Annotated in this window: 34 protein-coding genes (2 of these 34 only partly in view); 14 read left to right on the top strand and 20 right to left on the bottom strand. The window is 35.2% G+C overall.

The features are described 5' to 3' along the window. On the top strand, positions 1-56 hold the end of the coding sequence (locus tag GIY83_RS06360; RefSeq protein WP_194616146.1) for an FAD:protein FMN transferase. Its footprint begins 952 nt before the window's first position; the window shows 56 of its 1,008 coding nt (coding positions 953-1,008); its start codon lies off the left edge, out of view; the stop codon is at positions 54-56. Positions 57-72: 16 nt separating this feature from the next. Here GIY83_RS06360 and GIY83_RS06355 read toward each other — a convergent pair whose 3' ends face one another. Continuing rightward, positions 73-1,290: an MFS transporter gene (locus tag GIY83_RS06355; protein WP_208685820.1), complete on the bottom strand. Its 1,218-nt coding sequence runs from the start codon at positions 1,288-1,290 to the stop codon at positions 73-75. Between the two features lie 40 nt (positions 1,291-1,330). Beyond that, positions 1,331-2,161, bottom strand: a complete 831-nt coding sequence (locus GIY83_RS06350; protein ID WP_194616148.1) for a helix-turn-helix domain-containing protein — start codon at positions 2,159-2,161, stop codon at positions 1,331-1,333. A gap of 324 nt (positions 2,162-2,485) precedes the next feature. On the opposite strand from GIY83_RS06350, the gene GIY83_RS06345 reads away from it, so the two are divergent. Next, on the top strand, positions 2,486-4,888 hold the full coding sequence (locus GIY83_RS06345; protein WP_208685818.1) for a TonB-dependent receptor domain-containing protein: 2,403 nt from the start codon (positions 2,486-2,488) through the stop codon (positions 4,886-4,888). A gap of 34 nt (positions 4,889-4,922) precedes the next feature. Continuing rightward, a complete protein-coding gene (locus GIY83_RS06340) occupies positions 4,923-6,257 on the top strand; it encodes a hypothetical protein (protein WP_208685815.1) in 1,335 nt (444 codons plus the stop codon). A gap of 414 nt (positions 6,258-6,671) precedes the next feature. On the opposite strand, the gene GIY83_RS06335 is transcribed toward GIY83_RS06340, so the two are convergent. Further along, positions 6,672-7,895, bottom strand: coding sequence for a DUF4272 domain-containing protein (locus GIY83_RS06335; RefSeq protein ID WP_208685813.1), 1,224 nt, complete (start codon positions 7,893-7,895; stop codon positions 6,672-6,674). A gap of 572 nt (positions 7,896-8,467) precedes the next feature. Here GIY83_RS06335 and GIY83_RS06330 point away from each other — a divergent pair. Further along, the gene (locus GIY83_RS06330) at positions 8,468-10,156 is read left to right on the top strand and encodes a glycoside hydrolase family 28 protein (RefSeq protein ID WP_208685811.1); all 1,689 of its coding nucleotides are present in this window, start codon (positions 8,468-8,470) and stop codon (positions 10,154-10,156) included. A 77-nt stretch (positions 10,157-10,233) separates the two neighbouring features. Here the strand turns inward: GIY83_RS06330 and GIY83_RS06325 are convergent, their stop codons facing one another. The 8 genes from GIY83_RS06325 to GIY83_RS06290 all read right to left on the bottom strand — a co-directional run bounded on the left by GIY83_RS06325 (position 10,234) and on the right by GIY83_RS06290 (position 25,753). Continuing rightward, positions 10,234-11,733 carry an aminotransferase class V-fold PLP-dependent enzyme gene (locus GIY83_RS06325; RefSeq protein ID WP_208685801.1) on the bottom strand — a complete coding sequence of 500 codons (1,500 nt, stop codon included), beginning with the start codon at positions 11,731-11,733 and terminating at the stop codon, positions 10,234-10,236. 24 nt (positions 11,734-11,757) lie between these two features. After that, positions 11,758-13,758 carry a protein-disulfide reductase DsbD gene (locus tag GIY83_RS06320; protein WP_208685799.1) on the bottom strand — a complete coding sequence of 667 codons (2,001 nt, stop codon included), beginning with the start codon at positions 13,756-13,758 and terminating at the stop codon, positions 11,758-11,760. Between the two features lie 222 nt (positions 13,759-13,980). Continuing rightward, positions 13,981-16,770 (bottom strand): pitrilysin family protein, encoded by a 2,790-nt coding sequence (locus GIY83_RS06315; protein WP_208685797.1) that lies wholly within the window; start codon positions 16,768-16,770, stop codon positions 13,981-13,983. 88 nt (positions 16,771-16,858) lie between these two features. Beyond that, positions 16,859-17,995 (bottom strand): TlpA disulfide reductase family protein, encoded by a 1,137-nt coding sequence (locus GIY83_RS06310; protein ID WP_208685795.1) that lies wholly within the window; start codon positions 17,993-17,995, stop codon positions 16,859-16,861. A 138-nt stretch (positions 17,996-18,133) separates the two neighbouring features. Next, a complete protein-coding gene (locus GIY83_RS06305; protein ID WP_194616157.1) occupies positions 18,134-19,327 on the bottom strand; it encodes a TlpA disulfide reductase family protein in 1,194 nt (397 codons plus the stop codon). Positions 19,328-19,392: 65 nt separating this feature from the next. After that, positions 19,393-20,799 (bottom strand): RagB/SusD family nutrient uptake outer membrane protein, encoded by a 1,407-nt coding sequence (locus GIY83_RS06300; protein ID WP_208685793.1) that lies wholly within the window; start codon positions 20,797-20,799, stop codon positions 19,393-19,395. Positions 20,800-20,816: 17 nt separating this feature from the next. Next, entirely contained in the window at positions 20,817-24,392 is a 3,576-nt protein-coding gene (locus tag GIY83_RS06295; RefSeq protein WP_208685791.1) for a SusC/RagA family TonB-linked outer membrane protein, read from the bottom strand. A 203-nt stretch (positions 24,393-24,595) separates the two neighbouring features. Next, positions 24,596-25,753 carry a FecR family protein gene (locus GIY83_RS06290; protein WP_208685782.1) on the bottom strand — a complete coding sequence of 386 codons (1,158 nt, stop codon included), beginning with the start codon at positions 25,751-25,753 and terminating at the stop codon, positions 24,596-24,598. 279 nt (positions 25,754-26,032) lie between these two features. On the opposite strand from GIY83_RS06290, the gene GIY83_RS06285 reads away from it, so the two are divergent. After that, complete coding sequence (locus GIY83_RS06285; protein ID WP_208685781.1) at positions 26,033-26,635, top strand: RNA polymerase sigma factor; 603 nt, start codon at positions 26,033-26,035, stop codon at positions 26,633-26,635. A gap of 202 nt (positions 26,636-26,837) precedes the next feature. Here the strand turns inward: GIY83_RS06285 and GIY83_RS06280 are convergent, their stop codons facing one another. Next, complete coding sequence (locus tag GIY83_RS06280; RefSeq protein WP_208685778.1) at positions 26,838-27,557, bottom strand: MBL fold metallo-hydrolase; 720 nt, start codon at positions 27,555-27,557, stop codon at positions 26,838-26,840. 96 nt (positions 27,558-27,653) lie between these two features. Between GIY83_RS06280 and GIY83_RS06275 the strand changes: the two genes are divergently transcribed. Next, the gene (locus GIY83_RS06275) at positions 27,654-28,526 is read left to right on the top strand and encodes a LysR substrate-binding domain-containing protein (protein WP_208685776.1); all 873 of its coding nucleotides are present in this window, start codon (positions 27,654-27,656) and stop codon (positions 28,524-28,526) included. Between the two features lie 61 nt (positions 28,527-28,587). Here the strand turns inward: GIY83_RS06275 and GIY83_RS06270 are convergent, their stop codons facing one another. The 4 genes from GIY83_RS06270 to GIY83_RS06255 form a co-directional block, all read right to left on the bottom strand. Beyond that, a complete protein-coding gene (locus GIY83_RS06270) occupies positions 28,588-31,038 on the bottom strand; it encodes a glycoside hydrolase family 3 N-terminal domain-containing protein (RefSeq protein WP_208685774.1) in 2,451 nt (816 codons plus the stop codon). A 27-nt stretch (positions 31,039-31,065) separates the two neighbouring features. Continuing rightward, on the bottom strand, positions 31,066-31,953 hold the full coding sequence (locus GIY83_RS06265; RefSeq protein ID WP_208685772.1) for an alpha/beta hydrolase: 888 nt from the start codon (positions 31,951-31,953) through the stop codon (positions 31,066-31,068). 284 nt (positions 31,954-32,237) lie between these two features. Continuing rightward, positions 32,238-34,550: a glycoside hydrolase family 3 N-terminal domain-containing protein gene (locus tag GIY83_RS06260; RefSeq protein ID WP_208685770.1), complete on the bottom strand. Its 2,313-nt coding sequence runs from the start codon at positions 34,548-34,550 to the stop codon at positions 32,238-32,240. A gap of 10 nt (positions 34,551-34,560) precedes the next feature. After that, positions 34,561-36,819, bottom strand: a complete 2,259-nt coding sequence (locus GIY83_RS06255; RefSeq protein WP_208685768.1) for a TonB-dependent receptor — start codon at positions 36,817-36,819, stop codon at positions 34,561-34,563. A gap of 389 nt (positions 36,820-37,208) precedes the next feature. On the opposite strand from GIY83_RS06255, the gene GIY83_RS06250 reads away from it, so the two are divergent. From GIY83_RS06250 to GIY83_RS06215, 8 genes are all read left to right on the top strand, one after another. Beyond that, positions 37,209-37,955 carry an NUDIX domain-containing protein gene (locus tag GIY83_RS06250; protein ID WP_208685766.1) on the top strand — a complete coding sequence of 249 codons (747 nt, stop codon included), beginning with the start codon at positions 37,209-37,211 and terminating at the stop codon, positions 37,953-37,955. A gap of 405 nt (positions 37,956-38,360) precedes the next feature. Next, the gene (locus GIY83_RS06245) at positions 38,361-38,948 is read left to right on the top strand and encodes an RNA polymerase sigma factor (RefSeq protein WP_208685764.1); all 588 of its coding nucleotides are present in this window, start codon (positions 38,361-38,363) and stop codon (positions 38,946-38,948) included. Positions 38,949-39,163: 215 nt separating this feature from the next. Continuing rightward, on the top strand, positions 39,164-40,204 hold the full coding sequence (locus GIY83_RS06240) for a FecR family protein (RefSeq protein WP_208685762.1): 1,041 nt from the start codon (positions 39,164-39,166) through the stop codon (positions 40,202-40,204). 223 nt (positions 40,205-40,427) lie between these two features. Then, positions 40,428-43,754: a TonB-dependent receptor gene (locus tag GIY83_RS06235; RefSeq protein ID WP_208685760.1), complete on the top strand. Its 3,327-nt coding sequence runs from the start codon at positions 40,428-40,430 to the stop codon at positions 43,752-43,754. 12 nt (positions 43,755-43,766) lie between these two features. After that, positions 43,767-45,137, top strand: a complete 1,371-nt coding sequence (locus GIY83_RS06230) for a RagB/SusD family nutrient uptake outer membrane protein (protein ID WP_208685758.1) — start codon at positions 43,767-43,769, stop codon at positions 45,135-45,137. A 61-nt stretch (positions 45,138-45,198) separates the two neighbouring features. Further along, positions 45,199-46,146, top strand: a complete 948-nt coding sequence (locus GIY83_RS06225; RefSeq protein ID WP_208685755.1) for an ABC transporter ATP-binding protein — start codon at positions 45,199-45,201, stop codon at positions 46,144-46,146. An 11-nt stretch (positions 46,147-46,157) separates the two neighbouring features. Then, on the top strand, positions 46,158-48,425 hold the full coding sequence (locus GIY83_RS06220) for a Gldg family protein (protein WP_208685753.1): 2,268 nt from the start codon (positions 46,158-46,160) through the stop codon (positions 48,423-48,425). 11 nt (positions 48,426-48,436) lie between these two features. Further along, positions 48,437-51,250 carry a pitrilysin family protein gene (locus GIY83_RS06215; protein WP_208685751.1) on the top strand — a complete coding sequence of 938 codons (2,814 nt, stop codon included), beginning with the start codon at positions 48,437-48,439 and terminating at the stop codon, positions 51,248-51,250. 172 nt (positions 51,251-51,422) lie between these two features. Here the strand turns inward: GIY83_RS06215 and GIY83_RS06210 are convergent, their stop codons facing one another. From GIY83_RS06210 to GIY83_RS06195, 4 genes are all read right to left on the bottom strand, one after another. Then, the gene (locus GIY83_RS06210; RefSeq protein WP_229029234.1) at positions 51,423-51,923 is read right to left on the bottom strand and encodes a hypothetical protein; all 501 of its coding nucleotides are present in this window, start codon (positions 51,921-51,923) and stop codon (positions 51,423-51,425) included. A gap of 214 nt (positions 51,924-52,137) precedes the next feature. Then, a complete protein-coding gene (locus GIY83_RS06205) occupies positions 52,138-53,541 on the bottom strand; it encodes an efflux transporter outer membrane subunit (RefSeq protein WP_208685749.1) in 1,404 nt (467 codons plus the stop codon). A 19-nt stretch (positions 53,542-53,560) separates the two neighbouring features. After that, on the bottom strand, positions 53,561-56,731 hold the full coding sequence (locus tag GIY83_RS06200; protein WP_208685747.1) for an efflux RND transporter permease subunit: 3,171 nt from the start codon (positions 56,729-56,731) through the stop codon (positions 53,561-53,563). Between the two features lie 6 nt (positions 56,732-56,737). Continuing rightward, positions 56,738-57,671, bottom strand: partial view of an efflux RND transporter periplasmic adaptor subunit gene (locus tag GIY83_RS06195; protein WP_208685745.1) — the 3' portion only. The gene runs 227 nt beyond the window's last position; 934 of the gene's 1,161 nt are visible here — the last part of the coding sequence; its start codon lies off the right edge, out of view — the gene reads right to left on this strand; the stop codon is at positions 56,738-56,740.

Here is a 57,671-nt window from a genome sequence, read left to right as displayed (position 1 = left end):
GGAAATTAGTAAAATCGAAGAACTTCAAAATCAAAAAATTCAAAGCTAAGCTTTAGTCTTTTCAATCTTAGATTATTCATTGGAATTTTGATTGTGCTTTGTTTTAGGAATGTATTTCGCATATATAAAAACGGCCACCAAAACGATAAATGTTGCTGTTGCATACAAAATAGCCGGGCTGTAAAAATAAATAGCCGCAGCGCCCAGAGGAATCAACATATTATTGGCCGCCTGCAAGCTTTGATTCACCCCTTGTAATTTTCCCTGTTGGCTTTCGTCTACAGATTGTGATAATTTGGCGTTGTATGTTGGATCGAATAAACCTTCTCCGGAAATTATAAAGATTACACCAAGTGCAATAATGAATACTGACGGAATAAATATACTCAACAAGATTAATGCTAAACCAATTCCAAAACCAATTAAACCTGTGATTCCGATACTTTTTTCGTTACAGCGTTTCAATAACCAGGGTAGTAATACGGCGCGTGAAAAAATTTCGCAAATCCCAACAAGCGTTAGCATTGTGCCGATAAAGACAGGTCCCCATTTGTAAATATCTTTTAGAAAAATGGTAAAATTAAACTGGAAAACTCCTAATCCGGCATAGAAAAGAATGCCCAGTACTAGCAGTAACTTAATTTGTTTGAGACTAAAAATATCTTTAAAATGAGAAAAGACATTAAAACTATTAAGAGATAAATGTTGGATTCTTTTCTCCCGAGCCAAAGATTCCGGCAACAAAAAGTACGTCGCCAAACCAGAGAGAAATATCAGTGCGCCAGTAACAAAAAACGGCAACGAAAGGGAAATACCGCCTAACAATCCGCCCAATGCGGGACCTCCTAATTTGCCAATTCCCATGGCAGAACCAATATAACCAAACCATTTGGCTCTTTCTTTTGGTTCTGTAGTATCAGATATATAAGCAAATAAAATACTGATATTTCCTGCCGTAAGTCCGTCGATAATACGACCGAGGAAAAGAATCCACAATGCTCCTCCTATTCCGAATAATACATAGCCAATCACTGAGCCGAGTAAACTTAATATCAAAATATTTTTTCGTCCGTATCGATCGCTTAATGATCCAAAAATGGGTGCTGCAAAAAATGTACAGGCTGCAAATACCGACATGAGTGCGCTCATACCTACAACGATATGTTCCGAAGGAAGATATTTGCCTACAATAAACGGCAGCAGCGGTAATACAACCGACATGCCTATAGAATTCAGGAGTACAATCCCGATGATAATCCAAAATATGTGTTTTTTTGATTTTGTTTTCATATATAATAATTGAAAGACAAAATTCTAAAAAGCATGTTCTTTAGGATTGTACAAACGCGACAAAATCGTTGCTGATGGTCTGTTTTGCTTTTCGCGCAAATGCGCCCGGTGTGGTACCGCTGTAACGTTTAAATTCCCTACTGAGATGGGATTGATCTGTGTAACCTAATTCCTGGGCCAAACCGGCAATGTTAGTATCAGGAAAATGCCATAAATGATTGCGTACCTGTTCAAAACGCATCAAACCAGATACATCTTTTACGCTATGACCGGATGATTGCTTGAAGTTTCTTTCTAATGTACGAACTGTTGCATGAGCCGCCGACGCTACTTCGCTTACCGGAATAATTCCTTTGGCATTTCGCATGGCCAATCCTGCTTTAAACAACAAACTGTCAGGAGGAATTTGTGAGTGCGCATTCAAGAAAAACTGCTGAACTTGTGCAATCGCCTCTTCTATTTTATTGGCTTCAATTAGATCATTCAAACGCGATTGAAGCTGAGCAATAGGATGTTCGAAAATATGTACTCCGCCTTTACCCTTTCCTGATGGCAATCCGAGTAAATCAAAAACGGTCCAGGGAAAACATCGAATGGCAATAATCTCTAAACGATTATTGGAGTTTAAAATAACAGGCTGATTAAGCAACCCCATTATAAAAGGTGATGGTAACGGCTGTAAAACACCATTGTAGGAAACGCTGCAGGTACTTCCAAAATAAAAAATAATTTCGGCGTAACCATCAGGCATAACCTCAAAATTAGATGGCTCTTCAGCGGAGTCTCTTCTGTCGTACCAAAAACACTTAATGCTATCCTGCAACTCTTCACGAGGTTCGAATTCGAGATGGTGCAGTTTGTAATTAAGCATATAACAAGTTTAATGCAGACAAAGATAAAGAAGAATATATGAAAAAACCCGACCACATTATAGTTTGATTATTAAGCGAACTAGAAAGTTTGTCATCTCGACGAAGGAGAGATCACACTAGAAACTCGACAAAGATGGGCGAATATCTGAACGCAAATACGAGTGTGATCTCTCCTTTTTCGAGATCACAAGATTACGGAATCTGATTGCGAATAATTCAACATTAGAATTTCTAATGCAATTCTAATGATCTTCTAATTCGTTTATTTAGATTAAATATAAACAATAACATAAGTTTGCGCTCCTATTGGTAAGTAAAAAAATATGAGATTTTTAGTCGTTTTGTTTTTGTTTGTTCATGTTTCAGTTTGGTCTCAAAAGGGAAACATTTCAGGAAAAGTTACCTTTTCTCATAATGAACCCGCTTTGGGTGCTACAGTACTGGTATTAGGAACACAGAATTTTGCTGTTGCAGATCATAACGGAAACTTCGAAATCAAAGCAGTAGCTTACGGAAATTATACTTTAGAAATTTCCTCGACTGAGGGCAAAACTAAAACCCACACCATTCACGTACACCAGCCTTCTCATCATATTAGCATTGCTTTAGAAAAAAATGATCCTAAAGCTTTGAAAGAAGTTGTGATTCAGAAAACGACTGTAAAGAAAGAAATTATGGAGAAAGGTTTCTCTGTAAATGTCATAGAAACTCAGGAAGCGGCCAAACGTAATATTCAGACCAATGATCTTTTAGGGCAATCGGCTGGAGTTCGTATCAGACAAAACGGAGGTTTGGGATCGAGCATTAATTATAATTTGAACGGAATGTCGGGCAACGCCATTCGAATATTTATAGACGGAATTCCTATTTCTACTTATGGTTCTTCATTCAATTTAAATAGTATTCCGCCTGCATTAATCGAACGAATCGAAGTGTACAAAGGAGTAATTCCGGCACATTTGGCAGATGATGCTTTAGGAGGAGCCATAAATGTAATTTTGAAAAAAGGTGCTAAAAATACTCTGAATGCCTCGATATCTTACGGTTCGTTTAATACCACTCAATCCAACTTTAATACAACTTACCGCGATAAATCAGGTTTTACCTTAAAAGGTTCAGGGTTCTATAATTACTCTGATAACGATTATGAAATTTGGGGAAAATTCGCCTATAATATTGCACCTAACGGAGTTATGACACAAATTAAAGCCAAACGTTTTAATGATGCTTATCGTTCTTACGGAGGCCGTGTTGAAGCTGGTTTTACAGATGTAAAATGGGCCGATACTTTCTTAATTGGTTTTAATGCTTCTGATGATTACAACGAAATTCAGCACGGACAGGCGATGTCAAAGCCCTACAAAGGCCGGTTTACGGAAGCTGATGCGCAGGTTATAAGTATCAATTATGCTAAAAAAGATTTTATTGTAAAAGGGCTTGAATTCACCGTAAATTCTGTTTTTAGCCAACGAGCAGAAGTTTTAAACGATACGGTAAAATGGAATTACAATTGGTTTAACGAAAAAGCAATTGGTATTGATGGTCAGCATTTTTTATCACCAACCGGAGCGCAACAAGGTGCAGCTACAATTTTGCACATCAACAACAAAATATTCAGTACACGAGGCGGATTAAATTATACCTTAAACGATAATCACAAATTTGTATTCAGCAGTATGCTTTATTCGTTCGACAGGGATGATTATGATGAAATGAAGTCTGAAATGGAAAGAAATTTTCAGCAAAAACGGGATCTTCAAAAAAGTGTTCTATCCTTTGCTTACGAACTTCAGGCCTTTGATTCGCGCTTAAGAACCAATTTATTTGGTAAGCGCTATAACCAGAAAACAGAACAAAGAACCCCGCAGATCATTACTACAGGCGGACAGTCAGCAATAGTTGAAAAATTAGAGAATAATAATACTACTTTTTACGGTTACGGTTTTGCAGGATCTTATTTTGTTTTACCCAAATTGATGTTCTCTTTATCTGCAGAAAAAGCGATACGGCTTCCTTCAGAAAATGAAATTTTTGGTAATCCGGGCGAAAATCAAACCAGCAACAGCGCATTAAAACCTGAAGAAAGTGATAATCTCAATGTAGGATTACGTTTTGGCCCTTACATCATTAATCAGCATAAATTTAGTTTTGGAGGTTCCGGATTTTGGAGAAATTCCAAAGATAAAATCATTCGTGAGTTTAGTAATCGTCTTAATGAAGCTTTACAAACTACACCTTCTGTAAACTTAGGAACAGCCCAATCTTTAGGATATGAAGCTTCATTAGAATATTCATATAACAAACGATTATTTATCGGAATGAATATGTCTAAATTCAATTCACTCTTTAAAGATAAATACGATAAAAACGGGAAAATACTCGATTACTATAACAAGCAATATCCTAATGAGCCTTATTTTATTATTAACGGAAATGCTCAGTATAATTTTAAAAATGTTTTGCAGTCCAATTCTGAGCTGAATTTATATTACAATTTTACTTATGTGGGCGATTTTTTTACCACTTGGCAAGAAACTCAAATCGACAAAGTACCTTCTCAGTTTCCCCATGACTTAGGTTTGAGTTATACTTTCCCAAACAAAAAATACATTGTGAGCTTTGATGCCAAGAACATCACCAACGAACAGGTTTACGACAACTTTGGAGTTCAAAAACCGGGCGTAGCATTTTATCTGAAATTCAATTACATACTGAATAAGTTTTAAATCTATATAATTAATTTTTTTAAATACCATGAATATGAAAAAAAGTACATTTAAATTAATGGCATTGGTTTTGGTTTTTACCACATTTGCCTTAACGACAAGCTGCAGCAGTAATGATAATGAAGACCCGATAACCCCTACATTACCTGAAACGGAAAGCCGCTGGATAACCGTTGCAGGAGCCTTAATGCAAACTGCTCCCGGAGACGGGAATGGCGGTACTAAAGTTTTTTCTGTTAGTAAAGAAGATGCTAAAAACCCTAATATTTCGATCAACGTTTACGACAACGGAACTCCTGTACAATCGACCAGAACAGCTCGTTTACAATCATCTGTAGACGGAAGCACTCTTTTTAATATTACTTACACAGGTGCAAACGGTGGTGAGTTTATGACCTACAAAGTAAATGGCGGTAATAATTTTGCACAATCAGGAGCTACAGTAAACATCTCGCAATATGCCGGAACGTCACCAAGATGGACTAAACTTTTTGACGGAGATAAAACGGGTGTAGCGGTAAACGTTACTGCGCCGGTAATTGTAACTAATCCAGATAAAACGTACAAGCATACCAGAGGTTCTGCAACTGTACTAAGCTTAGATTTACAAAAAATATTAATTTCTGCTGCAAAACAATACGAAATTCCGTTAACTCCTGAAGAAGAAGCTCAAGGACATCATATCTTTCGTTTAGATGCTCCAACATTAAACAAAGCCGGAGATAAATTAATCATCGGAACATGGATGCGTAAAACAAATCCTCTTACCGCAGAAAATGAAACTGCATTTGAGCGTTTAGGTTCTAAATCTCTTGTGGTTGATTATCCGTCATTATTAAATCCGAAAATTATTACTTCTTCAGTAGGTTTTGGAGACACAAGCGGATACCGTAGTTTTAATAGTTTTGTGGCTAACGATGGTAACATTTATCAGGCTACACAAAGGGACACGAAAAATGGTTCATACATCTTAAGAATCAACCAAAGCAATGAATATGACAACTCTTATCTATTTAGTTTAGATACTGCTCTTGGAGTAAAAGGATCGTACATTGATGCCTGGAGATATGTAGGAAACGGAATTGCTTATGCCGTTTATACTCATGACGATGCTAACAATCAAGGATTTGTAGCAAGAATCGACCTTAATGCAAAAACAGCTAAAAAAGTAGAAGGAATTGCTTATGATGCTGATTTAGACTTTGGCCAGTACCAAGGGTTTGTAGTTGATAAAAATGAATTGTACATCGCAGTTACTCCGGTTGGTAAAGATGGAAACATTTATATCATTGATGCTGTAACCGGTGCTGTAACTAAAGGTGCTAAATTGGTTAACAAAGCCGGAAACCATTACATTGGTGTATTCTAAAAATAACAATAGCAGAAATGCAATTGCAAAAATGCTATTACTTGAGTTTTTTTTTAATTAGAACATTCCGCTTCATATTTTTGGAGCGGAATGTTTGTTTAATATTGAGTCTTAGGTTGGGAATTAACAGCAAAGAGTGCGCAAAGTTAATTTATAAGTTTTAATATTTTAATCTCGCAAACTCGCAAGGGCGCAACGTTTTTATCATTAATGACACTTCAGCATCTTAGCAAAATTAATTGCAAAATAAGAACATAAGGCTTAAAAAACTTTGCGACTCTGCGCTTTGCGAGATTATTTCAGCCCAATAAAAAAACCTTGCGCACTTTGCGGTAAAATATTAACCACAATAGATTTATAAACTTTGCGTTCTTTGCTGTAAAATTATGCTCAATGAAAACCAACCTTTACATCTTAAGTATCACAAGTAACAGAATCCCAATCCTGCTCCATATAATTAATCAGCCAGTTTAAGGCATATTGTCTTTCATAAACAATACCCGGATTAATCCCTTCAATTTCCCTGCCGTTGATTCTTTCGTCAACACAAGCCCAATTGAATCTGTAATACAAATCATTGGCGTCTAAAATTTCACTTTTAGATCGAATAGCAACTATCGAATCAATAAAAACATTGGGGTCTTTGTCCTGACCAACAGGATAATTATCAGGATCAATGTTTTCCAGATCACAAAACTCATCCGGAAAATCCAGTGTATCAATTTTATTCAAAGCCCACATTAAAACCCAGATTCCTTCGCATTTCCAGCTTTCATTTGCCTTTTTATCATCTGTTGGGTTGGCCAGAAATTCTTTCTCATTCCCGGTCGTAAAATCCCAAAGATTATAGTTTTGCAAATATTCTGTGGCTTCCTCAGGCGAAATACTATTAAACGCTACTAAATTTAGCACTGCCAGAGCACTCACCCTTTGGGCAATTTCTTTTGGTGTTCTTAAAGTTGTCTCCTCTTCAGATTCTATGCAAGGCAGGTTGCTGTTAATTTTGATATTATTTTCTTCCAGAATTTTTTCGTTATTCTCTTTTCTTTGCAACTGATCTCCTTTCAACTCATTCTGATCTCCATCAAAATAAACCGAGTTAATCCTAACATCTAATTCGTCGATTTCGCAATTTCCTTCAGTATCAATAATCAAATCTAAATTTTTGTCCAGAAAATGCTGTCCGCCCGATTTACTGATAACAGTATCAGGCTGAACAAACAAAACTGCATCAAGTGCGCTGGCGATATTTGCTATTATTGTTTTCAAATCGGCTACTTCTCCCACTTGCTGAATAATCGTAAATTCAGAATTTAAAGTTTCTATTTTTCGCAGAAACAAATTCTTAACTTTTTCATTTACAGTGGGCAATGCATATACAAAACCGTAAAGTCCTTTTAAATTCGCTGTTAGCGCAGAATCATCGATTTCAGGAATTTGATAAGAAGGCTCGGCTCTTTCGCGGTATAAAATTTTTATTTTTTGTGAAAAATCTAAATTACTTCCCTTAATTTCTAAGTCGATGATCTCAGACTCCTCTTCCTTACTTAGTGCGATGTCTGCTTTTGGGAAATTAGACAGTATTATTTCTTTAATATCATCAAACCCGGATTGGTGTGAGTAAATGGTACAAATCATGCTGTTATTTTCTATTTGTGATTAAATATTCAGGCGTATACAATTGGTTTATTTACGCTAATATAGGTTTATTTAAGTAAAAAATACAAACGTAATCAGGATGAAATTATGCGGTACAAAAAAAAGTTTCACGCAGATTTTACTGATTTGGGCAGATTAAAATTTAAGATTCTTTCCTTTCAATCAATCTTCATTCTCAGCTTCAATCCCTATTAAATGGGTGTGAAATATTTTTAATTGGCTTTCGCCGAAATTTACCACTATGCCTCTAAAAATTTAAAAATAAAATAAATCTTAAATTCTACAAATCTATCCCGTACTTTCCTGACGCTATTAAAATAAACCAATGAAATAGGCTTTCTTAACGAATCTGTTTTATTTTGTGGCAACGATCAACTTTATTTCCTTTTCTAAATAATTTTTTATAGATTTGTGTAATCGATTACATTTACATATATTAATCGATCGAAGTTCTTTTTTTCTGAATTATCAAAAAAACAAGGATCAATAAATGCATTTAGCAATAAAGTCTCTCTGTTAGGACTGAAATTTTTAACCATAATACAATTAGAATGAAAACTAACCCAATTAACTTTTTACGTATTGCTCTGGCGGTTATAATAGCAAGTTGTGCGCAAAACAGTATTGCTCAAAATTCAAAGTCTTATGACACTTACAAGAACATTGAATTCAAAATGGCTAAAGTCAAAGAACCTGTAATTCCAAAAAACAGCGTAAACCTAAAAGATTTTGGTGCAGTAAATGGCGGGTATGTTTTAAATACAAAGGCTTTCGCCGATGCTATAGATGCCGTTTCAAAAAAAGGCGGTGGAAAAGTTATTATTCCTCCGGGAATCTGGCTTACAGGTCCAATCTTATTAAAAAGTAATCTTGAACTTCATGCAGAGACAGGCGCGCTAATCATTTTCTCGCCCGATAAAAGTTTATATCCTATTATAGAAACCAGTTTTGAAGGATTGAATACCTGGAGATGTATCTCTCCTATTTATGGTAAAAACCTTCAGAACATTGCTTTTACCGGTAATGGTGTCTGGGACGGATCAGGAGAGGTTTGGAGACAAGTTAAAAAGAACAAACTAACCGATAGCCAATGGAAGAAAGTGATTGCTTCGGGCGGTGTTTTAAACAAAGATAAAACGAGCTGGTATCCGTCAGAAACTTTTATGAATGCTTCTAAAGGCGCTGATCAAAACGTACGTCTGGATTTAAAAACCAAAGAAGAGTTTGAAACCATTCATGATTTTTTACGTCCTGTAATGGTAAGTATTCAAAACAGTAAAAGAGTATTGTTTGATGGTCCGGTATTTCAAAATTCACCGGCCTGGAACATTCACCCTTTGATGGTCGAAGATTTAATTGTGCGTAATGTAACGGTTCGTAACCCTTGGTATTCTCAAAACGGAGATGGCCTTGATGTAGAATCCTGCAAAAATGTAATTATCGAAAACTCTAGTTTTGATGTTGGTGATGATGCCATTTGTATTAAATCAGGTAAAGATAAAGACGGACGTGATCGCGGCGTTCCCTGCGAAAATATCATCATCAAAAATAATATAGTGTATCATGGTCACGGAGGCGTAACTGTTGGAAGCGAAATGTCCAGTGGTGTAAAAAACATGCACGTATCTAATTGTACTTTTATGGGAACGGATGTTGGATTGCGTTTTAAAAGTAACCGCGGACGTGGCGGTGTGGTGGAGAATATCTTTATTTCGGATATTTTCATGACTAATATTCCTTCGCAGGCGATTTCATTCAATTTATATTATGGAGGAAAATCAATCGAAGAAACTTTGGCCGAAGGTGGAAACACATTAAGTTCTAAAGCGATGCCAGTGAACGAAGAAACGCCTCAGTTTAAAAATATTTCAATCAAAAATGTAACTATAAAAGGAGCTCAACAAGCTGTGTTTTTACAAGGTTTGCCTGAAATGAATCTTGAAAATATCGAAATTTCTAATCTGACAGGAAATGCAAAAAAAGGTTTTTCTATCATTGATGCTAACGGAATAAAAATAAGCAATGCTAAACTAGACATCGAAGAGACTACTGTATTTGAAATTTTCAATACTAAAAACATGTCTCTTAAAAATGTAGAATTCAATTCTACTTCTCCTAAAGCGATTACAGTTAATGGAGAAAACAGCCAGAATATAGAATTTGTTTCATCGGCTAATTTTAATCTTAGCAATAAAACTACAGTGGGAGAAACTGTTCCTAAAGGAGCCGTGAAGTTCTAAATTGATGTAATTCATAAAAAGGGTTGAGTCAGATACATTTTGATTCAACCCTTTTTAATTTTATAACTTCCGAAAATTTAGTCCAAACAAAACCATTCCTTCACATCTTCGGCAATCGTTTGCTGATTTACAACGCTTTCGAACTCATTATTTGATGGATTATAGCGATACACTTCCTGCCATTCTTCATAATTCATAGCTACTTTTTGTATCGCATCACAAATAAACAAAAGTTCTTCATTTGTCATTGTTGGATGTAATGATACACGAACCCAACCCGGTTTATTAATTAAATTTTTCTGAAGAAGTTCTTTTGTCATTGTTTTAGATTCCTCTTCATCAATACCCATCAAATAATGTGCGTAGGTACTTGCGCAGGACCATCCTCCACGAACCTGAATTCCGAAACGATCATTTAAAAGCCTGACAATTAAGTTGTAGTGTATTTTTTCGATAGTGAAAGAAACGCACCCTATTCTTTCCGTATTTAAATCACCCATAATTGATAATCCTTTTATTTTTTGAAGTTCCGAAAAACAGACATCCAATAATTCTTTTTCTCTGTTTTTCATGTTTTCAATTCCCATTTGGTTTTTCAATTCCAGACATAAAGCCGTTCGCATGACTTGCAGAAAACCCGGAGTTCCGCCATCTTCTTTTACTTCGATGGCATCACTATAATGATAACCGCCCCAGGGATTTGTGTATTTTACATTCCCTCCACCCGGATTATCGGGGAAATTTGCCTGATATAATTTTTCATTAAAAACCAAAATTCCGCAAGTTCCGGGGCCACCAAGAAATTTATGAGGAGAAAAGAATATCGCGTCTAGTTGCTCTTCAGGATTTTCGGGATGCATATCGATTTGAACATATGGCGCCGAAGCTGCAAAATCGACAAAACAAAAACCTCCATTTTGATGCATTATTTTTGCCAGTTCGTCATACGGCGTAATGATTCCTGTAACGTTTGAACATGCGGTAAATGAACCAATTTTCAGGGTTCTGTTGGCATACTTTTTAATTTCTTTTGACAATATTTCAGGATCAACCAGATTATTTTCATCTGCGGGCAAAATAACCACATCGGCAATGGTTTCATACCACGGAACCTGATTGGAATGATGCTCCATATGTGTGATAAAAATTACTGGCCTTTGATCATTAAAATTTAGTTTTACGTTGTAAATATTATCTTTAGCACGCAACCCCATAATACGTTGCAGCTTGGATAAAGCAGCGGTCATTCCGGTTCCCGTTGCTACAAGACAATCCTGATCATTTGCGTTTACATGTTTTTTGATTAGATCTCTGGCATGTTGATATGCATAGGTCGAAGCTTTGCCGGTTTCACTTGAAAACGAATGCGTATTGGCGATCATTGGACCTATCTTATTTAGTACAATATCTTCTATCGGAACATACAATCTTCCGCTGGCAATCCAATCGGCATATAATAGTTTTTGTGTACCATAAACCGATTCGAAAGTATGATGTACACCAATCATATTTCCTCTAAATTTAGAAAAATAAGATTCTAATGGACTTATTTCTGTTTTGTTTAAAATAGCATTCATTCTTTTATCTCTTTTAAAGAAAACTTATTTTTTGAAGTTTTTGATTCCCGAATTCAGCCAATTATAATAATTCCCGATATCCGGATTATAAGCTGAAGGTTCGGCTAAATTGGCGCTGTTATGATCTACAATTACATAAAATGGCTGAGCATTTGCCTTGTAGGTTTTGATTTGTAAATCGCTCCATTTGTTTCCAATCGTTTTGATTTTCTTTCCTGTCGTTTCAGAAACATATTGTTCGTTTTCAGGCAATTCTTTTTTATCATCAACATACAACGAAATCAAAACCAGATCGTTTTTTAAAACTCCCAGTACTTTCGAATCTGACCAAACGAGTTCTTCCATTTTTCTGCAATTCACGCACGCATAACCTGTAAAGTCTAGTAAGACAGGTTTTCTCGCTTTTTTGGCAAATTCCATTCCTTTGTTATAATCGTGAAAAGTGATAATGTTTTGCGGACCAAGCTCTGCTCCTTCCGGTAAAACTACTTTTGTTTCATCTGAACTTTTAGAACCTCCAAATCCGTCTGGCGATTCGCTGTAATGCATGGGCGGAGGGAATCCGCTGATTAATTTTAAAGGCGCTCCGAAAAGTCCGGGAATCAGGTAAATGGTAAAACTCAAAACAAGTAATCCGAAAGTTAATCTCCCAACCGAAATATGATTAAGCGGAGAATCATGCGGCAAAGTAATTTTTCCGAATAAATAAAAGGCCAAAACTCCAAAAACAGCAATCCAAATCGTTAGGAACACTTCTCTTTCCAGCCAATGCAATTGCAAAACCAAATCGGCATTGGATAAAAATTTAAAAGCCAAAGCCAATTCCAGAAATCCTAAAACTACTTTTACCGTATTGAGCCATCCGCCTGATTTTGGCAACGCATTTAACCAGCCCGGAAATGCCGCAAATAATGAAAAAGGCAACGCAATGGCAATCGAAAATCCTAACATCCCGACTATTGGCGCGATTCCGCCTTTTGAGGCTGCTTCTACCAACAATGTTCCAACAATTGGACCTGTGCATGAAAAAGATACTATGGCTAAAGCCAAAGCCATAAAAAAAATCCCAATTAGTCCTCCTCTATCGGCTTGAGAATCGACTTTGTTCGCAAGAGAGTGGGGTAACATTATTTCGAAAGCGCCTAAAAAAGAGCAGGCAAAAACCACTAATAAAATAAAAAATATCAGGTTGAACCAAACATTTGTTGAAAGTGCATTTAGTGAATCTGCACCAAAAACTGCCGTTACAATTGAACCTAATAATACATAAATAATCACGATTGAAAACCCGTAAATCAGAGCATTTCTAATACCGTCTGCTTTGGTTTTGCTTTGTTTGGTAAAATAACTCACCGTCATGGGGATCATCGGGAAAACACAAGGAGTTAACAACGCCGCAAAACCGGATAAAAAAGCAATGATAAAAATGCTTATTAATCCGCGTGATTCATTTTTTTTAATCGGATTTACATTGACTTTGTTCTCTTTTTCTTTTGGTACTGCAACTGTTTTTGCTATAGAAATGGTATCAGTATTAAGGTCAGGTGTTCCTTCGGCGGAAGCCAGTTTTTTAGCATTCGGGATCTTAAAAGACAATTCTTCTGATGAAGGAGGTAAACAATTACTGTCATCACAAACCATAAATTCCACTTCGGCAGCGATATTTACAATTTCATCTGATGTAAATTTTATCTTTTGTGCAAAAACAGCTTTCTCTTCAAAATACTTGATTTTCATATCAAAGATTTTGTCTACAGTTTCATGTCCTTTATCTTCGGTTGTTTTTCCAATTAATTCAATTTTTTTCTGCGTGTTTTTAAATGTAAAAGCGGTTGGCGAAGGCCCGCCTTCTTCGATATATTGGCCGTACAAATGCCAGCCAGATTGTATGGTTGCCTGAGCTTTTAGAATATATTCTTTATCTGATATTTTTTCTACAGTAGTTGTCCATTTTACCGGATTGTACATTTGTCCAAATATGCTACAACTCAGCAGTAACATTAAGGTTATTAATACTTTTTTCATTGGTTATTTAGGTTTGATATTTTTGAAAAAAAAGAGCTGCTGGCAAACAGCTCTTTTAGGGTCTTTCTTAGAAAATTGCTTACTAATTCAGTTTCTAATATGAAAAAAATGAAAGACGGACTATTAAAATTTTTTGTTTTTTTGTTTCAGTTTTGCAGTCGCAGTCGTTCTAACTTTGTCAAAGTTTAAAACTTTCACAAAGTTGAATCCCTACCTTGAAATCTATTTCAAGGGTTTCCCTTCTTTATCAAGCGAACCCGATTTTATTACAATCATCTTATCTAACTGAATGTATTTTTTGACTGCGTTGTTAACTTGTTCCAAAGTCACTTTTTCGATATCTTTTGGGTATTGCTCGATATAGTCTGGTTCTAAGCCTCTTTCGATAAAGCTTAAAATTGTTCTGGTCATTCCGTTTGTGGTTGACATTCCCACTTTAAAACTTCCAATTAAATTGGTTTTCTTATTTTCTAATTCTGCTGCGGTAATTCCATCTTTGACCCATTTATCAATTTGAACCATGGTAGCATCTAATCCCTTTTGAAACAAAGTTGGATTGAAAGATGCATTAACCATCCAGTAACCTCCAGTGCTGATATTTCCTCCCGTTCCGGATGAAATACTGTACGTTAAACCATCATTATCTCGAACCGTTTGCATTAAACGTCCGGCAAAACCTGCACCTAATGTATAATTGGCAATATAAAACGGAATATAATCAGCATCCGATCTTTTTAAACCTGTATACTGTCCGATGAATAATTCGGCGCTTGGTTTTTCCGGGATTGTAATAACCTCTGTTTTTGATGGTGATTTTACAGCTTCTTCAAACTTCATGTTTTCTACTACTCCACCAGTCCAGTTTTTGAATGATTTTTTTAAAGATGCATTTAAATTGGCTCCTTCGGTATCTCCTACAATTACCAAATGCATAGAAGCTGGTCCGAAATATTTTTTATGGAAAGCTTTCACTTCATCAAGAGTTGCATTCTTGATATTCGCAATATCATCTTCTACACTTAAGCTGTAGTTGGGGTTTGCCTTTGGATAAATAGCCTGCAACAAAGCAATGGTTCCTCTTTCGCCAGGATCATTTAAATTTTGCTGTATGTTTCCTATAAATTGTTGCTTTAAGTTTTCGAATTCTTTTGCATCAAACAACGGATTTCTTAACTCTTCTGCCAATAACATAATGACCTGATCTAAATCTTTTTTCAAACATTTAAAACCAATATTTACTTTAAAAGTCGATGCATTTACATTTAAGTTTACGCCTAATTTTTGCAATTTTTCTGAAAACTTAAACTTATCGTTCAGCGTTGTTCCTTTTGATAGCATGGCTGCCGTTAGTGAAGGAATAGCAGAATTCTTCGTCTCGTTTGCGTAATTCCCCAATGAAATACTTGCTGAAACGGTAACAAAATCTTTAGCCGAAGTTTTTACTGAAACAATATCTATTCCTGTTACTTTTTCTCTTTTATAAGCCGAAGGTGTTTTTTCGCTAACACTTTCTTTTAAACTTTCTACAGCGTCTATTATTTGTACCGATGAAATATTTTTTGAAGGCTCTTCGTGATCGTGTACGTCTTTTGGATCTCTGTAATAAAATGGCCCATTTTCAGGCATAAAATTATTGGCTTGAACTGCATCCGGATTTTGTGTACCATTTTGTTTCGGGATAAAATATCCGGTTGTACTTTGGTCTTCGACTAAATACTTTTGTGCCACTTTAAGAACATCTGCAGGAGTTACTTTTTTTAATCTGTCAACTCCGGTTATATAATCTGTCCAGTCTCCGGCAGCAATGGCTTCTGTCAATTCTGATGCAATAACTCCTGAGCCGTCTCGCGCTAAAATAGTTTGTGCGCTAATTTTTGCCACAACACGATTTACCTCATCCTGGGTTACGCCATCTTTTTGAATTTTTGCTACAACTTCACTTATTTTAGCATCAATATCCTCGTGTTTAGAAATGGCAGGAAAACCAACTCCAATGGTAAAAAGTCCCACTTCTTTAAAATTTGTGGCATTTGCATAAGCGTAAATCCCCATACGAGTGTCTACAAAAGTTTTACTTAAAATCGCTGAAGGTCCTGAACCTATTATTTCGCCTAAAATATTTAAGGCAGGAAGATCTTCGTGCAAAGCTCCGGGAATTTTATAGGCTTTGTTTACAACGCCCAACTCTCCAGGTTTTTTTATTACAATTTTACGAGGTCCGTATTGTTGTGGTTCTTCGGTATAAGGTTGTGGCATTACATTTGGCGCTTTGGTAATTTTACCGAAATACTGCTCGATTAGTTCGAATACATTTTCTTTTTTGAAATCTCCAATAATAGTCAAAGTTGCATTATCTGGCCAATAATAAGTATTATAAAAATTACGCAATACTTCGATTGGTGCTTTTTCAATATCCGATTTCCAGCCAATTGTCGAATGATGATAAGGATGTGCAATATATGCCGAAGCCCATATTTCTTTATCTAATAAACTATTTGGATTGTTTTCTCCACGTTCGAATTCATTACGAACTACGGTCATTTCGGCTTCTTTATCTTCTTTTAATAATAAAGAATTTCTCATTCTGTCCGCCTCGATCTGAAGTGCCAATGCAATTTTATCACTTGGCAGGGTTTCGAAGTAATTCGTACGATCGTACCAGGTTGTAGCGTTTAATTGCGCTCCTGTATTTTGAAGTACATCTGTAATCGTATTTCCGTTTTTCTTGTTGAAAGCCGGCGTTCCTTTAAACATTAAATGTTCTAAAAGATGCGTTGAACCCGTATTTCCTAAAACTTCATTTTTAGAACCTACACGATACACAATTTGTACGGTTGCCACCGGCGAAGCATTGTCCTGCAAGAGCAAAACATTCATACCATTTGGCTGATACAAATACTCTTCGATTCCCCCTAATTCTTTTATTTTCTTGAAGTTAACCGATTTATTCTGCGCTGAAACAAGCGTACAGAAAGCTAGTGAGCAATAGCCCAGAAAGATGTATTTTTTCATTTGTTGTGATATTTTTTTAGTTTTCAGTATTCAGTTGCGGTATTCAGTCGCAGTTCGCAGTCTTTGAAAACTGTGACCGAGACTGAGACTAAATAGATTTACTGAAAATTTCCTTCAATTTTGATTGTAGTTCAGCTTCTCTAAGGTTTTTAGCAATGATTTTTCCATCAGGTCCAATTAAGTAATTGGTAGGGACTAATTTTACTCCGTATAAAACGGCAACATCATTTTTCCATCCTTTTAAGTCCGAAACATGCGTCCAGGTTAATCCGTCTTTTTCGATTGCTTTTTCCCAAAGTTTCTTTTTGTCATCTAGTGAAACTCCCAACACATCAAATCCTTTATCGTGATATGTTTTGTATGCCAAAACAACATTGGGATTTTCTTTACGACATGGTCCGCACCAGCTTGCCCAGAAATCTACCAAAACATACTTGCCTTTATAATCCGATAGTTTTACGATTTTTCCGTTTACATCTGTTTGAGAAAAATCTAAAGCTACAACACCGGGAGCCGTTTTATCATCAAGATCAATGGCTGCTTTTAATTGTTTTCCGTAAACTGATTTTTGAATTTCAGGAGATAAAACTCCGTAGTACTTTTTTACCTGTTCCGGTGTTCCATAAGATACAATTCGGTCACTGATTACTAAAGCTGCACCTACTTTATCTTTATTTTTAGTAATATATTTATCTGTTAAATCATCAGCGAAAGTCTGAAGATCTTTCCATTTTTTATCCATCATTGTTTGCTGTTCCGGTGTTAGTTTTACTTTTCCGTTTTGTTGTAAAGAATCAGATAATTTATAAATAGGTCCGGCAATCGCTTGTATTTTTTTGAATTCATTTTTATAATACGACTGATAAATATCGTTTTGAGTTGCTCCTGTAATTTTAGCTTTAAAAATAGAGTCTTTTTTAGCTTCAATTTTAATATCTTCGTTATCTAATAACAAAAAAGCGCCATAATCCTGCCCCTTCAGTTTTATGGTATATAGTAAGGGCTCATTTACTTTTCCTTCAAAGGTAAAAGCTCCCTCTTTTATCTGAGCAGAATCTACAATTTGTTTGTTTCCTTTTTCATCTGTATTTTCCAGATAAACGGTTCCTTTATCTAATCCGGCAATTGTACCATTGATCGTAAAACCTTCCTTTTTTGAGCAGGAAGCGAATGTGGTCATCAGCGCTAATGCGGCTAAACCTGATTTTAAGAGTATACTTTTCATGTTGTTATTTTTTTTGTTACGTATCTTTTTTAAACACCTAGAGACATAGTTATTGAAAACTTAAAATAAGGCGTTTCTTTATTTAAATTCAAATAGCTATATGGCACTTGAAATTTTTAATTCTCAATTTTTAATAAATTAAGATTTCAATAATTCTTTCAATTTTTCTTCTAATGCTTCCCCCCTTAAATTGTCGCTAATAATTACACCTTTACTATCAACTAAATAGGTGGCTGGAATGGTTTTTACATTAAATGCATTACTTACTTTATTGTCATCTAAAAGATTATGCCATTGCATATTTTCCTGCCCTAATGCTTTTTGCCAGGCTTTTTGATCTTTGTCGATTGAGATGCTTAGAATTTCAAAACCTTTGTCTGAATAAGTTGTGTAAGCTGTTTTTAGGTTTGGAATTTCTTTACGGCAAGGTGCGCACCAGCTTGCCCAAAAATCAATTAGAATGTATTTTTTGCCCGCGATAATATCTTTGACATTAAATCCTTTTCCGTCTTTATCATTCAATGTAAAATTGGAAACATTTGTACCTACCAACGATTTAGGATTTACCTCTTTGTCTACCAATTGTCCATAATAACTTTTTTGAGCCGTTTCTGAGAATTGTGCAAAAACGGTTTTTTGATCTGGTGTGAAATAACTGTATTGCGTCATCATAAAAAACGGTCCCCACCAGGTTGCTTTATGTTTGGAAATCAAATTTTCTGAACTTGATTGTACTTTTGCAAAAAAAGCTTTTTCATCTGCTTCAAATTTTTTCCATTCCGGAGTATTTCCAATAGAATCCATTTGTTTTTTGTTGCCTGTTGTTCTTGCTTTCGAATATAATTTTGAAAGCTCCTCAGTACCTTTATGATAGGCAACGTAATCGTTATTTAGTTCTTCTCTAAAAGCAGTTTCTTTTTTGAAATAATCATTTGATTTTGATCCTGTTATGATTTCATTTTTAAACTCGATTTTTTGATCTTCTTTTTTTGAAATTTCTGCTTCGGCAGTTACTTTTATTTTAGCATTTTCGACCAGAACCGGAATATATCCTTTGTTTTTTCCAAACGAAATATAAAATAAACGTGGTTCTTTTAATTTTCCTGTAAAGCTAAACTTGCCGTCTTTACTTGTTGTTTGGGCAACTGCAGCTTCTGATGAATGTGTTGCACCGGGAATTAACTCAATTGTGGTTCCGTCTTGCAGACCTTTTATACTTCCTTGAAGGGTATAGGATTGCGAAATTGCTTTTTTAGCCTGTGCCTGATTGGTATACGAAACCAGCGACAAACCCAGACATAATCCGAATATTTTATATTTAATTGTATTCATTTTTGATTGATATTTTTAGAAAAAGCTTCCCTTTCGGAATTTCTAATCAGGAAGCTTTTGAGGTTTTATTTGGCTACGTTTTGAGTTATCGTTCCGTTTCCTGGGTTTTTAGTAGCGCCCTGAGGAAATGGCATTGTCCATAAATGAGACGTTGATGATAAAGTATACGTTGTTCCCGCATCTACTTTTGAGAAACTTACTTTATAAATACCTTCGGCATTTAAACGGCGCGCATCTGCAAAAGGAATTAATGTCAGGATAAGCTCATTATTTTTAGTTTTAAAAATAGCATTCAAAGCAGTCGTTTTATCTGCAGTTACAATATCCTGATACGATGATGGCTCAATACGAGTTTTACGTACTGTATTTAATGCAGTCAGGGCATCGCTTATTTGTCCTGCACGAGCCAAACATTCTGCTTTAATCAAATAAACTTCAACAGTTGTAATTCCACCGTAATTAAACATACCAGACAAGGTTCTTCTGTAGTACGTTTCAATACCAACCGTTCTGATTTTCCAACGTGATTTAAAACGAACATCTCCAACTTCAAAACGCTGTGCACGCTCTACCGGAATACTAAATTCTGTAGATAAATAAGTTGTAGCTCCATGACGAAAAGTATAATTCTCAACATAATCATATCCCATTGGGGATGGCGTATTAGTATAAGAATTTGGAAGGTCAATTATCGTTTTATTAGCAATATAATAAGCATTCCAATCAAATAGTTTATTGTTTTCAGCCAAAGCCAAATTTGCATATTTTAAAGCCTCGGTATAATTACTCATTTGCAAGAAAACACGTGAATAAAAAGCATACCCTGCTCCTAAATTTGGATGCAAAGCCGTTTGCGAAACTTTAGGTAAATAGGGCAAAGCTTCTTTTACATCATTCAAAATAAAATTATAGAGTTCCTGAATGGTTACTTGCTTGCTTGGTGCATTAATATCGGCGCTTGTAATTAGTGGTACTGATAACTTTGTCCCTGCTGTTGATGCATCATACGTATCTGCATAAAAATTAACCAGATTATAGTAAGACATAGCACGTAAAATTTTTGCCTCGGCCCAAACCGCTCGTTTTTGATCTTCAGTTGCTTCAGTTGTTGTTAAAGCATTTTCAATAATCAAATTGAAGGTTGAAATTCCTGAATACTGCCCGTAATACAATCTTTCGTCTGACTGTTTTAATTCGATACGGTCTGCAGTTTCATCCCACATATAATTGGCTTTAGTCAAACGCTCTGCAGCCAAAGTGGCGATATCGATAAATTTATCGTTCATCAAATTTAATGCTTGCGCAGCATCTACACTTTGGTTCGTGTATTCATCACGCATAAAAGCTTCATAATCTGCCAAAGTTGTTGGTATTTTAGATCCTTTTGGCGCGTCATCTAAATAATTCTCGCAAGATGCTAAAACCAATCCTAATGCTAAAATGCATAGTATGTTTATATATATATTTTTCATAGTATAGTCTTTTTAAATTAGAAATTAATGTTTACACCAAAAACTAAACTTGGAGATTGAAAGCCATTTAAAAGATATTTAGCATCTCTGCTTTTAGCTATAGTAAAAACATTTTCGGCATTCAGATTGAAACGTACATCTTGTAATTTTACTGTTTTTAGAACCGCAGAAGGCAATCTATACGCTAAAGAAACATTGCTCAATCTAATATTTGAAGCATCAAGAATATTGATATCTGCATAACGATAAATGTCACGAGAATCTGAAATATAATCTGATTCATATTCGTATACCGCACGAGGTATATTAGTAAAAGCCTCGTCACCTGGTTTTTGCCAACGGTTTACTATATTTTTATTTACAGTTGTGATATCTGTTACATAAGTACCTAATCCGCTAGAATAATTATTTTCTAACATTGGTAAAAATGTATTTCTTATTTTATGACCTAACTCATAAATAAACAATGCCGAGAGTGAGAAATTTTTATAGTATACAGCTGTATGAAACGAACCGCTGTGTGTTGGTACGGTTGAGCCATAATCCTGAATTGCATTTAAATCAGATGGATTGTAAATTGTTTTTTCGCCTTTTGCATTATAAACCTGAGGTAAACCTTTCTCATTTAAACCTGCCCATTTATAACCGTAAATAGTATTATAATCGTTACCTACTCTAGGATAAGCAGATGGATAATCTAACTGTAGGTAATATACCGGAGCTGCTACTTTTACGTAATCGACTTTGTTTTTGTTATAGGCATATAAAACCGAGGCATCCCAAGAGAAAGAAGCTGTTTTTACAATTGTTCCTCTTAAAGTAGCTTCGATACCTTTGTTGGTCATTTCTCCATTGTTTATTCTATAGGTAGAATAACCAAATCCTTCTGTTGGAACTCCGTTACTGCTTGCTAATAAATCCTGCCCTTTTTTGTTGTAAACATCAAAAGTTCCGCTTAATCTATTGTTGAAGAATGAAAAATCTAAACCTATATTGGTTGTTGTTGTTTTTTCCCAGGATAATTCAGGATTTGGTCTCGAATTAACATATCCCTGATTTCCTCCTACGTTTGGATTGGCATAATAGCTAGCGGTTAAATAAGGTGCAGCATCTTTGGCAACGTTTCCACCAATACCATAGGAACCACGAAGTTTAAGTGAATTTATCCAATCAACATTAAAAAACGATTCTTTGTCAATATTCCACGCTGCTCCTGTAGACCAGGTTGGTTTATTTTGATATTTATTGTCGGTACCCCAAAGGTTAGAACGATCCCAACGTAAACTTCCTGTTACTGAATATCTTTTGTCATAAGTATAACCTCCTGTTCCGTAAAAAGAAACATAACGGTTTACAAATTCACGATCTGCCGCAAAATCATTAATTCCCATTGAACCTGAAAAAACAGTTCCGTACACTTTTAACAAATCAGCCTGATTTACCGGTGCGTATGACAAAGTTTGGTCGTCCCAGCCGTAACGTGTTTTATTACTGTATTCTACTTTTGAGTGGCGAATTTCCATACCTGCAATGGCTGTTACATCATGAACATTATTAAAAGTCTTATCAAAATTTAATTGCTGACGGAAGTTGTAAGCATTCGTAAATTGATTTGATTCTTTTAAAATGTCACCATAAGGCAAATTATAAACGGCTTTGTTATTAGCAATAGTCACTAAACCATTTACTTTAGATCTAACATAAAAAGATTCTTTATCGCTTAATAAATTACCACGATCTACACCATATTCGTACTGGAACATTGCATTATACGTAAGTGCTTTATTGAATTTTACATTAAATTTTGCAAAAGTTCTATTTAAAAAGCTTTTAGTTTTATTTATATTATTACCCAATTCATCCATTGGTGTAATATCCATGTTATAAAGACCATATGTATTCATGGATTGAAGTGTAAAATTATTATATCGTGATGCTGCTGTAGAAGTAAAATTTGATCCATCATTATTTACCAATTGATTGTACATCTGAGCTTTATAACTTTTTTGAGTTAAAGCATTATATGTTTGTGTATCACTTTCGCCATAATTGATATAAGTACCTAAATCTAAAGATAACCAGCTTGTAATATCTGTTGAATTTTTTAAATTGATTCCAACAGATTGGTTATCAGAATAACGGTCTTCAAATTTATTTCCTTTATAAGTTAACGATGCATTAAACGTATTTGATTCAGTTGCTTTGCCTAAACTTACGTTGTGCTGAATAAAGTATTGATCACGTTTTGCATATTTCGCGATATCATCATAATATCTGTATCCTTGCGAACCCAATTGATTTAAACGATTATTCATATCAGTTTGAGAAATATTTCCTGCATAACCATTTAACAGCGTTTGCATTCCCTGACTTGTAAATACTGCATTGCTTAACAAAGATTTTGCATAAGTACTTGCATTTGCACCTTTTAAACTTGGGTTTGCATCTGCCCAACCTCTTTCCAGACCAATAATATCACCTGCATCTGTAAGATTTCCGGTATAATTTCTATAGGGAGTCACTGTTAAATTGCTTGAAAACGAAATATTTGTTTTTCCTGCTTTGGCCTTTTTAGTTGTAATTACAACAACACCATTTGCTGCACGCGCACCATAAATAGAAGACGCTGCTGCATCTTTCAAAACTGTAATCGTTTCAATATCTTCTAAGTTTAAGTTGGGAAGATTTTCCGATAAGCGAAAATTTTCATCATACTTTGTGTTCTCTATCGGGAAACCGTCTATTACATATAATGGAGTTGTTAAACCATTCATAGAAGTTGTACCACGAATTTTTCCATTCTGGTAACCTACAATACGTCCTTCTAATATTTTATCTAAACTGCTTAAACGCTGCTCGGCAAAATCTTTTGCTTTTAAATTTGAGAATGATCCCGTTGCTTTTTCAGCCGAAATATTCTGATAACCTGTAGTTAATACTATTTCTCCTAATTGAAGTGTTTCTTCCTTAAGAACCACATTGATTACAGCTCTGCCGGCTACTTTTATTTCTTGTCTTACATATCCTAAATAAGCAAAGGCTAAAGTTGTTTCGCTCCCAACGGCAATAATCTGATAGTCACCATTAAAATCTGTCTGAACACCATTTCCCGAGCCATTATCAGAAATTGCTGCTCCCACTAGAGGATTTCCTTTTTCATCCGTTACTTTACCTTTTACAATAAAATCTGCAACTGGTTTTTCAGCAACAGCCTGTAGCGTTTCTGATGTTTTTTTAGGCGTTAGAATAATATGAGATCCTGAAATTTTATAATCAGTTCCCGTATTTTTAAAAATCTTATTTAGAATCGTTTCTATAGAAACATCATTCAGCCTAATGTCTATTTTTCGATCTAAATCTACTGATCTTACATTATAAACAAATCTATAATCTGTAGTATATTCAAGTTTCTCAATGACTTTCCCAACGGTCATGTCGCTGGCATTCAATGACATTTTTGCTTTCTGAGAATACGAAACTCCCGCCTGCATAACTGTCAGTGTGGTAAATAAAAATAGTGTAGTCAATTTCATCTTCAAATCAAATTTCAAAAAAGGCTTGTCGAACCTGATTTTGTTCAATAGTTTTTTCATACTTTTAAATGTTTTTAATTGTGGTTGGTTAGTGTACTGATCGCATTTTATTATACCGGGAAATGTTGGCGCATTTTCCGGTTTTTTTCTAAATAACGATCCTTGTTTTCTGGATGTTTTTGTTACATAGGCGGTTTTTATTTTAGATTCCTGCTTCTATTCTCTTTATTCTATTCTCTTAACTCTATTCTCTTAACACCTCTCTACTTAATAGTAATCTGATCTTCATTTATCTTATAATCAATAGCATAACTATCGCTGAAATATTTTAGAACGACTTCGATAGGTTCATTGTCAAAACGGGCGTTAAAAATTTCTTTGCCCAGTGTTTTATTTTTATTGATAAAAGTGACATTGTAACGACGTTCGAGTGTTTTGATAATCGCATCAAAAGATGCATTTTTAAATACTAAGCTTCCTTTTACCCAAGCTGTGTAATAATCTGTATTTACAGATTCGGTTATGATTTTTTGCTGTCCTCTGATACTCGAACCTTTTAACCCCGGAGTGAGGTAAAACTGATTGTCTGTTGTTTTTTTATCTTTATAAAGCGACACTTTCCCCTCTACCAAAACAACATTAGTGCTTGCATCTTCTACATACGAGTTCACATTAAACTTAGTTCCCAGAACTTCTACATTCACTTTTGGTGCATTTACTGTAAACGGATGTGCTTTATCTTTTGATACTTCAAAAAAAGCTTCGCCGGTGAGATACACCTGACGACTTTGATTTTTTACGAACTGAACAGGATATCGTAATGATGTTCCTGCATTTAAATACACAACTGTACCATCTGATAATTGAACTTCGAACTTTTTACCGTAGGGGATTTTCAAAGTATTGTAAACCAATTTTTTATTTGAATTTGAATCCGTATTGAAATACACCAATCTGTTTTTCTCCTGTTTTCCAATTACTTTTCCGTCTTTGTCTATTACATCACGTGTTTCAGAAGTATCTATTGTTTCTGCCGATTCATTACCTGACTGTAAAACAATATCATCTTGTCTGGGAACAATCACATTTTGGTTAGCATGAAATAAATTTGAATTTTGATAAAAATAAAATCCTCCTAAAGCCAAAATCAAAATTGCCGCATATTTGTAATACGATGAAAATCTTTTTTTCTGAAAAACGTTATTTTCTTTTCGGATTGTTTCTATTAGTTGTTTTTTAACTTCGGTTGAATCAAAAGTGTACATTGCAGCATCAATTGCGTAATTTGTTTTTACAAATTCCTTAAATACAATTTGATTCTCCTCTTCTTTAAGCCACTCAGTTAAGGTCTCAATTTCGTCCTTACTTGCCTGATTTGTGATAAACTTAACAATTAATCGGTCTGACTTTTTCACTGTCATTTTACTTGTTTTTAATATTATTACGAAGCTAAAAAACAAAACCCTAACAATTTGATAAAGTTTTTTTCATTTTGATGAATTTTTTATTTTTCACAAGTCTTTTTCTTTCAATAACTATACTAATTTCATAGAACTAGAATAGTAAATGTTTTTATCTTTGCCTTTTTGCTTCTTTTTATTTGTAATAATTTTCAAATAGAAAAGGATAAAAAAGCTCTATTTGGCGAAATAAAGCGTGTATTTAGACCTTAAAAACTATTAATTTATATATTTGTTTCTATGAAGATTGATGATTATAAAGATAATGCCAAATTAATTGAGTCTCTTAGTAAAGGAGATGAAAGCGCATATAACTATCTTATCGATACTTATCATCATAAACTTTGTGTGTATGCCAATAGTCTGGTAAAAAACATTTATAGTGCCGAAGATATCGTGCAGAATGTTTTTATTAAAGTTTGGGAACAGCGCACAAGATTAAAACCCGATCATGCTTTAAAAAGTTTCCTTTACAAATTAGTCTACAACGAATTCATTGATTTGTATCGAAAGAATCAATCTCTGTTTTCATTAGAAAAATCATATTACGACGCTTTAAATTCGGTTATTCAGGAAGAAGATTCCGAGTCATTTCAGCGTGTTTTGAATGTGGTCAACAGAGAGATTCAAAACCTTCCGCCAAAATGCAAAGAGGTTTTTATTTTAAGTAAAAAAGAAGGCTTAACCAATATCGAAATTGCCGAACATCTTGATGTTTCAATAAAAACGGTCGAAGCCCAGATTACAAAAGCATTCTCGATTCTGCGATCTTCATTAGAAGAAAAAGTAAGAAGTGTTTTGTTTATATTATTTCGAAAAAGAAAAAAACTGAAATTAAACTAAAAAAGGATACTCTAACGAACATCCTTTTTTATTTATTTATTCTTTGTAATTAGCAGTGTTTTTTTTTTTAAAACACATAGAAACATAGGATTTTGTAACTTAAAAAAGGCGTTTCACTTTATATAAATTCACATAGCGTTGTTCAGAAAACATCTTTTTTCTATCCTCTTTTTTCTATTCTCTTTATTCTTTATAAAAAAATTTAAAATTCCAAAACAGGCTTTTTCATATCATGATACAAAAGCACTTTCCAATGTCCTTCTTTAGCTTCCTGTTCCCATTTTTTTCTTGATTCCATGGCGCGTTTACCGTTATAATCTGTCTTATAAGCTACATGCATTTTTAGATACGCTTCCTGTGGCAAATCATCCGCTCCGTAAAAGGTAATCCCGTTATTTTCCTTAATCCAGAAAACCTGGTGAAATGGCGAATGTCCTCCAGAAACTTCATAGAAAATCTCATTGGTTATTTCACCTTTATCATCCTCAAGGAATTCAACATTAGGAAACAATTTAAATTGATTGAGTATATCCAGATTATAAGAAGGATGTTGTTGGGTTAAAGCAAAATCAAGTTCTCTTTCCTGCATATAAATTATGGCGTTTGGAAAATTTTGAATAAAAGTATCTCCATCAAAATAACCAATTCCTTCGATATGATCTTTATGAAAATGCGAAATCAGAACTTTTGTAATTTGTTCCGGTAGTATATTGTGAGTTTGCAGCAAATGATGAATAAAAGGCTTTCCGTTTTTGTTGAATGCCAAACCTAAATCCAGTAGTATATAATCATGTTGAGTAATGATCAAAAAAGGCTGAATGGCCATTTTAAGTCCTGAATCTAAAGGAAATTCATTGATGAGTTTAAATTCTTTCTCACTGTTTACAACATAATTTCCTTCCTGTAGTGGTATTATTTTCATTTTACTTGTTCATTATTTCTACAAAGGTCTAAAGAATTTCTATATTTGTAAAACCTTATTTTTCGATAGAATCAATCGATAAAACCGATTTAAAACATGGAACTCAGACAACTTAAATATTTCCTTAAAGCCAAAGAATTACTCAACTTTACCGAGGCTGCAATTGCTTTAAACATTAGCCAGAGTACTTTATCGCAACAGATCAAACAACTCGAAGATGAATTGCAAATTTCGCTTTTTAACCGAATTGGCAAGCGAATTACCTTAACTGAAGCTGGAGAATTATTCTCCGGTTTTGCCTTGCAAAGTATTAGTAAAGCCAATGAAGGGTTTGCATTATTAAAAGACTTAAACAATCTGAATACCGGAAAAATTGCTATTGGCGTTACTTATGCTTTACGCGATATACTAACCCAAACAGTCATTGAATTCGCCAATCAGTATCCTGAAATAGAGTTCAAAATTGTTTTTGGAACTTCGAAGGAACTGATCGAAAAACTGAACCATTTTGAATTGGATGTCATTCTAACTTTCGAAGAAATCATCACCGAAAATCATTTTAAATACCAGGCACTTTTTACCTCGCCCATGACTTTGGTTACTTCGACAGAATCGGCTTTAAAAAATAAAATGTCAATTTCATTAAAAGAAATAAGCCGGCTTTCTCTTGCACTTCCTTCAAAAGGATACAGCACAACACAGTTTATTAGTGAAGCTTTTGATAAAAATAAGTTACACCCAAAAGTGGCGATCGAAATCAATGATATTCCCACCTTATTAGAACTTGTAAAAAGTGGAAAATGGTATACCATCCTTACTCAGGCGACTATCAAAAACGAAAAAGGAATTTCGTGTATTCCAATTGAAGGAAAAAATATGACGCGAACGGCTATGATTATTTCGATAAAAGAAGTTTATGAAAAGAAAGCGGTGAAGATGTTTCTGGATATTTTGAAATCACTGGTTTAAAAAAAAAGCCTTTCAAACAATTGTTTCAAAGGCTTTTTTACTAACAATAATTAACTAATAATTACGGTTTAAGTTCAGTAAACTTCGAATCTAATTCGAAAGATTTCTTCACTTTTTCTACTGTAATTTCTTTTGCTACTGAAAATTCAGCTGATTTTTTAATGTCTAAAGACGATGCGCCAACCAACACTTTATAGGTTCCTGCTTCTGCAATCCAGGCACTTTTATTTTCTAAAAATGAAGCTAAATCTTTAGAAGATAAAGTCAGTTGCAGCGTTTGGCTTTCTCCCGGTTTTAGATCTTTTGTTTTTGCAAATGCTTTTAATTCTTCTCTTGGTTTATCAATCGATTTTGATGGCGCTGCTACATAAAGCTGAACCACTTCTTTTCCCGCCACTTTTCCTGTATTTTTTACGGTTACTGAAACTGTCAATTTATCCTTGAAAGTTGGAGAAGTTAATTTTACATCGGTATAATCAAATGAAGTATACGACGATCCAAAACCAAATTCGTAAGAAGGTTTTACATTGAATGTATTAAAATAACGGTATCCTACATAAACGCCTTCTTCATAGGTTACTTCTTTAGGATTATTTACAGGAATTCCCGGGAAGTTCTTCGCTGAGGGTGTATCTGAATATTTCACAGGGAAAGTCATCGTCAGTTTCCCTGATGGATTTATTTTTCCCGAAACAACATCTGCAACAGAATGTCCGCCTTCCTGACCCGGTTGCCAGGCCAATAAAATAGCATCAACTTTGTCTTTCCAGGACGCTGTTTCGATAACGCCGCCAATATTTAAAATAACCACTACTTTTTTCCCTTTTGCATGAAAAGCTTTTGAAATTTTGTCTAACATTTCAATCTCTTCATTTGCCATATTAAAATCATTATCGACAACTCTGTCCCCACCTTCTCCAGAATTTCTCCCTAAGGTCACAAACGCGATTTCAGAACTTGCTGCTTTTTTAGCGATAAAACCATCGTCCATTTTCATCTCAGAAAGTCTTTCCGGCAAAGCCAAAATCCCTCTTGCTTTTCTTCTTTCTTTTTCGGCTACCACTTCTTTTTCGGCGTGAGGTGTATACAAATCAGCCAGTTCTTTGTCTAATTTGTAACCTGCTGCTGTCAATCCTTCTAAAAGAGAAACAGTATGTTTGTTATTTACGCTTCCGCTTCCTGTTCCGCCAGTAATCCAGGCATATGAAGTAACACCAAATACCGAAACTTCTTTTTGCTTGTCAGCAAATGGCAATGTATTATTGGTGTTTTTAAGCAACACCATACCTTCTGCTGCTGCATTTCTGGTTACTTGAGCATTTGTAGCTAAATTAGGTTTATCGCTGTATTTGTATTTTGCGAAAGTAGGCGTACGAAAGATATATTCTAAAATTCTTTTTGCATTGGTATTGGCTACTTCCTGAGATAATTTACCGGAGTTTAAAGCTTCTAATAATGCCTTTTTCTGAACCGGAATTCCCGGCATCAAAAGATCGTTTCCAGCGATCATTTGTTGTACCACATCAGAGTTTGAACCTTTTTGTATCGACTCAAAACCCGGAAAACCTCCAAACCAGTCGGTCATTACAATTCCTTTAAAACCCCATTCGTTTCTCAAAACCTGAGTCAGTAGATCTTTGCGATCAGAAGTATAAGTGCCATTTAGTTTGTTGTAGGACGACATTACGGTCCAGGGCTGAGCTTCTTTTACCGTGATTTCAAAACCTTTTAAATAGATTTCTCTAATGGCTCTTTCAGAAACGTGGGCATTAATTGTCAAACGATTGGTTTCTTCATTATTTACTGCAAAGTGCTTGATAGAAGTTCCTACACCCTGAGACTGAATCCCGTTAACAATTGCGGCAGCTGTTTTTCCAGAAACCAACGGATCTTCAGAATAATATTCAAAATTTCTTCCGTTCAATGGGTTTCTCTGAATGTTCAGGGCCGGTGCCAGTAAAACATCTACCCCATATTCTTTTACTTCATTCCCCATTGCTTTTCCAACCTCTTCTAAAAGTGCTTTATTCCAGGTTGAAGCTAAAGCTGTACCTACCGGAAATGCCGTAGCATAGTAGGTCTTTGAGTCATTTTCTCTTGTTGATGCAATTCTTAAACCGGCAGGACCATCGGCTACAACAGTTGCAGGAATCCCAAATCGCTCAAAAGCGGCAGTTCCTCCAGCGGCTCCCGGAACAAGACCTTGTTTAGAATCTCCTACAGGACCTGTAAGTACTTCGATTCCAGGCATTCCGGTTCCTATTAGAAGATCCACTTTTTCGGCATTGGTCATTTGTTTGATGATGGCATCAATTCTTTGATCAACAGAAAGGCGGGTATCCTCCCAAACATCTAATTTTCCATTTCTGTTTAAATCGAAAAATTTAAATCCTTTAACAGTAAGAACCGGTGGATTTGTTTCATCATTAGGAATGCTATTCCAGGATAAATTCGAAAGTACTAAAGCCGTCAACAGCGTTATTTTTCCTGTTTTTATAAGTGTATGTTTCATAATATTGATAGTTTAAATAGTCTCTTATTAATTTAGAAATCCTTGCAATGTCAACCATTCTTCAAAACGGGTTTCCCAGGAATCTACAGGTAAATTTTGTTTTCCTGTGCCGAAACCATGTCCGCCTTTTGAGTACATGTGAAGCTCGACACTTTGTCCTGCTTCTAACCATTTATTGTACATCTGAATACTTCTTGGTGCCAGTTTTAACTGATCATCGCTGGCTGCACATAAAAACATTGGAATCTTTTTCTCCGGCGTTGCAACCGTTAAAAGTTCCGGTCTTGGACCTCCGTAAATATTGGCTACAAAATCAGGTAATTGATCTGCTGTATTTTCCAGAACTGTTTCCATCGCAACTGTACTTCCTGCCGAAAACCCAATAATTCCCACTTTTTTTGTGTCGATTACGTATTTTAAAGCATTGTCACGAACATATTTTAAAGCATTTTTTCCGTCTTGTGCCGCTAATTTTATAGTCGCCAGAGAGTTTTTTTCGAAAGCAGCCCTGTCTTTCAGTTTCTCCATCATTTCTCTCGCCGGATCATTACTTTCAGTCTTATTCAAACGGTATTTTAAAACAAAAGCTGTGATTCCTTTTTTACTTAAGATTTCAGCCAGTTCTTTTCCTTCTCTGTTAATCGATAAACTTTGAAAACCTCCGCCCGGAGCGATTACAATTGCCGTTCCTGTATTTTTTACTCCTTTTGGAACTTGATACACTAATAATGAAGGATCTGTTACATTGTAAACTACTTCAGTTTTAAAAAGATCCGAATACATTTGGGCTTCTTTTTGTGTCCATTTTTCAGATCCCGGTGCTTTTCCGGCGTATAGTTTTACTGTTTCCTGCGCTTTTGCAGTTGTTGATACAAGCATTAGAAAAGCAAATAAAAGTGTGATTTTATTTTTCATATGATTTGTGGTATTTCATTTAATTAATGGTTTAATTTAATCTCGCAAAGTCGCGAAGTTTTTTTTTAAGTTTTTTTTATTTCACGCAGATTTTAAACGATTTAAGCTGACAAGCACAGATTGTTTATTTTCAAATTTAAATCTGCAGAATCTGAGCGAAACAATTTTTATTTTCTTCTTTTTTTAATCTTTAACATTAAATAAAATCTTTGCGACTCTACGACTTTGCGAGATTAAACCTCAATCCTAGTGAGAAAAAAACTTTGCAACTTTGCGAGATTAAACTATTCTTTCGTATAAGTTTCCGTTCTGGCATCTTTAATAACACCTTTCCAATTCAACCCAAAGGCAAAATCGTAAACATTTCCTTCGCTGTCTTTATGTGAAACCATATCAAAAGGAACATCTTCGAATTGTTTTTCGACCGTTTCCATATTTGCCGGCATTTGCACCGGTAACAATCCTGATGGTTCTCTTTTTCCGGAAATGATATCTAAAACCGCTTGTGTAGAAACTCCGAAATTCAATACAATTCCGTCAACTTGATTTTCAAATTCATTAAAAATCATAGGTTTAGATGCTGTTACCGATACAATAACCGGTTTTCCGTTCATCATATCTCTGGTATCGAGAATTGTTCTCAAATCCATTGTGTTGGTAACGGTAACGGTTTTGTTTTTATAGGTTCTGTCTGTAATGGTTGGGTCGATAACCTGATCTCCGGCAGCGATACTTTTTGCTCTTGCATCGGTTGCTGTGTAGGTTCCGTACTGAAGCGAAATTGGCACATAACCATTGCTTCCGTTTGTTCTGTCTTTTAAATCATAACCACCTTCTAAACTCTGCGGACTCGTAACAAAAACAATAGCAAAATCGGCTTTTGATGGATCTTCGGTTACATTGTAATACTTCTTAACCAAATCTAAATTTACAGGATAATCTAATTTTGGCTGACTCGCAACGCCCCACCAGTCTTTGGTTGAAGCGGTATAAATCTTCGGAATAAAAACGGTTTTCTTTTCTTTTAATGGAAGAACCGAAGCTTTGTTTTTTAACATTACAACCGATTTTAACTGAGCCTCATAACCCGCTTTCATAAACTCAGGATTTCCAACAATTGCTTTTGTCTCAGCAACATTCAAATACGGATTTTCAAAAAGTCCAACCCTGAAAATATTCTTTAATAATCGAACAGCAGATCTTTCAAAACGAGCCCTCATAAAAGGTTCTGCAAATTCTTTGATTCCCATTTGGTACGCTTCCAAGACTGGCTTTTTATCGTTGTTTCCTCCAAACTGATCTACTCCGGCAACAATAGCTTTATAGTGTCTTTCTACAATCGAAAGATTTTCAACTCCCCAAGGTTTTCCTGCAAAAAGATTGGGTGTTTTTCCCTCATCACCAGTTACCAGCCAATCTGTACAAACTACTCCGTCGTAACCATATTTATCTCTTAATAAATCGGTAATGATATATTTGCTGTAACCGTTGGCTACATTTTCATTGTATTTTTTATCCTGATCAAAAGTGATTGTATAATAGGGCATAACTGCCGAGGCTTTGCTTGTTTTTCCTTTTAGTTTGAAAGCTCCATTTACAAAAGGATCAATATGTTGCTGCAAATTGTTTCCCGGATAAACGGCAAATTTTCCGTAAGCCCAATGTCCGTCGCGACCACCTTCTTCAGCTCCTCCGCTAGGCCAGTGTTTTACCATGGCGTTCACGCTTTTGTAACCCCAACTATCTTTAATTTCGTCCTTTCCGTACGAAGTTTGAAAACCGTCAATATAAGCACGTCCCATATCTCTGGTTAAAGCCGGGCTTTCGCCGAAGGTCATCGAAATCCTGTACCATCTTGGCTCAGATCCTAAATCTATTTGCGGTGATAAAGCCGTTGCAATTCCCAAAGCACGATATTCTTTAGCCGCAATTTGCCCAAACTGTTCTACAATTTTTGGATCAAAAGTCGATGCCATTCCTAAACCATCAGGCCACATCGAGATTTCTCCTCCTGCTCCACCATTAAATTCAGATGTTACGTTTGCGGTATGACGCGGATCTGTACTCGTATTACTCGGAATTCCTAAACCAATTCCTTCTACAAACGCCTGCATATTATTATTCCATATAGCAGCCGTTTCGGGACTTTGCACACTTGTAATCAAAACATGACGAAGATTATCTTCTTTCAAAAATGCTTTTTGCTGATCGGTCAAATCTGAAGCTTTGGCATTACTTTCCGGGAAAACTTTTCCGTTATAGGTTCCGGCATTATAACCTGAAACTCCTGCCGGTAAAGCCTGATGACGACTGTACAACATTAATCCGGCAATTTGTTCTACAGTCATTTTTGAAGCTAAATCTTTGGCTCTTTCATCTGCCGAAAGGCGCCAATCTTCATACTTATCCAGTTTTCCGTTTTTATTTAAATCTTTAAATTTCTTGCCGCTAACGGTTATAATTTTGATGCCTGATTCGGGAGAATATCCCAAATCAGCACCTTTATTATTTTTTACAATCGTAAAATTTTCTTGCTGCGCGTGTGTTGTTGCGCTAATCAAAAAAGCGAATCCGGCTGTTATTATTATTTTTTTCATGATACGAATTTTAGAATCTGAAATTAAGAGAAGCTTCTAAAGTAAACGGACGAATGTAAGATCCTACCAAAAGCTGATCGTAATAAGCAGAGGCATCTGTAATTAATTCAGCGCCACTGATGGCTCCTTTTGCACCGGTTTGGTTTAAGAAGTTTACAGCTGTTAAACCAATATCAAAATGATCGTTGATTTTGTAATTTACTCCACCAAAGGTTTCCCATCTTGGGGCAAAGAATAGCGCATTGGTAAGATTTGCATATTGCTTGCTGAAATAACGGAAACTTGCCCAAACCTTGAAATCTTTGTAGGTATAACTTGGATCAATTTCCATCAATACTTTAGAAATTTCCAATACGTTTTTATCGTTATACGAATAGTTGTTTCCAAAAGCAGAGAAATCATAATTTTTATAAACCGGATCCTGAAAAGTAATCAGATAATGAAGATTAAATCCTTTAAACGGAGATGCTACAATATCAGTTGTCCAGCCTAAAGTCTGAATGTCGTAAAAAACGGTTGCTACCTCTGACTTACTTCCGTCTGCAGGATTCACTAAATTCAGTCTTGCCTGATAATTATTTCTGGTCAAGTAAGTAGCCTGAGAAACTACACTAAATTTATCCTGATTATAGTACAATCCAAAAGCAGCTAAAGGACTTTTGGTTTTAGCCAAATTGGGCGCCACAGATCCTGAATAACTCTCTAGTTGTCCATTTTTTTCGGTATAGGTGAAATCTGCTAAAATTCCGGCACTTTTTGTTACTTTATAAACAGCATTGATCGAACCTCCTAAATGAAACCAGTTGTTATCAAAATACGATTTCTGACTTGGGTCAAAAACTAAATTTGGAGTTCTGGCTGTTTGGTAATAATCCCCTTTTAGTTTGTGGTATCTTAAATTTACACCATAAGCTAAAGTCAAACGATCAGAAACGGTCCAGTTATCAGAGAAATATCCTGATAATTTATTTTCGAAACCATTATGATATTCTCCACCAACATTGTAATTGTAAAATCCGTCAGCATCCGTATTTGAAGTCCCTCCCGGAGTATTACGAACCAATTTGTCGGGATTTGCACTTACAGTCTGGTTAAAGAAAGAACGGCTTGAGGTGAACTGATCAACATTATAGTAATATTCTAATAGTCCAAATCTCCATTTGTGTTTTTCAACATTTTTCTTAATTTCAAATCGGGATAAAAAACTTGTTGTTGGCGTTCCGTCAGTATACAATCCTAACATCGAATTTACATTTCCTACATAGGGCTGACCCGTAGCTTCGTATGTAAAATTATCTGTGGCTGTTCCCTGAAAGATACTTAACGGAATAGCAATTAATTGTGATGCTTTTGATGTTCTGAAACGAGTCGAGAAATTGAATTTCCAATCGTTTGCCAAATCATAATTTCCTAAGATATCAAAGGTGTGAGAAGTTGTTGCAGCATCACTTCCGCCCATATCAGCAAATTTAGTTTCGCCCGTCAGGATATCTTTGAATTTCATGATTCCGTCGTTGACGATATACGAATCGCGGCCAATTTTAAAATCATTATACTCTTCGACTTTTCCGCCTTCTTTGTATCTAAAAACGGCATAGTTTGTTAAAGAAGCTGAGTTTGCATATTTATACAAAAAGCTAATTTGCCCTTTTCCGTTATTAAATTTCTTGGTTAATCCGGCTCTGTAAATTTGAGTTCGGTCTGAATAGTTAGCAAATTTTAAATCGAAAGAATTGGGATCAAAATTTGCATAAGCCCCCATCGTATACGACCAGCCTTTTGCCAATGGTCCGGAAACATTAAGATCTCCTTTCATCCATCCAAAGCTTGACCCTGAAAAATTACCAACAATTTCTAATTTGTCAGTTCCAACTTTAGTGTATGAATTTACCGCAAAACCTAAATCTCCAGTTGTAATAGCAGCTTCTCCTATTTTGAGTAAACCTGTGCGACCTAAACTCTTGCTTTGTCTCCAGGTTCTGTTGGGCAATTCTGGCCAAAAATAATACACAACCGGTAAATCATTTTCCTGAATCGTGATTCCGCCAACAGTCGATGGTAATCCAATATTTACATCACGCGGACCTGAGTTATTAGCCGCATTAAGCATTACGTTTCTATTTTTTTCTTCTTTGGTATCTGTCTCTACGATTTTGGTGATCGTTTTAATAGAATCTGCTGCTTTTTTCTGTTTTTCATCTTTTTGTGAATAGGCATCCAAAGTTGGAAAAACAGCCATACAGATTACTGAGATTAGCATTTTTTTCATAAGTGGTAGTTAGTTTAAGTAAGTATAATTTCATTGCTTCATTATGAAGCAATATTAAAAACAAATTCTCATATCAACAAATAAATACCACCATAATTTTCATAATCGCATTATATTTACCTAATAAATCCCATAAAAACAATAAAGAAGACATATCATTGCGTTCTTTTAAAACCTAAAAAAAATAGCTACCACGTTTGCGTAAAGTATTGAAATCATTGGTTAAAGTCATGGTGACCTTAAATTGGTCCCAATAAAAAAATGAGTCAGGAATTTATTTTTTTTTAATCAATTTATTTTCAGTTGTTGGCAAAAAAATGTCAGAAAAAATTGAAACGATTTGACTTGTACCTTTTAAAAAGATTAAATTTGGAGTTAATTACAACCTTATGGAATTAAAAAAGATACTAGAAAAACAATCTGAGGAGTCGTTTAAAAAATATATTCCGACGCTTTCTATTGACTGTGCTATTTTTAGCTTTAACGAAAATTCGCTTCATGTTTTAACTGTAAAGATGAAAGATCAGGATTCGTGGGGACTACCTGGAGGTTATGTAAAAAAGGAAGAAAACGTTGATGATGCGGCAGTTCGCATCTTAAAAGACAGAACAGGAACAGAAAATATTTACTTACAGCAATTTTATACTTTTGGAAATCTAAAACGTTCTGAAAGTGCTTTCGAAGAACATGATGACAGCATCTGGAACAAACAGCGTTTTGTTTCAATTGGTTATTATGCTCTGGCTGAACATTCGCACGTAAAGCTAATTATTGATGAATATTCTACTGCTGTTGAATGGAAGTCTATTGATGATTTGCCTGAATTTATGATGGATCACAGGACTATACTTGATAAAGCGCTTCTTACGCTCCGCGAACAATTAAACAATCATCCTATTGGTTATAATCTTCTGGCTGAAAAATTTACCATGCCGGAATTGCAAAAATTATATGAAGCTATTTTAGGAAAAAAGCTAAACCGTGGTAATTTTTATCGAAAAATCCTTCGCTATGATATTCTTACTAAATTAGATGAATCACGTAAAGGTGGCGCACACAAAGCTCCTGATTTGTACAGTTTTGATTTAGAGAAATATAATAGTGCTTTAAAAGAAGGTTTAAAGGGAAGCTGGTAAACTTTTTAATATAGTACAGTTTAGATGATTTCTTTTTAATCGGAAGATCTACAAGCAAATTTGCTACATTTTCAATCATTAAATTTTAAATTCTTTTCCTACTCATAAATAGTTATATTTTAACAACAATTCTCCTTTTTATCTTCAAAACCATTGGTTGTATATTTTCGTATATTTTATAAAATAAAGCTCTTTAAGACTTATAAGTAGTAGCCTTAAAAGAATTTCGTACTCAAAATAGTACGTTTCGTTGATTTATAAAATGACTGATGTATTTTTACAAATTAAACAAATTTTGTAGTAAATAATTAACAAAATAACATTTCGACTAAATATTTTCAGTGATAATAGTGCATATATTCAAAAAAGTAATAATATTGTCCAAGTTAACAAATTATTATCTAAATGTCTTTAAATTCCAATTCCGACCAAAGCAAGCTCCTTTACGAGTTATCGCAAGGGAGCGAACTGGCGTTTACAAAATTGTATAATGAATACAAAAATGTTGTTTTTTCTACTGCTTTAAAAATAACAAAATCCAGAATTTTAGCCGAAGAAGTGGTTCAGGATGTCTTTTTGAAAATCTGGCAAAATCACGAAAATCTGGCTGAAATTACCAATATCGAAAACTATCTTTTTATTATTTCCCGCAACCATATTTTTGATATGATCAAGAAGATTGCAAGAGATACATCTATAGTTGTGGATTCAAACTATAAAAGTACATCGACCAATGATACTGAAGATGCCATAAAAGACGATCAGTACAATATTATCTTAAATCAAATTGTCGATCAGCTTCCGCCACAGCAACAAAAAATCTATAAAATGGCAAAATGGGATGGTTTAAGCCACCAGAAAATTGGTGAAGATTTAGGCATCTCTACAGAAACGGTAAAAAAACATATGGCTCAGGCTCTGAAATTTGTTCGCACAAAGATTTCACCCTACATGAATATGTTCATGACCTTGTTTTTATTTTTTAAAATGTAAACTTTCAGCCACGGCTAAAAGGCGTTTTATATTATTTTACATTTTTTTTACATTTTTTTCACTTTCGACTACTCCTTCCCTGTTTTTCAATCGTCTTTATAATAAAGATCATTATTTGACATAGGATTCTCTCCTGTTTTAACAAGATCATTGCATTAAAACAAAAAACACCCCGATTTACTATAAACGATTATTAACTCACAATCAAAACGCAAATGCAACAAAAAGTATTTGAAGAATTATTCGAAAACTACCTGCAGAATAATTTATCTGAGGCAGAACAACAAAAACTGATGGAGATTATCCAGTCGGGCACGCATGATGATTTTATAAAAGAAAAGATTCAGTCGCTGATGAAGGAAAATCAGAATATTGAAATACTGGATAAACAAAAAAGTGATGATATACTTAGCTTTATTCTTTCACAATCATCGGCTCCAAAAGTTATTTCGATTCATGATAATAAAAGATCCTATAGAAAAATTGGAAGAACGCTGGTTGCCATTGCCGCAGCGATTACCATTTTGTTTGCTTTAAGAACTGTTTTTGTTGCTGAAAATGTACCCAATGTCATAAAAACAAAAGAAGAAAATGTAGAGAAAGAGAGCTCGATTCTGGCATTTAATGGAAAACAGCTAATTCGCTTACCTGACGGAAGTACGATTATCCTAAACGATAAAAGCAGTATCACGTATGACCAAAATGATTTTGACAAACAAACCAGAGAAGTTACACTATCCGGAGAAGCTTATTTTGATATTAAAAGAAATGAGAAAAAACCATTTATCGTACATACGGGAAAAGTAAGTACGAAAGTTTTGGGAACTGCCTTTAATATCAATGCTTACGACACATCTGATAATATAGAAGTTACAGTGGAACGTGGTAAGGTACAAGTGGGAGATGTAAAGAAAACATACGGTATAATCACGCCTAACCAGCAAATAAAGGTAAACAAAAATACCTTAGACTTTGAGCAAAACAATATTAAAATCGAAACTGCAATCGCCTGGAAAAGTAATTACCTGATTCTGGATGATATCAATATGGAAGAGGCGGTTGCGCTAATTTCCCAAAAATATAAAGTCTCGATTGTATTAGAAAATGAAAACATTAAAAAATGCAGAATTACTGCCAGTTTCTTAAATGAAGAAGATTTAGATCATGTTCTAAAAGTAGTGTGCAGTGTGATCGAAACTACTTATCATTATAACCAAAATAACACCATTGTCCTGGAAGGAAAAGGCTGTGAATAGAACCAATAACGGAGTATTAACCTTTTAAAAACGATATAAAAAACTAGCCAAAACTAAAATAAAAAAGCCATCTAGCTCCTACACCAGATGGCCGCGATTCTTAATAATTAATTCCAGTAACCATTAAAAAACATGCAAATTTATGAAATTACGCTGTAAAACAACCATGTTTGACAGGGAAAAGACATCTACGTCTTTTTTTAACCTGTCAAAAAAAACCATTATGATCATGCGAATCAGTTTATTCCACATTTTCTTACTGACCTGCGGCACGCACATGGTCTTCGCCAATGAAATGAGCGGTCAGAATCTGGAAGCGATATCTGTAGATATTGAACTTCATAATCAGGATATTAAAACCCTTTTTAAAACGATTGAAAATAAGACAGGATTACTATTTGCTTACCAGCCACAGATCATAAAAGATTTCCCTAAAGTAAGTACTCCAAAAGGGCGCCGTAGTGTAAGCGATATTTTAAATAGTGTACTTCAGGGCAGCAATTTGGTTTACAAACAAGTAGACAAAAATGTAGTGATTTACAAAAAAGAAAAATCTAAAACTGAAGCTGATACAGAAACTAGTGCTTCTAAAAAAGAAAAAATTGAAGATGCCGATTATATGCTGACAGGAAAAATTCTTGATGAAAACGGTCAGCCGCTGCCAGGTGTTACTATTTCGCTTTTAGGAGGTAACAGACAAGGTGTTTCTGATTTCGACGGACAGTTTTATGTTCAGCTTCCGTCAGGAAAACATACCCTTAGAATATCTTATTTAGGCTATAAAACACAAGATATTACGGTTGAAAACCAAGTATCTGTTACCATCAAAATGCAGCCCGATTTGGCTAAACTAGATGAAATCGTCGTGATTGGTTACGGTACTACAACCAAAAGAACTTCGACAGGATCTGTAGTAAAAATTACGGCAGAAGATATCGAAAAACAGCCGGTAACCAATATTTTACAAACACTTCAGGGAAGAACTCCGGGTGTTTTTGTAACTCAAACATCCGGTTATGCAGGATCTGACATGAATATTAGTATTCGTGGAAGAAATTTTATTGCCGGAAACAATTTACCTCTTTATATTGTTGATGGGGTTCCTTATATTGGAGACGATATTAAGGAACAGGTTCAGGATCAAAATGTTATTAGAGGTGCCCAAAAATCGACCAGCCCTCTTAATATCATCAATCCAAATGATATAGAAAGCATCGAGATCTTAAAAGATGCAGATGCAACGGCAATTTACGGTTCAAGAGGAGCCAATGGTGTGGTATTGATTACGACCAAAAAAGGAAAATCAGGAAAAACAGAATTTACGGTAACTACCAATTCAGGAGTTTCTGAAGTAGCCCATATGGCAAAAACATTAGGAACGCCTGCTTATTTAAACATGCTGCAAACGGCACTAACCAATAACGGTGATGTTGCAGATGTTGATAGTAACGGTATTGCTATTACTGACTGGGACCCGAATGCGCAAACAAACTGGCAGAAAAAATTAATAGGCGGAACAGCTAATTTCAATAACTATTCTGCGTCATTAAGAGGCGGAAATGACACCACAAATTTCCTTTTAAGTGGTACTTATCATAAGGAAACTACTGTTGTACCGGGAAATTTTAGCTATGACAAATTCTCTACCAACTTTAATATCAATCACAGTACACTTGATAATAAATTAAAAGTTGGGGCTTCTGTAATTTTCGCAACAGATAATAATAAACTGCCCTTTTTTGATATCACAACTTATGCTGTAGGCACTGCTCCTAACCGTCCGTTGTACAATGCAGATGGCAGTTATTACTGGTCTCCGGATTATTTTAGCGATATTAATCCGCTTGCTGCTTTAGAGAAAAGAGTAGACGATAAAGGAACTAACTTAATTACAAGTTTAAGCCTTCAGTATGAAATTGCAAAAGGATTTTCTTTTAAAACAGATCTTGGATACGGAAGAGCGCAAATGCAGACCAAACAATTCATGCCGGCATCAGCAAGTAATCATGTTTATGCAGAAGCCAATGGCATGGATATGAACTTTCAAAGATCGTATACTGTTTCTACCAATAATACCAATAATTTTACTGTAGAGCCACAGCTGAATTATACCACTGAATTATGGAAGGGAAACTTAACTGCATTAGTTGGAGGTTCATGGCAAAACAGGAAATCTGAAATGCCTTCTTATGTTAGTTCAAGCGGCTATAGTTCGGACAATTTAATTGGAAATCTGGGAACTGCAGAAAACGTAACGGCTACTAACGGAAGTGCAGAATATAAGTACATTTCTCTTTTTAGCAGACTTAACTATAATATTGATAATAAATACATCCTGAACATTAACTTTAGAAGAGATGGTTCATCACGTTTTGGAGCGAATAATCGTTTTGGAAACTTTGGTTCTGTGGGTGGTGCATGGGTATTTACTCAGGAAAAATTCTTAAATAATGTAAAATGGTTAAGTTTTGGAAAACTACGTTCCAGCTATGGAGAAATTGGAAGTGACGAAATTGGCGATTATCAATATGCTGAAACTTTTGACACTCGTACTTACGGCGACGGAAATGCTTCTATGGCAGCAGCCAGAATTGCAAATCCTAACATCAAATGGGGATTAACAAAGAAATTTGAAGCTGCTCTTGATTTAAGTTTCCTAAACGACCGTATTTCTTTTACCGCTGCTTATTATAAAAATACGTCAAGTAACCAATTGGTAAATTATACCCTTAGTGCGCAGGCAGGTTTTACAACCTATACAGCAAACTTACCGGCAAAAGTTGAAAATAAAGGATGGGAATTTACTCTTGCGACGACCAATATTCATACTAAAAACTTTAACTGGTCTACTTCTTTTAATATTTCGACCAATTCAAATAAGTTAGTATCATTTCCGGGTATAGAGTTCACCAGCTATTACTCTCAATATGTAGTAGGAAACCCTTTAAACAGCAGGTATTTGTATAATTATACCGGTGTAAATGCTAATGGAATTGCTCAGTTTGAAGATCTAAACGGAGACGGAAGAATCTCTTCAGGATATGCTGAAACAGGCAAAGGTGACAGAAAATACGGCGGGCCATCTTACCCTCAATATTATGGTGGGATCTCGAATACCATTACCTATAGAGCTTTTACTCTTGACTTTTTGTTTCAATTCGTCAAACAGGATGGTACTACTCTAATGTCTTCTACAGGAGCTCAGCCGGGTTATCCTTATTCAACTGCGAATTTTCAGGTAGACGAATACAATGATTATATCGCACAAGGAAATGTTTTAAGTTCAGGTTTTCAAAATAGTTTTTTTAATTATTTAGGATCCAATGCTTCTATTGTAGATGCATCGTATATAAAACTTAAAAATGTAAGCGCTTCTTACCAGATTCCTTTAGATGAGGTAACAAAGAAATATTTACAGAGTATTCGCCTTTCGGTTCAGGGACAAAACTTGGTAACATTTACAAAGTACAAAGGTCTTGATCCGGAAACACAAGGTTTGGCATTGCCTCCATTGCGTACCATCACTCTAGGAACTCAGTTTACATTTTAAATCTAAAAAATCATGAAAAATATTTCTACTAAATATACCTGTGTATTTTCGTTTTTTCTTTTATTAGGACTTACAAGTTGTGATAATGCTCTGGATGTTGATCTTCCAAGCAATCAGCTCTCATCAGAAAGTGTGTATGCTACCGAGGCAACAGCCGAAGCTGCTGTAAACGGAATCTACCAAAGCATGGTTGCCGATTTTTTTTATAACAGGGTACATGCGCTTCTTGGGCAAACAGCTGATGAATTAGTGCCAAGAACAGGTATTGCCAATGTTTACAGTTCGAATGAAATTCCGGAAACTGACGGAACTATAAACGCTAACTGGGGCGAATTGTATAAAACTATTTACAATACTAACAATGTCATCGAAGGACTTAGTAAAAGTACCTCTATTAATGCCGTAAAAAGCAAACAATGGATTGCCGAAGCTAAATTTCTAAGAGCGTATTCTTATTTCTACCTGACCAATCTTTGGGGGAGTGTGCCGCTGGTACTTACTACAAATGTAGATGTATCAGCATTGTTGCCGCAATCTTCGCAAGAGGCCGTTTATGCACAAATTTTACTGGACTTAACAGATGCTTCAAAAGATCTTCCAACAGATTATAAAAACTATGATCAGGAAAGAATCAGAGCTACAAAATGGGCGGCAGAAGCTTTATTGGCAAGGGTAAATCTTTATTTAGGAAAATGGAATGAGGCATCAACCCATGCATCTGCTGTAATTAATCAAACTGGTACTTATGGTTTAATTACCGGATTAACAGTATCTAACAGCCCTTTTATTGCAGATAATAAAGAGTCGATTCTTCAAATACCGTATTATAATGTTGATTATACTTACGAAGGATCAACTGTATTTACAACCGGGGGTACTTTATTGCTAAGAAAAGGCAATGCGCTTTTTGAAACTGGCGATGCCAGAAAAACAAACTGGACCATTGATATTACTGACAGATTGGGCGTATTTTTAGGTATTGCCCCGCATAAATACCAAAATGATTTTGGGGACTCTCCCTCAGAGCGCTCTACCCTGCTTCGATTAGCAGAACTTTACTTAATACGCGCCGAAGCCAGAGTAAAATCGAATGATATTACCGGAGCTCAACAGGATATTAACGCAATTCGAAATAGAGCTTTATTAGAGAATACTACGCTAACAGATCCAAATCAATTATTGGACTTAATTGCTCTTGAGAGACAACGCGAGTTTTTTGCCGAAAACGGACATCGCTGGCTGGATCTTAAAAGAACCGGAAAACTAGATGAAACACTCTCTGCTTTATCGGATAAAATCTGGAAATCTACGGATAATTTATATCCTATTCCAGAGCCGGCACTTCGCTCTAATCCTTTCTTAAACCAAAATTCTGGATACTAAACAAATAAAATAAACGCAAGAATGTTACTTAAAAAACATTCTTGCGATTTTTAAAAACACTATGGAAACAACAATTGTAAGAGTTGAGGACTTGTCACATCAATATAGTAAGGATTGGGCAATACAAAATATTAGTTTTGAAATTAAAACAAACAGAATTTTAGGTCTTTTAGGATCTAATGGCGCTGGAAAATCAACTACTATGAATATTCTTTGCGGGGTTTTAAACCAAACCAAAGGAAACATTTTTATTGATGGAATTAATTTAAAAGAAAACCCTGTCGAAGCCAAAAAATTAATTGGCTTCCTGCCACAAACACCGCCATTGCATTTGGATTTAACGGTAGATGAATATTTGATTCATTGTGCAGAATTAAGACATGTGAAAAAAGAAGATTTAAAGTATGCCTTAGAAAAAGCCAAAGAACAATGCGGCATTGCACATTTCAGCAACCGCTTAATCCGAAACTTATCAGGAGGTTACAGACAGCGTGTAGGTATTGCCCAGGCTATTATTCACGAACCTAAATTAGTAGTTTTAGATGAACCAACAAACGGACTTGATCCTAACCAGATTTTAGAAGTTAGAAAATTAATCAAAAAAATATCCAAAGACAAAGCTGTTATTTTCTCCTCTCACATTCTATCTGAAGTTCAGGCAACCTGCCAGGATATCAGAATGATTGAAAACGGACATATGGTTTTTTCCGATACGCTTGATGCTTTTAATAATTATATCGAAGCAGACAAATTAACGGCAAGTTTTGAAAATCCGCCGGCTCTTGAAGCATTAACAGATATTGCCGAGATAACGAATGCTGTTTTTCTGTCTCCAAAAAAAGTACAGATCACTTTTACCGGAACTCAGGAAGTCGCCGAAAAAATTATTTCGCTAAGTGTCTATAACAACTGGAAATTGAGAGAAATTCAATTTGAAAAAGTATCTCTGGACGAAATTTTCGCACAATTATCTAAAAAAGCGCCTTCTAAAAACGCTATTCTTTCTTAAAAAACAAACAAATGAAAACAATATACAGAATCGCTAAAACAGAACTCAACACGATGTTTTATTCGCCGGTTGCATGGGTCGTTTTAGTCATATTTTCCATCCAGTCCAACTGGAAATTCTTTGACTCTCTGGAACGCTTTGAAAAATCTCAGAAAATGGGCGACGGAATGGGTAATTTGTCGCAAGCTCTTTTTTCAGGATTCATGGGCTTATATACTGAAATGCAGAATTATTTATATCTATATGTTCCGCTATTAACAATGGGATTGATAAGCCGTGAAATCAACAGTGGTTCTATCAAACTTTTACTTTCCTCGCCCATTAAAATCAAAGAAATTGTACTAGGCAAATATTTAGCCATTGCCGCTTACTGTCTTTTATTTGTTGGTATATTGGGACTACAGGTCGTTATTTCTTATTTCTCTGTCGAAAATTTAGATTTAAAATTTGCTATTTCGGGACTTATTGGTTTGTATTTACTGGTTTGTACCTATGCTGCAATTGGGCTTTTTATGTCTTGTTTAACTTCTTATCAGGTTGTTGCTGCGATTAGTACATTGGTAGTTTTAGCAGGATTAAATTTTATTGGAAAATTATGGCAGGATGTCGAGTATGTAAAAGATATCACTTATTTTCTATCGATCGCCGGTCGTGCAAACGAAATGCTCGAAGGTCTAATTATCAGTAAAGATGTATTGTATTTTATACTGGTTAGCAGTCTTTTTATTGGCCTGAGTATTTATAAATTACAAACCGGAAGAGATGCACAGCCCGTTTCTAAAAGAGTTTTAAAATATACTTTACTTATAAGTGTTGTTTTGGCCCTTGGCTATATTACCTCAAGAGCATCTCTGACGTTCTATGAAGATATGACACGCAATAAAGACAGAACATTAACCAAAACGAGCTTAGATATTGTTAATAAAATAGAAGGACCAATTACGCTTACTACTTATGTAAACTTATTAGATATTAACTATTATATGGCTATGCCATATTCGCAAAATCAGGATATTTCAAGTTTTCAAAACTACACCCGTTTTTTGCCTCAAATGCAAATGGAATATGTGTATTATTACGACACTTCAAACAATGAAGCATTGTATGCCCAAAACCCGGGATTAAATGATAAACAGCTTGCCGATAAACTGATCGAAACGCAGAATGTAAAACTTAAAAAATTATATTCTCCTGAAGAAATTAAAAAAATTGTTGATCTGAAACCGGAACAAAACCGAGTGGTAAGAACAATCCAATACAACGGAAAGAAAACATTTTTAAGAATGTTTGATGATTTATTTAAAGCTCCGGGCGAAAAAGAAATCTCTGCTTCTTTAAAAAGGTTAGTGGTTCCTGCTCCAAAAATTGTTTTTGCCACCGGAAACATGGAGCGAAGCATTGATAAAAACGGAGATAAAAATTACAAAACAGGATTCAATGAAATCACTTTTAGATATTCACTTATCAATCAAGGTTTTGATGTTTACTCTGTAGATATTAATGCGCAGAATATTCCGGAACAAACCGGTATTTTAATTATTGCCGATCCAAAAACACAATTGAGTCAGGGTGCCATTGACCGTATTACGAAGTATATCGACCAAGGAAAAAATGTAATGCTTTTATCTGAACCTGAGACCAATTCGGCTTTAGCTGCTATAACAGATAAATTAGGATTGAGTTATACCAAACAAACACTGGTTCAGGAAAGTGAAACCAACTCTCCGGATTATTTAGTAACCGATCTTCAAAAAAATACAGATCCTGCTATCATTAAATTTAGTAAAACCAGAAATGATTATCCAATTCCGCTTTTAGGAAGCAGCGGAATCAAAATCGTTAAAGATGCCGGATTTAAAGTTACACCACTTTTAAAAACCAATAACCAGCCTGCATGGGAATCTCAAATGGGAATTACTTCAGTTTCCGAAAATTTGAAGAAACAGCCTTCTGTAACGGCTATTCCCCTGGTTGTGGCATTAACGAGAAATATTAACGGAAAATCCCAAAAAATAATTGTTGCCGGAGATGCTGATTTTATGGGTAATGCAGAGTTAAGCCGAAGCGGTTCAGGAACATTTCAATTTTTTACTGATGTTTTCAGCTGGTTCAGCAATTACCAATATCCAATCGATACTACCCGTCCGGAAAATACAGATAAGAAAATAACCATCAATGCAAATCAGGTTTTCATCAATAAAATTGTCTTTATTGGGCTATTTCCTTTATTGATCATTTTAAGCGGTGCTTTTATACTAATTAGAAGAAACAGAAGATAAAAAACATTAAAATGTATACTAAAAAAAATATCATCATAGGCATTTTAGCGCTGTCTGTTCAGGGTGCGTTTGCTCAATTCAAAACCAATATTGCGCTGGATAAAAACGTGACAACCGGAAAATTAAAAAACGGATTAACGTATTATATTTTGCACAACGAAGAGCCAAAAGACAGAGCGAGTTTTTACTTTGTTCAAAACGTTGGCGCCATACTCGAAGACGACAATCAAAACGGATTGGCGCACTTTCTGGAACACATGGCCTTTAACGGAACAGAACATTTTAAAGGAAAAGGGATCATTAAAATGCTGGAAAAAAACGGAGTAAGTTTTGGTAAAGACATCAACGCTTATACCGCTCAGGATGAAACTGTTTACAATATTAGCAGTGTTCCCATTGCTAATCAAAAACTAATTGATTCTACACTTTGGGTACTTCATGACTGGTCAGGATCGCTGTCTTTAACTGATACCGAAATTGATGCAGAAAGAGGTGTAATCAGGGAAGAATGGAGAACCCGAAGAACGAGCGGTTTTCGTTTAAAAATGCAGACGGATCCTGTTTTATACAAAGGTTCAAAATACAGTAAAAGAGATGTTATTGGTGATTTAAATATCATCAATAACTTCAAATATCCCGAATTACGCAATTACTATAAAAAATGGTACAGACCCGATTTACAGGCTGTGATTATTGTGGGAGATATTGATGTAAAAGTAATGGAGCAAAAGGTCAAAGCAATATTTTCGGGTATTGCTTTGGCTAAAAAAGCAGCTGCCAGAACCTATGCGCAGATTCCTAAACATGATGAATTGTATTTTGGAACTGCATCAGATAAAGAGGCTTCATCAACTTCTATTACGCTTCAGTATGTTCTCGATGAGCCCTTATTAAAAGACAGCACAGTAACGCGTAAAAACGTAATGAGCTCTTTTTATACCAGTATTTTAAACAATCGTTTCAGAGAATTAATCCTAAAAAACCAAGGTTCGGCATTAAACTTAAAAACTTATTTCGAACCTGTTTCAAGATTAAATACATCCTTTAATATTTCGGCTTTAGCCAAAAAAGGAAAAGCGATTCAGGCTTTTGAAGAAGCGTATACCGAAGCAGAACGCTTAAAACGTTTTGGTGCCTCACAAGCTGAACTAGACCGAACAAAAAAGATTTTCATAAGCTCGTACGATGATTTTCTCAGTAATAAAGATAAAGTCGACAACGATAGCTGGGCAGATAAACTAACGAATTATTTCTTAAAAGCAAAACCTTTTCTTTCTGCAGACGATGATTATAAATTGATTGTTGGTATTATTAAAAGCATCAGTCTGGAAGAATTGAACGCTTATGCGAAAACTATCCAGAAACCTATAAATCAAGTAGTTTTGGTGACTGGTTCTGATCAGGATAAAAATGATTTTCCAAATAAGGAGGCTGTTGTTAATGTGATGAAAAAGGTTGAAAGTATGGCTTTAGAACCGTATACCAAAAAAGAAAACAATGCACCTTTAATAGAAAAAGAATTAAAACCTGCTGCTATCAAAAAGACATTTGAAGTAGCCGGAATTAAGGATGCTAAAGGTTATATTTTAGAGAATGATGCTAAAATAATTGTGCTTCCAACAACATATTCACAAGATCAGATTGTTTTCTCTGCATTTTCAAAAGGTGGTAAATCGTTGGTAAAAACAGAAGATCTGGCTTCCGCCGAAATTGCAACAACACTTGCAAGATCTTCAGGTTTAGGGAATTTTGACAACATGGGCTTAAAAGAAAAACTAACCGGAAAAGTAGCGCAGGCCTCCCCTTTTATTGGCGAAAATACGCAGGGTTTTCAGGGAAGTTCCAACAAAGCCGATTTCGAAACGATGCTGCAATTGCTTTATCTTTCTTTTGAAGTGCCACGTTTTGATCCCAATATTTTTAGTATTCTGAAAGAGCAGTATAAAAACAATCTCGAAAATATCAAACAAGACAACACAAACACTTTTAAGGATACTATTGAACTGGCGAATTCTAATTATAACCCGCGTACATTTATATTTAACGAGAAATTCCTTAAAACTATTGATCTGAAAAAAGCAGAAAGTATTTATCGTGACCGAATTAAAAATGCTGGTGATTTCACCTTTATTTTTGTTGGAAACATCCCGGATTCAGCCATAGAACTGATTCAGAAATACATTGGAAACATTAAATCAAATCCGGCTTTAAAGGAAAGTTATGTAGATCATAATATTGAACCTAAGAAAGGAAAAACCGAAGTGCATTTCACACGTCCGATGGAAGTGGCGAAAACAACTGTTTATTTAAACTTAACCGGAACAATCCAATACAGTAAAGAAAATGCTTTGTCGATGTATGTCATTGGAGAAATACTATCAAAGCGGTTCCTGCAGACGATTCGCGAAGAAGAAGGCGGCAGTTACGGCGTAAACGTTGGCGGAAATCTGGAAATAATCCCAAAACCAACTTTTAGTCTTGCCCTGACTTTTGACTGTAATCCTGATAAAGAAGAAAAATTAATGCAGATTGTCTGGAAAGAATTAAACGATTTAAAATCAAATCCGGTCAATGCAAATGATTTAGAGGACATTAAAAAGGCACTTTTAAAAAACAGGGAAGAATCACTTAAAACCAATTCTTTCTGGAACAACACGCTCTATAACAACAGTTTAAATCAGATTCCGTTTTTACAGGAGGAAGAATATAAAAATTTAATTTCTAAAATTAATCAAAAAACTATTCAGCAGTTTAGTAAGCACGTTTTGGATAGTTCTAGTAGTGTCGAAGTTATTATGAGCCCTGAAAATCAATCAGGAAAGTAAAACTTTAGATTACATTTTTATTTTATTAGTCATTAAAGGTTGTCTTTGCCAGGACAGCCTTTTTTGTTTTTATATACCGCATTTAAAAAATGAAACACTAAAAAAAACATCGCTTTAAACAAAAAAAACGCCTCATTGCTGAGACGTTCTTCAAATTTAGTCATGTTTTTATTTAGTGGTGATTATCATGTCGGTGATCCTTACCTTTATTAGAATTCCCTTTAGATTTATCTGGATGATCGTTTTTAGAATTTCCGTTTTTATTTTTATACTTGTTATTTTCTTTATACGCTTTATCCGGTTTGTTACCTCTGTTTTTTTGAGGTTTTCCGTGATATCCTTTTGGATATTCAGCTCTGTGTTTTTTATGATACGTATAAGGAGCATCTCCTCTGTAATCATTTAAAACTACCTTATATCCTCCGTACAGATCATATTGTCTGTAGTTTGAAGGTAATCTGCTTTGTCTGATCCATCTGCCGTTATTATCATAAATAAACTGTTTTTGGGTAACATCATAATAGGTGTCGATATCGGGCAAATAGTAATATCTACTATCGTCATAACCTTGTGGACCCCAACTTGGAGGTGTACCAATATTTACATTGATCGAAACTTGCGCGTGGGCAAAAACACTCATCAGGAGCATTAGTGCAATTACTATTTTTTTCATTTTTGTGGTATTTAGTATTAATGTATTTAATACAATGCTAAAGTAGTGCCATTTATTTGCTTTTATACTCCTCATTATACAAAAACACTAAACCAATCGACGAATAGTACCTCAGAGCCGACAAAATGTAAAAAAAACGCCTCAAAATTTTGAGGCGTTTTTATACATATTTTAATTTGTGACGATCATCATAAAAATGATTTACCGATATCTCTTATTTCCATCCACCACCCAGAGCGCGGTACAAATCAACTACAGCTTGTAATTTCTGTAAATTATCATTTACACCACTCAATTGAGCTGCTAAAAGATTTTGTTCTGAGGTTAATACATCTGTATAATTAGTGGCAGAACTGTATTCTAAAAGTTGTTGTGTAAAATCTACTGCTTTTTCTAATGCTTCGATTTGTTTTTCTCTTGAATCTTCTTTTTCAACCGCCATTTCATAAGCATACAAGGCATTCGAAACTTCCTGACCTGCAACTAAAAGACTTTGTTGAAAATTATTAAAAGCCTGCACTTGTCTTGATTGCGCGTTTGTTAATCTTGCTTTATTAAGTCCTTGATTAAAAATAGGCTGTGTTAATCCTCCAATTATAGAATAAAAAATAGACTGATCGAAGAAGTTTTTTAATTGCAAAGTAGACAAACCACCACTTGCGGTAAGTGTTAAACTTGGATAAAAATAAGTTTTAGCCATATTAGTGGTCTCAAAAGCAGTTCTGAAATCAAACTCAGCCTGACGAACATCCGGGCGATTCTCTAACAATTGCGCTGGTAAACCAATAGCTATTTTCTCAGGAATAACCTGCTCACCTAAAACCCCTCTTTCGATTGGTCCTGATGGTTGTCCTAATAAAATATTAAGTGCATTTTCTGTCTCGCGAATGCTTCTTTTTAAATCCGGAATCAACACTTCGGCTGCATGCTGGTTGGCCTCACTTTGTACAACAGAAGCACCTGTTACAATTGCGCCTTCTTTTAAAGCTTTTATAACTTCGACATTTTTAATACGGCTTTCTAATGTAGATTTCGTAATTTCTAATTGCTTGTCATACGATAATAATAAGAAATAATTATTAGCAATATCCGAAATCAACTGGGTTTGTACCGCTTGTTTTGCCGCATCTGTAGAAAGATAAGTGGCTAAAGCTGCTCTTTTAGAACTACTTAATTTTCCCCAAATATCAGCTTCCCAAGACGTACTCAGACCCATTTTATAAGTCGTAGTTAACGTATTGATATTGATTCCTGCCGGAAAATTTAGTGCTGCCTTAGATTGCTTATTACGTGTTGCATTAGCATCAAAATCCAAAGTTGGATAATAAGCCAATTTGGTTTGACGTAAAGTTGCGCGCGCCTGTACGATATTTTCTATTGCATTTTTTAAGTTCAGGTTCTGGTCTAGTCCTTTCTGAATTAAAGCGTTTAGTTTTTGATCCTTAAAAACAGTCTGCCAAGGCATATTGGCGATAGTAGTCGAGTCAGCAGAAGTCTGATCTCTGTATAAATTATCTGTCGATAATGTTTTGGGACGCTCGTATTTTTTGGTAACACAGGCACTCAAAAGAGTGACTGTAATTACCATAAGAATATATTTATTTGAACTATGAGTCATTTTTTCTTAATTAAAATTATTACTCTTTATGAGCTTCGATTAGTTGTACCTCTTCATCATCATCTTCATCATCATCATAACCATCTTTTGCCGGGCCACTCACTTTTTCCTGTAAGGTCTGGAAAATGATAAACAATACCGGAATAACAAATACTCCCAAAATGGTACCAATTAACATTCCTCCTACTGCTCCTGTACCAATTGATTTGTTTCCTACAGCTCCTGCTCCGGAAGCAAACATCAAAGGAACAAGTCCTAAAATAAAGGCAAAAGAAGTCATTAAAATCGGTCTTAAACGCGCAACGGCTCCTTCAACTGCTGCCTGTACAATTGGCATTCCTTTACGCCTTCTGTCTAAGGCAAACTCTACAATCAAAATACCATTCTTGGCCAGCAATCCAATCAACATGATTAAGGAAATCTGCAGGTAAATGTTACTGTTTAATTTGAAAATAATCGAGAACAAATAAGCTCCTGCCAATCCAAACGGAATCGAAAATAATACTGCAAATGGTAAAATATAACTCTCGTATTGTGCACTTAATAAGAAATATACAAAGACAAGACATAATATAAATATGAAAATGGTTTCGCTTCCTGAAGCCAATTCCTCACGTGTTAATCCTGAGAATTCATATCCGTAACCTGTTGGAAGTTCTTCTGCTGCAACTTCCTGAATAGCCTTAATGGCATCTCCCGAACTAAATCCAGGATTTGGAGCTCCCGTAATAGCAATAGACGAGAAAAGGTTAAACCTTGAAATAGATTCTGGCCCAAAAACTCTGGTCATTTTTACAAACTCTGTAATTGGAGCCATTGTTCCTGCACTGTTTCTAACAAAAATTTTGTTAAGCCCTTCTGTATTTGTTCTAAACTCAGGAGAAGCCTGAATCATAACACGGTATTGTTTTCCAAATTTATTAAAATTCGAAGCATACAATCCACCATAGTACCCTTGCATCGTTGATAAAATCGTATTGACAGGTACACCTGCATCTTTCGCTTTTGCCAGATTAATATCCATCATATATTGAGGGAAACCTGGATTAAATGGTGTGGTGGCATATTGAATTTCAGGGCGTTTTGACAACTTTTCTAAAAAATCAGTATTTACTTTAAAGAATTCAGCCGTAGTGTGTCCTCCTTTATCCTGCAATTGGAATTCGAATCCACCACTTTGTCCAAATCCCTGAATTGTGGGAGGAGAAATAAAGAAGATATTAGCTTCACGAATGCCGCTTGTTTTGGCAAACAGCTGACCAATTACATCATTTACACTCAAATCACGTTTCTCCCAAGTCTCCAGTTTTACAATTACCATACTGTAAGCACTTCCCGCTCCGGCTGTAAAGTTCTGTCCCACAATTCGAAGTGTGTTTTTAACACCCGGAATTGTTTTGGCAATACTATCTACTTTTTTTGCAATTATATCAGAACGCTCCATAGAAGCAGATGGCGGTAAACTAATATTGGCAAAAACAGTTCCCTGATCTTCCGCAGGAACGAAAGCAGACGGCGTGGTTTTCATCATATAAAATAAGGATGCACCAGCAATAACTATCGCTGCCAATACGATCCATTTTTTTACAGAAAGAAATTGAACTGATTTTTTATATTTATTGGTAACATTATCAAAGGCAACGTTAAACGATGTATAAAATCTTTGAATAAAACTTTTGTGTTTATGATCATCAGCGTGTGGTTTTAAAAGCAAAGCACACAATGCAGGACTTAAAGTCAAGGCATTAATCGCTGAAAGGATAATCGCAACGGCTAATGTAATACCAAATTGTTTGTAGAAAACCCCGGTAGATCCTGTAATAAAAGTTACCGGAATAAAGACCGCAGCCATTACAAGAGTAATCGAAATAATCGCTCCGGAAATTTCATCCATGGCATCAATCGTCGCTTTCTTAGACGACTTATAACCGTGATCCAGCTTGGCATGCACAGCCTCGACGACCACAATGGCATCATCGACCACAATACCAATGGCCAGAACCATGGCAAAAAGGGTTAATAAGTTAATGGTAAACCCAAATAAATTCAGGAAGAAAAAAGTTCCTACAATGGCTACCGGAACTGCAATGGCCGGAATTAAAGTTGACCTGAAATCCTGAAGAAAAATAAATACTACGATAAAAACCAATATAAAAGCTTCGATTAAAGTATGAATTACCTTTTCGATAGAAGCGTCAAGGTTTTCATTAACGTCAACAAGAATAGTATATTTTACTCCTTTTGGGAATATTTTTGCAGCCTCTTCAATAAGGGCTTTAGAATTGTTAATTACATCACGCGCATTAGATCCGGGAGTCTGGCTAATTGCCATTGCAGCAGATTCTACACCATTTGTTTTAATCGTTGAAGTATAACTTAGAGATCCTAACTCTACTTTAGCGATATCTTTTAATCGCAGCATTTGTCCGTTTCCAACAGATTTGATGATAATATCGCCAAATTCCTTTTCGCTGGTTAAACGTCCTTTATACTTAATTACATATTGAAAAGCCTGATCTCCATTCTCACCAAATTTACCCGGTGCAGCTTCGATATTTTGTTCGGCCAAAGCAGCCGAAACATCACTCGGAATCAACTTGTATTGTTGCATAACATCGGGCTTTAACCAGATTCTCATCGAGTAATCTTTTGCACCAAAAACCGTTACATCTCCTACCCCGACTACACGCTGAATTTGCGGTACAAGATTGATTTTAGCATAATTTTGAAGAAAGGTCTGATCATAAGCAGGATCATCACTGTATAAAGAGAAAATCAACAAGTTACTACTCTGGCTCTTTGTTACTGTTACACCCGCCTGAGTTACCTCTACAGGCAATAAACTAGTTGCTCTGGAAACCCTGTTCTGAACGTTTACCGCTGCTAAATCCGGGTTTGTTCCTACTTTAAAGAAAATTTTTATAGAGGCATTACCATCATTTGTTGCTGTAGAAGTCATGTAAGTCATGTTCTCTACACCGTTAATTTGTTCTTCAAGGGGAATTACAATACTTTTAAGTACAACGTCAGCATTGGCACCTGTATAACTTGCCGAAACGTTTACTGTTGGTGGAGCAATATCAGGATATTGAGATATAGGCAACTCAATAAGTCCTAAAACTCCCAGAATGACAATAATAACAGATATTACCGTCGAAAGTACAGGTCTTTGTATAAATATTTTAAACATTTTTTCTTATTTTAAGTCAGCGTAAACCGTTTCCTGATTCTGATTTTGAGCTTTAATTTCAGTTCCTTCTTTTAAAGCAGCGACTCCTTCTAATACAATTTGATCACCTGCTTTTAGTCCACTTGTTACAACATAATAATTCCCTGCTGTGTTTTCAAGTTTAGCAATATTGACATTTTTTGTTTTTCCGTCTTTCCCGACAGTAACAGCAAAGATTTTATCCTGAAGTTCGAATGTAGCACTCTGAGGAATTAAGATAACGTCTTTTACTTCATTAGGAATTCTCACAGTTGTACTGCTTCCGCTTCTGATGATTCCTTTTGGATTAGGAAAACGCGCTCTGATATTAACCGAACCAGTTTCGGTATTAATTAATCCGTTTACGGTTTCAATACGTCCTTTTTCAGGATAAGTTGAACCATCTGAAAGTAAAAGCGAAACGGCTGGCAATTGTTTGATTTTTTGTTCTAATGACGTTCCTGTACCACTTTGACTAAAATTTAGCAAAGCTTTTTCGTTCATTGCAAAATAAGCAAAAACGTTTCCTATACTGGAAACTGTTGTAAGGGGTTCAGTTGTATTAGAACTCACTAAACTTCCTAAACGAAACGGAATTGAACCCACCACTCCATTAACCGGGCTTGTAACTGTTGTATATCCTAAATTGGTTTTGGCATTTACTAAAGCTGCATTTGCCTGAGCTACTGATGCCAACGCCGACTCATAAGTATATTGAGCCGATTCAAGATCGTATTTACTAATGATTCCTTTTTCTACCAGTGGTTTTACTTTATTTACCGCCAGTTTTGCTGAACTTAAATCTGCCTGAGCACTTTTTATACTTGCAGTTGCTGTACGAACTTGTTGCTCGTATTCAGGTGCACTGATTTTAAACAAAGGCTGACCTGCTTTTACAACAGCACCTTCATCAACATAAATT

This window comes from Flavobacterium sp. SLB02, assembly GCF_009664855.1.
Lineage (GTDB): Bacteria > Bacteroidota > Bacteroidia > Flavobacteriales > Flavobacteriaceae > Flavobacterium.
Note: the sequence above shows the minus strand (reverse complement) of the source record. Positions and strands in the feature narration are given on the sequence as shown.

Excerpts from the sequence above, each read along its gene's own strand:
- GIY83_RS06350 (WP_194616148.1), bottom strand. The coding sequence starts at position 2,161 with ATGCTTAATTACAAACTGCACCATCTCGAATTCGAACCTCGTGAAGAG.
- GIY83_RS06205 (WP_208685749.1), bottom strand. The coding sequence starts at position 53,541 with ATGACTCATAGTTCAAATAAATATATTCTTATGGTAATTACAGTCACT.
- GIY83_RS06300 (WP_208685793.1), bottom strand. The coding sequence starts at position 20,799 with ATGAAAAATATATATATAAACATACTATGCATTTTAGCATTAGGATTG.
- GIY83_RS06275 (WP_208685776.1), top strand. The coding sequence starts at position 27,654 with ATGGAACTCAGACAACTTAAATATTTCCTTAAAGCCAAAGAATTACTC.
- GIY83_RS06245 (WP_208685764.1), top strand. The coding sequence starts at position 38,361 with ATGTCTTTAAATTCCAATTCCGACCAAAGCAAGCTCCTTTACGAGTTA.
- GIY83_RS06355 (WP_208685820.1), bottom strand. The coding sequence starts at position 1,290 with ATGAAAACAAAATCAAAAAAACACATATTTTGGATTATCATCGGGATT.
- GIY83_RS06215 (WP_208685751.1), top strand. The coding sequence starts at position 48,437 with ATGTATACTAAAAAAAATATCATCATAGGCATTTTAGCGCTGTCTGTT.
- GIY83_RS06315 (WP_208685797.1), bottom strand. The coding sequence starts at position 16,770 with ATGAAAAAATACATCTTTCTGGGCTATTGCTCACTAGCTTTCTGTACG.
- GIY83_RS06250 (WP_208685766.1), top strand. The coding sequence starts at position 37,209 with ATGGAATTAAAAAAGATACTAGAAAAACAATCTGAGGAGTCGTTTAAA.
- GIY83_RS06320 (WP_208685799.1), bottom strand. The coding sequence starts at position 13,758 with ATGAAAAAAGTATTAATAACCTTAATGTTACTGCTGAGTTGTAGCATA.
- GIY83_RS06295 (WP_208685791.1), bottom strand. The coding sequence starts at position 24,392 with ATGAAAAAACTATTGAACAAAATCAGGTTCGACAAGCCTTTTTTGAAA.
- GIY83_RS06200 (WP_208685747.1), bottom strand. The coding sequence starts at position 56,731 with ATGTTTAAAATATTTATACAAAGACCTGTACTTTCGACGGTAATATCT.
- GIY83_RS06305 (WP_194616157.1), bottom strand. The coding sequence starts at position 19,327 with ATGAATACAATTAAATATAAAATATTCGGATTATGTCTGGGTTTGTCG.
- GIY83_RS06330 (WP_208685811.1), top strand. The coding sequence starts at position 8,468 with ATGAAAACTAACCCAATTAACTTTTTACGTATTGCTCTGGCGGTTATA.
- GIY83_RS06230 (WP_208685758.1), top strand. The coding sequence starts at position 43,767 with ATGAAAAATATTTCTACTAAATATACCTGTGTATTTTCGTTTTTTCTT.
- GIY83_RS06220 (WP_208685753.1), top strand. The coding sequence starts at position 46,158 with ATGAAAACAATATACAGAATCGCTAAAACAGAACTCAACACGATGTTT.
- GIY83_RS06255 (WP_208685768.1), bottom strand. The coding sequence starts at position 36,819 with ATGAAAAAAATGCTAATCTCAGTAATCTGTATGGCTGTTTTTCCAACT.
- GIY83_RS06235 (WP_208685760.1), top strand. The coding sequence starts at position 40,428 with ATGATCATGCGAATCAGTTTATTCCACATTTTCTTACTGACCTGCGGC.
- GIY83_RS06210 (WP_229029234.1), bottom strand. The coding sequence starts at position 51,923 with ATGAAAAAAATAGTAATTGCACTAATGCTCCTGATGAGTGTTTTTGCC.
- GIY83_RS06240 (WP_208685762.1), top strand. The coding sequence starts at position 39,164 with ATGCAACAAAAAGTATTTGAAGAATTATTCGAAAACTACCTGCAGAAT.
- GIY83_RS06270 (WP_208685774.1), bottom strand. The coding sequence starts at position 31,038 with ATGAAACATACACTTATAAAAACAGGAAAAATAACGCTGTTGACGGCT.
- GIY83_RS06225 (WP_208685755.1), top strand. The coding sequence starts at position 45,199 with ATGGAAACAACAATTGTAAGAGTTGAGGACTTGTCACATCAATATAGT.
- GIY83_RS06280 (WP_208685778.1), bottom strand. The coding sequence starts at position 27,557 with ATGAAAATAATACCACTACAGGAAGGAAATTATGTTGTAAACAGTGAG.
- GIY83_RS06285 (WP_208685781.1), top strand. The coding sequence starts at position 26,033 with ATGAAGATTGATGATTATAAAGATAATGCCAAATTAATTGAGTCTCTT.
- GIY83_RS06345 (WP_208685818.1), top strand. The coding sequence starts at position 2,486 with ATGAGATTTTTAGTCGTTTTGTTTTTGTTTGTTCATGTTTCAGTTTGG.
- GIY83_RS06260 (WP_208685770.1), bottom strand. The coding sequence starts at position 34,550 with ATGAAAAAAATAATAATAACAGCCGGATTCGCTTTTTTGATTAGCGCA.
- GIY83_RS06265 (WP_208685772.1), bottom strand. The coding sequence starts at position 31,953 with ATGAAAAATAAAATCACACTTTTATTTGCTTTTCTAATGCTTGTATCA.
- GIY83_RS06325 (WP_208685801.1), bottom strand. The coding sequence starts at position 11,733 with ATGAATGCTATTTTAAACAAAACAGAAATAAGTCCATTAGAATCTTAT.
- GIY83_RS06310 (WP_208685795.1), bottom strand. The coding sequence starts at position 17,995 with ATGAAAAGTATACTCTTAAAATCAGGTTTAGCCGCATTAGCGCTGATG.
- GIY83_RS06335 (WP_208685813.1), bottom strand. The coding sequence starts at position 7,895 with ATGATTTGTACCATTTACTCACACCAATCCGGGTTTGATGATATTAAA.
- GIY83_RS06290 (WP_208685782.1), bottom strand. The coding sequence starts at position 25,753 with ATGACAGTGAAAAAGTCAGACCGATTAATTGTTAAGTTTATCACAAAT.
- GIY83_RS06340 (WP_208685815.1), top strand. The coding sequence starts at position 4,923 with ATGAAAAAAAGTACATTTAAATTAATGGCATTGGTTTTGGTTTTTACC.